Origin of the sequence: Bradyrhizobium sp. NC92, from assembly GCF_025200865.1 — a bacterium.
Lineage (GTDB): Bacteria > Pseudomonadota > Alphaproteobacteria > Rhizobiales > Xanthobacteraceae > Bradyrhizobium.
In genome coordinates, this window is sequence record NZ_CP104171.1 from 7,893,996 (window position 1) to 7,951,037 (window position 57,042).

General features: G+C 63.0%; 52 protein-coding genes and 1 tRNA gene (1 of these 53 cut by a window edge). 22 read left to right on the top strand and 31 right to left on the bottom strand.

Annotated features, from left to right (window positions below; all coding sequences use genetic code 11):
* Positions 1-614 carry the 3' portion of an HAD family phosphatase gene (locus tag N2602_RS36695; protein WP_311738837.1) on the top strand. 34 nt of this gene lie to the left of the window's left edge, so 614 of the gene's 648 nt are visible here — the last part of the coding sequence; the start codon falls outside the window, past its left edge; the stop codon is at positions 612-614.
* 60 nt (positions 615-674) lie between these two features.
* Here N2602_RS36695 and N2602_RS36700 read toward each other — a convergent pair whose 3' ends face one another.
* From N2602_RS36700 to N2602_RS36725, 6 genes are all read right to left on the bottom strand, one after another.
* Complete coding sequence (locus N2602_RS36700; protein ID WP_172785984.1) at positions 675-1,643, bottom strand: ABC transporter ATP-binding protein; 969 nt, start codon at positions 1,641-1,643, stop codon at positions 675-677.
* Positions 1,640-2,635: an ABC transporter ATP-binding protein gene (locus N2602_RS36705; protein WP_172785985.1), complete on the bottom strand. Its 996-nt coding sequence runs from the start codon at positions 2,633-2,635 to the stop codon at positions 1,640-1,642. Before N2602_RS36705 ends, N2602_RS36700 begins: the two co-directional genes overlap by 4 nt.
* Entirely contained in the window at positions 2,635-3,552 is a 918-nt protein-coding gene (locus N2602_RS36710) for an ABC transporter permease (RefSeq protein WP_260381143.1), read from the bottom strand. The genes N2602_RS36705 and N2602_RS36710 overlap by 1 nt, the downstream gene beginning before the upstream one ends.
* Positions 3,518-4,477 carry an ABC transporter permease gene (locus N2602_RS36715; protein ID WP_172785987.1) on the bottom strand — a complete coding sequence of 320 codons (960 nt, stop codon included), beginning with the start codon at positions 4,475-4,477 and terminating at the stop codon, positions 3,518-3,520. Before N2602_RS36715 ends, N2602_RS36710 begins: the two co-directional genes overlap by 35 nt.
* A 26-nt stretch (positions 4,478-4,503) precedes the next feature.
* Complete coding sequence (locus N2602_RS36720; protein WP_172785988.1) at positions 4,504-6,294, bottom strand: peptide ABC transporter substrate-binding protein; 1,791 nt, start codon at positions 6,292-6,294, stop codon at positions 4,504-4,506.
* 258 nt (positions 6,295-6,552) lie between these two features.
* Positions 6,553-7,971 (bottom strand): M20 family metallopeptidase, encoded by a 1,419-nt coding sequence (locus tag N2602_RS36725; protein ID WP_260381144.1) that lies wholly within the window; start codon positions 7,969-7,971, stop codon positions 6,553-6,555.
* A 282-nt stretch (positions 7,972-8,253) separates the two neighbouring features.
* Here N2602_RS36725 and N2602_RS36730 point away from each other — a divergent pair, with 282 nt between their 5' ends.
* From N2602_RS36730 to N2602_RS36740, 3 genes are all read left to right on the top strand, one after another.
* Entirely contained in the window at positions 8,254-9,225 is a 972-nt protein-coding gene (locus N2602_RS36730) for a S1C family serine protease (RefSeq protein WP_172785990.1), read from the top strand.
* 26 nt (positions 9,226-9,251) lie between these two features.
* Positions 9,252-10,322, top strand: coding sequence for a phospholipase (locus N2602_RS36735; RefSeq protein ID WP_260381145.1), 1,071 nt, complete (start codon positions 9,252-9,254; stop codon positions 10,320-10,322).
* 81 nt (positions 10,323-10,403) lie between these two features.
* The gene (locus tag N2602_RS36740; protein WP_172785992.1) at positions 10,404-10,610 is read left to right on the top strand and encodes a hypothetical protein; all 207 of its coding nucleotides are present in this window, start codon (positions 10,404-10,406) and stop codon (positions 10,608-10,610) included.
* A gap of 81 nt (positions 10,611-10,691) precedes the next feature.
* Here the strand turns inward: N2602_RS36740 and N2602_RS36745 are convergent, their stop codons facing one another.
* The 3 genes from N2602_RS36745 to N2602_RS36755 all read right to left on the bottom strand — a co-directional run bounded on the left by N2602_RS36745 (position 10,692) and on the right by N2602_RS36755 (position 12,345).
* Positions 10,692-11,351 (bottom strand): DsbA family protein, encoded by a 660-nt coding sequence (locus N2602_RS36745; RefSeq protein ID WP_260381146.1) that lies wholly within the window; start codon positions 11,349-11,351, stop codon positions 10,692-10,694.
* Between the two features lie 112 nt (positions 11,352-11,463).
* Complete coding sequence (locus N2602_RS36750) at positions 11,464-11,913, bottom strand: PaaI family thioesterase (RefSeq protein ID WP_260381147.1); 450 nt, start codon at positions 11,911-11,913, stop codon at positions 11,464-11,466.
* Between the two features lie 3 nt (positions 11,914-11,916).
* On the bottom strand, positions 11,917-12,345 hold the full coding sequence (locus N2602_RS36755; protein WP_172785995.1) for a thioesterase family protein: 429 nt from the start codon (positions 12,343-12,345) through the stop codon (positions 11,917-11,919).
* 107 nt (positions 12,346-12,452) lie between these two features.
* Between N2602_RS36755 and N2602_RS36760 the strand changes: the two genes are divergently transcribed.
* Entirely contained in the window at positions 12,453-13,001 is a 549-nt protein-coding gene (locus tag N2602_RS36760) for a TetR/AcrR family transcriptional regulator (RefSeq protein ID WP_172785996.1), read from the top strand.
* Between the two features lie 123 nt (positions 13,002-13,124).
* Here N2602_RS36760 and N2602_RS36765 read toward each other — a convergent pair whose 3' ends face one another.
* Positions 13,125-13,607 carry a hypothetical protein gene (locus N2602_RS36765; protein ID WP_260381148.1) on the bottom strand — a complete coding sequence of 161 codons (483 nt, stop codon included), beginning with the start codon at positions 13,605-13,607 and terminating at the stop codon, positions 13,125-13,127.
* Between the two features lie 200 nt (positions 13,608-13,807).
* Between N2602_RS36765 and N2602_RS36770 the strand changes: the two genes are divergently transcribed.
* Both N2602_RS36770 and N2602_RS36775 read left to right on the top strand, forming a co-directional pair.
* Positions 13,808-14,098, top strand: coding sequence for a PsiF family protein (locus tag N2602_RS36770; protein WP_172785998.1), 291 nt, complete (start codon positions 13,808-13,810; stop codon positions 14,096-14,098).
* A gap of 100 nt (positions 14,099-14,198) precedes the next feature.
* Positions 14,199-15,284, top strand: coding sequence for an AbrB family transcriptional regulator (locus tag N2602_RS36775; protein WP_260381149.1), 1,086 nt, complete (start codon positions 14,199-14,201; stop codon positions 15,282-15,284).
* Between the two features lie 3 nt (positions 15,285-15,287).
* Here the strand turns inward: N2602_RS36775 and N2602_RS36780 are convergent, their stop codons facing one another.
* Positions 15,288-15,827, bottom strand: coding sequence for a disulfide bond formation protein B (locus N2602_RS36780; RefSeq protein WP_212256256.1), 540 nt, complete (start codon positions 15,825-15,827; stop codon positions 15,288-15,290).
* 154 nt (positions 15,828-15,981) lie between these two features.
* On the opposite strand from N2602_RS36780, the gene N2602_RS36785 reads away from it, so the two are divergent.
* A tRNA-Leu gene (locus N2602_RS36785) sits at positions 15,982-16,066 on the top strand.
* 27 nt (positions 16,067-16,093) lie between these two features.
* Here N2602_RS36785 and N2602_RS36790 read toward each other — a convergent pair.
* Complete coding sequence (locus N2602_RS36790) at positions 16,094-16,348, bottom strand: hypothetical protein (protein ID WP_260381150.1); 255 nt, start codon at positions 16,346-16,348, stop codon at positions 16,094-16,096.
* 56 nt (positions 16,349-16,404) lie between these two features.
* Here N2602_RS36790 and N2602_RS36795 point away from each other — a divergent pair, with 56 nt between their 5' ends.
* Entirely contained in the window at positions 16,405-17,301 is an 897-nt protein-coding gene (locus tag N2602_RS36795) for a LysR family transcriptional regulator (RefSeq protein ID WP_172786001.1), read from the top strand.
* A gap of 11 nt (positions 17,302-17,312) precedes the next feature.
* On the opposite strand, the gene N2602_RS36800 is transcribed toward N2602_RS36795, so the two are convergent.
* From N2602_RS36800 to N2602_RS36810, 3 genes are all read right to left on the bottom strand, one after another.
* Positions 17,313-18,392, bottom strand: a complete 1,080-nt coding sequence (locus tag N2602_RS36800) for an isocitrate/isopropylmalate dehydrogenase family protein (protein ID WP_172786002.1) — start codon at positions 18,390-18,392, stop codon at positions 17,313-17,315.
* Positions 18,393-18,539: 147 nt separating this feature from the next.
* Positions 18,540-20,021 (bottom strand): aldehyde dehydrogenase, encoded by a 1,482-nt coding sequence (locus tag N2602_RS36805; protein ID WP_172786003.1) that lies wholly within the window; start codon positions 20,019-20,021, stop codon positions 18,540-18,542.
* 37 nt (positions 20,022-20,058) lie between these two features.
* Positions 20,059-20,952, bottom strand: a complete 894-nt coding sequence (locus tag N2602_RS36810) for an NAD(P)-dependent oxidoreductase (RefSeq protein WP_260381151.1) — start codon at positions 20,950-20,952, stop codon at positions 20,059-20,061.
* 636 nt (positions 20,953-21,588) lie between these two features.
* On the opposite strand from N2602_RS36810, the gene N2602_RS36815 reads away from it, so the two are divergent.
* On the top strand, positions 21,589-22,920 hold the full coding sequence (locus N2602_RS36815) for an MFS transporter (protein WP_260381152.1): 1,332 nt from the start codon (positions 21,589-21,591) through the stop codon (positions 22,918-22,920).
* A 106-nt stretch (positions 22,921-23,026) separates the two neighbouring features.
* Here the strand turns inward: N2602_RS36815 and N2602_RS36820 are convergent, their stop codons facing one another.
* Positions 23,027-23,539, bottom strand: coding sequence for an Lrp/AsnC family transcriptional regulator (locus N2602_RS36820; protein WP_172786005.1), 513 nt, complete (start codon positions 23,537-23,539; stop codon positions 23,027-23,029).
* A gap of 32 nt (positions 23,540-23,571) precedes the next feature.
* Here N2602_RS36820 and N2602_RS36825 point away from each other — a divergent pair, with 32 nt between their 5' ends.
* From N2602_RS36825 to N2602_RS36850, 6 genes are all read left to right on the top strand, one after another.
* Positions 23,572-23,937 carry a hypothetical protein gene (locus tag N2602_RS36825; protein WP_172786006.1) on the top strand — a complete coding sequence of 122 codons (366 nt, stop codon included), beginning with the start codon at positions 23,572-23,574 and terminating at the stop codon, positions 23,935-23,937.
* A complete protein-coding gene (locus tag N2602_RS36830) occupies positions 23,934-25,193 on the top strand; it encodes a 3-methyl-2-oxobutanoate dehydrogenase (2-methylpropanoyl-transferring) subunit alpha (protein ID WP_260383804.1) in 1,260 nt (419 codons plus the stop codon). Before N2602_RS36825 ends, N2602_RS36830 begins: the two co-directional genes overlap by 4 nt.
* Positions 25,194-25,196: 3 nt before the next feature.
* On the top strand, positions 25,197-26,210 hold the full coding sequence (locus N2602_RS36835) for an alpha-ketoacid dehydrogenase subunit beta (RefSeq protein ID WP_260381153.1): 1,014 nt from the start codon (positions 25,197-25,199) through the stop codon (positions 26,208-26,210).
* Position 26,211: 1 nt separating this feature from the next.
* Positions 26,212-27,486, top strand: coding sequence for a dihydrolipoamide acetyltransferase family protein (locus tag N2602_RS36840; RefSeq protein WP_260381154.1), 1,275 nt, complete (start codon positions 26,212-26,214; stop codon positions 27,484-27,486).
* A 4-nt stretch (positions 27,487-27,490) separates the two neighbouring features.
* Positions 27,491-28,888: a dihydrolipoyl dehydrogenase gene (gene lpdA, locus N2602_RS36845; RefSeq protein WP_260381155.1), complete on the top strand. Its 1,398-nt coding sequence runs from the start codon at positions 27,491-27,493 to the stop codon at positions 28,886-28,888.
* A 216-nt stretch (positions 28,889-29,104) separates the two neighbouring features.
* A complete protein-coding gene (locus N2602_RS36850; protein WP_260381156.1) occupies positions 29,105-30,544 on the top strand; it encodes an FAD-binding oxidoreductase in 1,440 nt (479 codons plus the stop codon).
* A 169-nt stretch (positions 30,545-30,713) separates the two neighbouring features.
* On the opposite strand, the gene N2602_RS36855 is transcribed toward N2602_RS36850, so the two are convergent.
* The 11 genes from N2602_RS36855 to N2602_RS36905 all read right to left on the bottom strand — a co-directional run bounded on the left by N2602_RS36855 (position 30,714) and on the right by N2602_RS36905 (position 45,339).
* Positions 30,714-32,036 carry an FAD-binding oxidoreductase gene (locus N2602_RS36855; RefSeq protein ID WP_212256239.1) on the bottom strand — a complete coding sequence of 441 codons (1,323 nt, stop codon included), beginning with the start codon at positions 32,034-32,036 and terminating at the stop codon, positions 30,714-30,716.
* A gap of 266 nt (positions 32,037-32,302) precedes the next feature.
* A complete protein-coding gene (locus N2602_RS36860; RefSeq protein ID WP_260383805.1) occupies positions 32,303-33,766 on the bottom strand; it encodes an aldehyde dehydrogenase family protein in 1,464 nt (487 codons plus the stop codon).
* 22 nt (positions 33,767-33,788) lie between these two features.
* On the bottom strand, positions 33,789-34,982 hold the full coding sequence (locus N2602_RS36865) for an alanine racemase (RefSeq protein ID WP_260381157.1): 1,194 nt from the start codon (positions 34,980-34,982) through the stop codon (positions 33,789-33,791).
* An 11-nt stretch (positions 34,983-34,993) separates the two neighbouring features.
* Positions 34,994-35,866: a GNAT family N-acetyltransferase gene (locus N2602_RS36870; RefSeq protein ID WP_260381158.1), complete on the bottom strand. Its 873-nt coding sequence runs from the start codon at positions 35,864-35,866 to the stop codon at positions 34,994-34,996.
* A 359-nt stretch (positions 35,867-36,225) separates the two neighbouring features.
* Complete coding sequence (locus tag N2602_RS36875; protein WP_260381159.1) at positions 36,226-37,170, bottom strand: homoserine kinase; 945 nt, start codon at positions 37,168-37,170, stop codon at positions 36,226-36,228.
* Between the two features lie 32 nt (positions 37,171-37,202).
* On the bottom strand, positions 37,203-38,621 hold the full coding sequence (thrC, locus tag N2602_RS36880) for a threonine synthase (RefSeq protein ID WP_260381160.1): 1,419 nt from the start codon (positions 38,619-38,621) through the stop codon (positions 37,203-37,205).
* A 66-nt stretch (positions 38,622-38,687) separates the two neighbouring features.
* Positions 38,688-39,998, bottom strand: a complete 1,311-nt coding sequence (locus N2602_RS36885) for an FAD-binding oxidoreductase (RefSeq protein ID WP_260381161.1) — start codon at positions 39,996-39,998, stop codon at positions 38,688-38,690.
* A gap of 55 nt (positions 39,999-40,053) precedes the next feature.
* Positions 40,054-40,932, bottom strand: a complete 879-nt coding sequence (locus N2602_RS36890; protein ID WP_172786016.1) for an ABC transporter permease — start codon at positions 40,930-40,932, stop codon at positions 40,054-40,056.
* 38 nt (positions 40,933-40,970) lie between these two features.
* Positions 40,971-41,921: an ABC transporter permease gene (locus tag N2602_RS36895; RefSeq protein ID WP_172786017.1), complete on the bottom strand. Its 951-nt coding sequence runs from the start codon at positions 41,919-41,921 to the stop codon at positions 40,971-40,973.
* A gap of 59 nt (positions 41,922-41,980) precedes the next feature.
* Entirely contained in the window at positions 41,981-43,651 is a 1,671-nt protein-coding gene (locus N2602_RS36900; RefSeq protein WP_260381162.1) for a peptide ABC transporter substrate-binding protein, read from the bottom strand.
* Positions 43,648-45,339, bottom strand: coding sequence for an ABC transporter ATP-binding protein (locus N2602_RS36905; RefSeq protein WP_260381163.1), 1,692 nt, complete (start codon positions 45,337-45,339; stop codon positions 43,648-43,650). The genes N2602_RS36900 and N2602_RS36905 overlap by 4 nt, the downstream gene beginning before the upstream one ends.
* Before the next feature lie 644 nt (positions 45,340-45,983).
* Here N2602_RS36905 and N2602_RS36910 point away from each other — a divergent pair.
* Both N2602_RS36910 and N2602_RS36915 read left to right on the top strand, forming a co-directional pair.
* Entirely contained in the window at positions 45,984-47,309 is a 1,326-nt protein-coding gene (locus tag N2602_RS36910; protein WP_260381164.1) for an FAD-binding oxidoreductase, read from the top strand.
* Positions 47,310-47,422: 113 nt separating this feature from the next.
* On the top strand, positions 47,423-47,899 hold the full coding sequence (locus N2602_RS36915; RefSeq protein ID WP_027544593.1) for an Lrp/AsnC family transcriptional regulator: 477 nt from the start codon (positions 47,423-47,425) through the stop codon (positions 47,897-47,899).
* 16 nt (positions 47,900-47,915) lie between these two features.
* On the opposite strand, the gene N2602_RS36920 is transcribed toward N2602_RS36915, so the two are convergent.
* Entirely contained in the window at positions 47,916-49,292 is a 1,377-nt protein-coding gene (locus tag N2602_RS36920) for an aspartate aminotransferase family protein (protein ID WP_260381165.1), read from the bottom strand.
* A 330-nt stretch (positions 49,293-49,622) separates the two neighbouring features.
* Here N2602_RS36920 and N2602_RS36925 point away from each other — a divergent pair, with 330 nt between their 5' ends.
* Positions 49,623-50,312 (top strand): haloacid dehalogenase type II, encoded by a 690-nt coding sequence (locus N2602_RS36925; RefSeq protein ID WP_212256373.1) that lies wholly within the window; start codon positions 49,623-49,625, stop codon positions 50,310-50,312.
* Between the two features lie 102 nt (positions 50,313-50,414).
* Here the strand turns inward: N2602_RS36925 and N2602_RS36930 are convergent, their stop codons facing one another.
* The 3 genes from N2602_RS36930 to N2602_RS36940 all read right to left on the bottom strand — a co-directional run bounded on the left by N2602_RS36930 (position 50,415) and on the right by N2602_RS36940 (position 53,362).
* Complete coding sequence (locus tag N2602_RS36930; protein WP_260381166.1) at positions 50,415-51,872, bottom strand: NAD-dependent succinate-semialdehyde dehydrogenase; 1,458 nt, start codon at positions 51,870-51,872, stop codon at positions 50,415-50,417.
* A gap of 196 nt (positions 51,873-52,068) precedes the next feature.
* Entirely contained in the window at positions 52,069-52,425 is a 357-nt protein-coding gene (locus N2602_RS36935) for a cupin domain-containing protein (RefSeq protein ID WP_260381167.1), read from the bottom strand.
* Positions 52,426-52,438: 13 nt separating this feature from the next.
* On the bottom strand, positions 52,439-53,362 hold the full coding sequence (locus N2602_RS36940) for a glyoxylate/hydroxypyruvate reductase A (protein WP_260381168.1): 924 nt from the start codon (positions 53,360-53,362) through the stop codon (positions 52,439-52,441).
* A gap of 328 nt (positions 53,363-53,690) precedes the next feature.
* Between N2602_RS36940 and N2602_RS36945 the strand changes: the two genes are divergently transcribed.
* The 3 genes from N2602_RS36945 (at position 53,691) to N2602_RS36955 (ending at position 56,989) form a co-directional block, all read left to right on the top strand.
* Entirely contained in the window at positions 53,691-54,569 is an 879-nt protein-coding gene (locus N2602_RS36945) for a GNAT family N-acetyltransferase (protein WP_260381169.1), read from the top strand.
* A gap of 915 nt (positions 54,570-55,484) precedes the next feature.
* Positions 55,485-55,718 (top strand): hypothetical protein, encoded by a 234-nt coding sequence (locus N2602_RS36950; protein ID WP_172786026.1) that lies wholly within the window; start codon positions 55,485-55,487, stop codon positions 55,716-55,718.
* Positions 55,719-56,134: 416 nt separating this feature from the next.
* Complete coding sequence (locus tag N2602_RS36955; protein ID WP_260381170.1) at positions 56,135-56,989, top strand: ABC transporter substrate-binding protein; 855 nt, start codon at positions 56,135-56,137, stop codon at positions 56,987-56,989.
* Positions 56,990-57,042: the final 53 nt, after the last annotated feature.

Below are 57,042 nucleotides of genomic sequence, written 5' to 3' on the forward strand. Positions count from 1 at the left end.
ACGTCATCAAGCTCGTCCTGTTCGACATGGACAACGTCCTATGCGATTACGACAGGGGTAAGCGCGTCGCATGTCTCGCCGAGCTTGCGGGGACGACCAGCGAAGCCGTCCACGCGGCAATCTGGGACAGTGGATTTGAAGCGCTCGGCGATTCCGGCGCGCTCGAGGCCGCGGACTATCTGCGGGGCTTCGGTGAGCGCATTGGCTATCCGTTGTCGCTCGACGAGTGGGTCGAGGCGCGGCGCCGCTCAATGGAGGCGGATCGCGCGATGCTGGAGATTGCTGGGAGCTTGCGGCAAACCGTCGATATTGCGGTCCTGACCAACAATACCACGCTGGTCGCCGACCACATCGACACGCTGCTGCCGGACCTGCGTCCACTGTTCGGCTCGCGGATCTATGCCTCGGCCCAATTCAAGACGGCCAAGCCGGACCCGCGCTGCTATCGCCTCTGCCTTTCGGAGCTCGACGTGGGGCCGGAAGCCGTCCTGTTCGTCGATGACCTCGCTGCCAACGTCGCCGGCGCGCGAAAGGCGGGCCTTTTCGCGCATCATCACACGTCCGTGCAGGCTTTCAGGCAGGCTCTTTCGGAACATGGACTGCTTCATGGATGAACAAGCGTAGGTTGCGGAAGCGCGCGCAAGCGCTAATGGCCGCCCTACGGATTCATGGCACTACGCCAGATGGCACGCCACGAAGTGCCCGCCCGCGCCCTCCTTCAACACCGGCGCGCTTTCCGCGCAGCGCGGCTGGGCGATCGGGCAGCGGGTGTGGAAGTGACAGCCGGAGGGCGGCTTCATCGGGCTCGGCACGTCGCCCTTGAGGCGGATGCGCTCGCGCTTCAGCTTGGGATCGGGCACCGGCACCGCCGACAGCAGCGCTCTGGTGTAGGGATGCTGCGGGTTGCGGTAGAGATCGCTGGCCTTGGCGAGCTCGACGATGCGGCCGAGATACATCACCGCGACGCGGTCGGAGATGTGCTCGACCACCGAGAGGTCGTGCGCGACGAAGAGATAGGTCAGGTTCAGTTCGGCCTGGAGGTCCTCCAGGAGGTTGATCACCTGCGCCTGGATCGACACGTCGAGCGCGGAGACCGGCTCGTCGCAGACGATCAGCTTCGGTTCCACCGCAAGCGCACGGGCGATCACGATGCGCTGGCGCTGGCCGCCGGAGAATTCGTGCGGATAGCGGCGCATGTGCTCGGCCTTGAGCCCGACCTTGACCAGAAGGCCCGCAACGCGCTCCTCGCGCTCTTTTGGGGAGGAGGCAAGATTGTGGATGGTGAAGGCCTCGCCGAGAATGGCGCCGACCGTCATGCGCGGATTGAGCGAGGCGAACGGATCCTGGAACACCAGCTGCATGTTCCGCCGCATGGCGCGCAGATCGTTGCCGCCGAGCTTGCGCACGTCCTGGCCATCGAAGACGACCTCGCCGTCGGTCGGCTCGATCAGGCGCAGCACGCAGCGCCCGGTCGTCGACTTGCCGCAACCGGATTCGCCGACGAGACCGAGCGTCTCGCCGCGGTTGACCGAGAACGACACGCCGTCGACCGCATAGACAGTGCCGACCTGGCGCGACAGCAGGCCGCCTAGCACAGGAAAATGTTTCTTCAGGCCGCTGACGCGGAGCAAGGGCTCGCTCATGACGCGGCTCCCAGGTTCGGATCGCCGAGGTGACAGGCCATGCGGTGACCGGGCGCGATCTCGCGCAGCAGCGGCTCCTTCTCGGTGCAGACATTCATGGCGAACTTGCAGCGCGGCGCGAAGCGGCAGCCGACCGGCGGATTGATCAGGATCGGCACCGAGCCGCCGATCGCCTCGAGCCGCGTCTTGTGCTCGCTGTCGAGATCGATGCGCGGGATCGAGCGGATCAGGCCTTGCGTATAGGGGTGACGCGGATCGCCGAAGAGATCGTCGACGGGCGCCTCCTCCACCACCTTGCCGGCATACATTACGACGACCCGCTGCGCGGTCTCGGCGACGACGCCCATGGCATGGGTGATCAGCATCACCGCCATGCCGAAGCGGTCCTTCATGTCCTGCAACAGGTCGAGGATCTGCGCCTGGATGGTGACGTCGAGCGCGGTGGTGGGCTCGTCGGCGATGATCAGCTTCGGCTTGCAGGCGAGCGCCATCGCGATCATCACGCGCTGGCGCATGCCGCCGGAGAACTGATGCGGATAATTGTGCACGCGGCCTTCGGCATTGGGGATCTGCACCAGCTTCAGCATCTCGATGGTGCGCTCGAGCGCCTGCTTCTTGGTCACCGCTTCGTGCCGCCGCAGGCTCTCGGCGATCTGCTCGCCGATCGTGAGCACCGGGTTGAGCGAGGTCATCGGCTCCTGGAAGATGAAGCCGATCTCCTTGGCGCGGATCTCGTCGAGCTGATTGCTGGTCAGCGGCACGAGATCGCGCCCCTCGAAGATGATCTGGCCTGCCGCGATCCGCCCTGGCGGCATCGCGATCAGCTTCAGGATCGACATCGCGGTCACGGTCTTGCCGCAGCCGGATTCGCCGACGACGCAGAGCGTCTCGCCCTTGTTGATGGAGATGTCGACCCCGTCGACGGCCTGGAGGATGCCGTCGTCGGTGGAGAAGTGGGTTTTCAGGCCCTTGATCTCGAGCAGCGGCGCCATCAGATCACCCGTCGCGCATCGAGCGCGTCGCGCAGACCATCACCCATGAAGTTGATGGCCACCACCGCGATGAAGATCGCGCCGCCGGGGAACAGCGCCCAGTGCGGGCCGATGTCGAGAAAATCCTTGGCATCAAACAGCAGCCGGCCCCAGGTCGGGGTATCCGGCGGGAAGCCGAGGCCGAGGAAGGACAGCGTCGATTCCGCGATGATCGCGGCGGCGACGTCGATGGTGCCGGCGATGATCACCGGCCCGACTGCATTGGGCAGGATGTGCCGCACCACCTGCCGCACCGGGCTGGCGCCGAGCGCGCGCGCGGCTTCGACGAACTCCTTCTCGCGGAGCGACAGGAACTGGGCACGCACCAGCCGCGCCACCGGCATCCAGCGCAGGCCTCCGATCACCAGCACGATCAGGATGAAGATGCCGCCTTCGGGCCCGAACACCTGCTTCAGCCCGTCGCGGAACAGATAGATCAGCAGCAGGAGCAGCGGCAATTGCGGCAGCGACAGGAACAGATCGGTGAGCCACATCAGCCCGTGCCCGAGCGCGCCGCGCGACATGCCGGCGAGCGCGCCGATCAGCGTGCCAATGATGACGGCGACCAGCATCGCGGCGAGCCCGACCGCGAGCGAGATGCGGCCGCCATAGATCATGCGCGCCAGGATGTCCTGGCCAAGATCGTCGGTGCCGAAGGGATGGGCGAGCGACGGACCCTGCAGGCCCGCGACGATGTCGATCTCGTTGATCTTCACGCGCCACACGAACGGCCCAAGCAAGACGGCGAGCAGCAGGATGAGGAGCAGGACAGCGCTGACCACCGCGAGCCGGTGGCGGCTGTAGCGTCGCCATGCTTCGCGCCAGGGCGAATAGGCGCGCCGCTCAGCGGAGGGAGATGCGAGGGTCAAGCCAGCCATAAAGGACGTCCGCGATGAGATTGAACAGCACGACCAGGCACGCGAAGACGAAGGTCACGGCCATCACCACCGGCGTGTCGTTGGAAAGGATGGAGGAGATCAGCAGCGAGCCGATGCCGGGAATGCGGAAGATCTGCTCGGTGACGATGGCGCCGCCGAACACCGCGGGCATCTGCAACGCGATCAGCGTCACCACGGGGATCATGGCGTTGCGCATCACGTGCTTGACGATCACCGTGGCCTGGCCGAGGCCCTTGGCCCGCGCCGTGGTGACGTAGTCGAGCCGGATGACGTCGAGCATCGCCGAGCGCACGAAGCGCGTCATCGACGCCGCCTGGAACAGGCCGAGCACCGCCACCGGCATGATCGCCTGACGGATCATCTCAAGCACCCAGCGGATGCCGGTCGCCTTGATGTCGGTGGTGTAGACGAAAGGCAGCCAGTCCAGCGTGACCGAGAAGATCAGGATGAACAGGATGCCGGTGAAGAAGGTCGGCAGCGAGAAACCGACGAAGGCGAGCGTATTCGCGATCTGGTCGAACAGCGAATACGGCCTGGTCGCGGCGTAGACGCCGACCGGAATCGCGATCAGCAGCGCCAGGATCTGCGCCGAGCCGATCACGTAGAGTGTGGCCGGCAGGCGCTGCAGAATCAGCGTGTCGACGTTCATCCGGCTGACGAAGGAGAAGCCCCAGTCGCCGTGCAGCATGGCGTTGAGCCAGTGCAGGTACCGGAGGTAGATCGGATCGTCGAGACCAAACTTGGCCCGAAGCGCCGCCTGCACTTCGGGCGGCACGTTCGGATTGGTGGCCAGTTCGGAGAACGGATCGCCGGGGGCGAGCGCGAGCACGACGAACAGCACCAGCGAAATCGCCAGCAGGCTCGGAACGGCAATCAGGAGGCGACGCAGGACATACTGACTCATAGGGAAAAATCCCGTTTAGCCTGCGCTCATGCCTCCCGGTACCAGTCCTGGATGTTGTCGGTCCGATTGGCCCAGCCCGAGAGCGCCGGCCGCAACGTGTTGGAGCAGGCATCCACCAGCAGACGATGCATTACCGGAATGAACACGGTGTCCTGCCACAACAGGTCGTTGCACTTGATGTAGAGCGCGGCGCGCTTGACCGGATCGGTCTCGGTCTCGGCCGCAGCGATGGCGTCATCATACTCCTTGTTGACATAGCGCGGGAAGTTCTGCCCCTGCCATTTGTTCTCCTTGGTGGCCACATTGGCGGAGATGTAGCGGCGCATGTGCAGGGCCGGATCCGGCTGCGTCATCGGGATCTGGAACTCCTCGATGTCGGCATAGAACTTGGGGTAGGTGTCCGGGTTGGCGACGTCGGACGAGAAAAAGACCGAGGCAACCACCGATTTCAGTTCCACGTCGATGCCGGCCTTCTGGCAGGCCTGCTTGACGATGGCCTGGGTCTTCTGGCGCGGACCGTTGGTCGAGGTCTGGTACAGAAGCTTGAATTTCTTGCCGTCTTTCTCGCGGATGCCGTCGGCGCCGACCTTCCAGCCGGCGTCATCGAGCATCTTCGACGCCTTCTCGACGTTGAACTCCCACGAGGTGTTCTTGGAGACGAACTTCTCGGGACCGTTGAGGTAGTTGGCCGTGGTGCGTCCGGCCCGGCCGTAGATCGCTTTCTTGACGGACTCGCGGTCCACGAGCAGGGCGAGTGCCTTGCGCACGTTCGGATCCGACAGGATCGGGTGCTTGGTCTTGATCGAGGATCGCTCGCCGTCGATCTCGACGTTGGGGTCGGTGAAATTGATGGCGATGAACTCGATGTCGCCGCCGGTGGCATAGACGGTCTTGCCCTTGCCGCCCTTCTCCAGACGCAGCAGCACGTCGTCTTCGACCTGCATGTTCCAGGCGAAATCGAATTCGCCGGTCTGGATCACCGCGCGCGCCGCCGAGACGGCATCGCCGCCGCCCTTCATCTCGATGGTGTCGAAATGCGGACGATTGGGCATGTGATAGTCGGGATTGAGCTCGCCACGGACCACATCGCCCGGCTTGAACTCGACGAATTTATAGGGACCGGTGCCCACCGGGGACAGATTGTTCGGCGCCTCGCGGGACTTCGAGCCCTTGTAGTCGGCAAACAGATGCTTCGGGATGACGCATCCATAAGCGCCGACGAACGCGTTGGCCCAGAACGGCGTCGGGGTCTTGAACAGGATGCGAATCGAAAGATCGCTGACCTTCTCGACCGTGATGTCACCATAGGTGCTGATGCTGACGGCAGCCGTGGCAGGATCGCTGGCGTATTGCCAGGTGAACACGAAGTCGTCGGCAGTCAGCGGTTTGCCATCGTGCCATTTGACTCCCGGCTTGATTTTCCAGACCACCGACTTGGCATCGGCGGCGAGACCGCCGTTTGCAACCGAGGGAATCTCTGCAGCGAGGATGGGGTTGAGATTGCCGTCGGCGTCCCAGCTCGCGAGCGGTTCGTAGAAAACCCGCGATCCGTCCTGGTCCTTGGTGCCGGTGGCGAAATGCGGATTGAGTAGCGTCGGCCCCTGCCACCACAGCACCTTGAGAGGCCCGCCGCCCCCGCGCTTGGTCGGCTTGTAGACCGCGGGGCTCTGCGCCATGGCAACGCCGCCGAGCGCGAGGAGCTGGTTGGCCAGGGGAGCGGTGAGACCGACCGCGGCGAGGCGCTTGACGAAGGCGCGGCGGTCCATCCGTCCGTCCTTCACCTGACCGATCATTGAACGCAGCTCTTTGTCCAGCATGGTTGTCCCCCGTCTGGTTCCGGCATGGATGCAGGCGGCCGCTGGCGACCGCCGGGTTTGGCTGGCGGTAGATGGCACACCGAATGGGGTGCACGTCAACTGGGACCGTGTGTATGCAAACGGTCTTCTGGCTGTCCGTTGGGCAAAATTGCGCTCAGTAGCCCATCCGTTCGGCAATCCAGCAGCAAAATCTGCTGGATTGTGCGCTGCACTGCGGAAAATTTGTTCGCTGGATCAGACGAAGTATCGAGGCCGATTCTACGCCACGGACATGTCGAGCGGCGGCGCGACCTGATCCGGCAACGGACAGACGTAAGGTGTCCTGGCCGTCCGCTTCTGGAGATCGGTCTTGGCGGCCTTGATCAGCTCCGGTTCCGTCAGCGCCTTGATGCCGAGACCGGCCATGGCCTTGGCCGCCTGCACCATGGCCTTGTGCGCGTGCGGGCTCTTGCCCTGCGCCACCACCTGCCAGGTGTGGAAGGGCGTGCCGATTGCAACCGTCGGTGCGTGCACCTGGACCGTCGGCACCACCCAGCTCACATCGCCGACATCGGTCGAGCCGACGAGCGGGTTGCGCTTGGCATCGAGCGGCACCAGGAAGTCGGCCAGCGGCCGATCGGTCGGCTCCATGCCGATCGCGTAATAGACGGACGCGATGTCCTTGTCGCTCAAGGTCGCACGGATCTGGCCAGCAAAGCTCTTGTCCGCATCGTCGAAATGCGGCGGTCCGAGCTCTTCCATCACCTGGTGCAGCGCCTGCTCCAGCGGCCCGTTCGGCAGGATGTTGGAGACCGCGGAGATGATCTTCATCTCGACCTTGGTCTCGGTCATCAACGCCGCGCCTTGCGCGATCTTCGACACGCGCTCGACCAGCTCGTTCATGCCGGGAAGATCGCGCGCGCGGATCGAATAGCGCACACGCGCATGGGCCTGCACCACGTTGGGCGCGATGCCGCCGGTGTCGAGCAGCGCGTAGTGCACGCGCGCGTCGCTCGGCATGTGCTCGCGCATGTAGTTGACGCCGACATTCATCAATTCCACCGCATCGAGCGCCGAACGGCCGAGATGTGGCGAGGCCGCCGCATGCGAGGTGCGGCCGGTGAAGGTGAAATCGGCGCGCGTATTCGCGAGCGACGGCGTCACCGCCACTTCCCAGAAGCTGTGAGGATGCCAGGTGATGGCGATGTCGGCGTCTTCGAACGCGCCGGAGCGCACCATGAAGGCCTTGGCGGCGCCGCCTTCTTCCGCAGGGCAGCCGTAATAGCGCACGCGGCCGGGCACCTTGTTCTCCGCCAGCCAGTCCTTTACCGCCGTCGCGGCGAGCAGCGCGGCGGAACCGAGCAGGTTGTGACCGCAGCCATGGCCATGGCCGCCGGTCTCGATCGGACGATGCTCGGCAACACCCGCCTCCTGGCTGAGGCCCGGCAGCGCATCGTACTCGCCCATGAAGGCGATGACCGGACCGCCCTCGCCCCACTCGCCGATCAGCGCCGTCGGGATGCCGGCGACGTTCTCGGTGATGCGGAATCCCTGATGGCGCAGCTCGGCGAGATGCTCGGCGACGGACCGCGCCTCGGTGTAGCAGACCTCAGGCATGCCCCAGACCCTGTCGCTGAGGTCGATGAAACGTTCCTTGATCGTATCGATGCCACGCCAGATGTCGCTGCGGTTGTCCATGCTTGTCGTCCGTGATCCCTTGGTCCAACGAAGCGGCAATGGTTAGCAGCTTCACTGCACGGCGCCTAGCACCGCGCCGGACAGCAGCCATGCGGCGGGGGCCGGATAACATGACGACCCGTGCAAGAGGTGTTTCCAGGCCTTTCGAAAATTTCACGCAGCGTTCTCCCGAATAGTTGGGAACGAGGCTTTCAAGACCGCCTGCTCCGGCCTAAATTAGGCGTGCTTCGCGCGTCGCTCCGCCAGACTTGCCGGAGCGATGCCCTCAGCCAGGAGAACTCGATGAGCACCCTGACCGAATGGAGAGTGCCGCCGGCGAACCAGCCGCGGGCGAGCGACTACGGTTTCGATCTCGACCGCGCGCTCGGCTCCGTCGTCGGCCTGCACGCCATCATCCCCCCGGACGCGTTCAGTGCCGAGACGCTGGGCACCGAACGCGCCGGCAACGGCGTCGTGATCGACGACGGCCTGGTTCTCACGATAGGCTATCTCATCACCGAGGCAGAGTCAGTCTGGCTGCACCGCGCCGATGGGCGCGTGGTGGAGGGTCATGCGCTCGGCTTCGATTCCGAGACCGGGTTCGGGCTGGTGCAGGCGCTCGGCCAGCTCGACATTGCGCCGCTGCCGCTCGGCTCGTCGGCGGCGACGCGGATCGGCGACCGCGTCGTGGTCGGCGGCGCCGGCGGACGCACGCGCTCGGTCGCGAGCCAGGTCGTGGCGAAACAGGAATTCGCCGGTTACTGGGAATATCTGCTGGATGAGGCCATCTTCACCTCTCCCGCACATCCGAACTGGGGCGGCACGGCGCTGCTCAACGAACGCGGCGAGCTGATCGGCATCGGCTCGCTCCAGCTCGAGCGCGAACGTGACGGCAAGGCCGAGCACGTCAACATGATCGTGCCGATCGACCTCCTGAAGCCGGTCCTGGAGGACTTGCGCAAATTCGGCCGCGTCAACAAGCCGGCACGGCCCTGGCTCGGGCTGTACTCGACCGAGATCGACAACCGCGTGGTGGTGATCGGGATCTCCGCCAACGGCCCGGCCGCTCGCGCCGAGCTGAAGACCGGCGACGTCATCCTCGCCGTCAACGGCGACAAGGTGACGAGCCAGACCGCCTTCTACAAAAAAATGTGGGCGCTCGGCGCCGCCGGCGTCGACGTGCCGCTCACCGTTCATCATGAAGGCGTCACCTTCGACGTCACGGTGACGTCGACCGATCGCTTCAAGCTCTTGAAGGCGCCGAAGCTGCACTGATCCCAAGGGCTTTGAGGAAGCGGGCGATGACCGAGGCCGTGGTGGACGACATCGTGGCCGTGCTGCCGCCGCTGCTCAACGCGCTGGAAGCACTCGGCTTCTTCCAACGGCATCTGCATCCGCCAGCCTTCGCCTCGGTGATGGATGCGATCGGCACGCCGGACGAGGCGCTGCAGACGGCGCACGCCGCAATCGGGGATTGGCCGGAGCAGTTCGCTGGCCTGCGCGAGCGGCTCGATCGCGCCTGCGGCGAGACGCTCGCTGCCTTTGCCGGCATTCGTGAAGTCGAGCGGGGCGATGGCGATCTCGTCGCGGTGTTCCGCGCCCTGCGCCATGTCCCGCGCGCGCAGGAGGCGCTTTATCCGCTGGCGGTTAAGTTTCCGCCCGTGAGCGGCTTCTTCCTCAACGCCGCCAATCGCGACAATGCGGATTTGTTGTCGAAGCTCGAAGCCGGCGCGAGCGAAGATACCGGCATCTTCCACGACCACAACGAGCCCGGCAGTCGCGGCGGCTTCTCGGTTTATGTCCCCGAATATTACACGCCCGAGCGTGCCATGCCGCTGGTGATGGCGCTGCATGGCGGCAGCGGCAACGGCCGCGGCTTTCTGTGGAGCTGGCTCCGCGACGCCCGCAGTCTTGGCGCGATCCTGGTGGCGCCGACTGCGACCGGGCCGAACTGGGCGCTGATGGGCGACGACACCGACACGCTGAACCTCATGCGCATTCTCGAAGCGGTGCGCGGCCGCTGGAGCATCGACCCCTCCCGCATGCTGCTGACCGGCATGAGCGACGGCGGCACCTTCTGCTACGTCACCGGCCTCGACGGCGCCTCGCCCTTCACGCATCTCGCGCCTGTTGCGGCGACCTTCCATCCGCTGATGGCGGAAATGGCCGACGCATCACGCCTGCAAGGCCTGCCGGTCTTCATCACTCACGGCAAGCTCGACTGGATGTTTCCGGTGCAGACCGCACGGCAGACGCAGGCGGCACTCTCCGCCGGCGGTGCCGACGTCACCTATCGCGAGGTCGACGACCTCAGCCACACCTATCCGCGCGAGATCAATGCGGAGCTGATGGAGTGGCTGAATGCAGAATGAACAATCTCTCCTTAGATGCGCCGCATGGTCGCGGAACCATCACTCCGGGCCGACGTTATTGCCCGTCACCGGAGGTTCGCCATGCAGACTTTTTTTGGAATGATCCTGGGCGCGCTGCTGCTTGCGTGCGGCGTCTACATCTATGATTCCATGCAGACGTCGTCGGTCGCCAAGGGTGAGGTCGCGACGACCAACCGTACCATCGTGAACTGGGACGTCGCCAAGGCCGATTGGGATGCGCTGCGCGATCGCGCGCACAAGGACTGGGTCCGCATCTCGTCGAAGTAATTTCGTCCGATCGACATGAACAAGGCGCCGTCGCGAACTCCGCGACGGCGCCTTTCTGTTGCGTCCTGAAATATCGGCCGCTCAGTTCATCTTGGCCTTGCGGGCGTCGGCGATGACCTGCTCGAACTCGGTCATGCTGAGCGCGCCGGGCACGCGATACTTGCCGACGATGAAGGACGGGGTGCCATGGAAGCCGAAAGCTTCAGCCTGCTCGTTGTTGCGCTTGAGGATGGCGTCGATGTCCTTGGCGTGCCCGGTGAGATCGCGCTTCAACCGGTCCATGTCGACCCCGGCGGCCGCCAGCAGCTCGTTGATGCGCGGCTCGGTCAGGCGCGAGCTGACGCCGATCATGGCGTCATGGGCCTGGTGATACTTGCCCTGGAATTTGGCCGCCAGCGCGATCCGCGCCGCGGTGACCGAAACCGGCCCGAGGATCGGCCAGTCCTTCATCACCAGCCGCACCTTGCCGTCGTCCTGGACCACCTGGCGCAGCTCGGGCTCGAGCTTGCGGCAATAGGGACAATTGTAGTCGGACCATTCGACGATGGTGATGTTGCCGTCGGGATTGCCTGCGACGGGCGTGTCGGGATCGCGCAGCACCTTGGCTTCGGTCAGCACCTCGTCATCGCCGGCCGCCGCGCGCGCCGGGACGATGCCACCCACCGCGAGAGCACCCGCTCCGATCAGCGTCAAGGCTGCGCGCCGCGTCGGCGCAAGGCCACTCTTCCCAAATCCGGTCATATCTCGTCCCGTTCCGGCCCCATCTTGCGGATATACGCCCGCGGACCGGCCATGTTACGGGTCATATAGAATGGCGCGGGCGGGATTGCCACGCGAATCGCACCCGGTCCAGCTAAGCCGCCGCGCGAGGCAGCATCGCCATCAACGTCCCGCTCATCGTGGCGATCAGCGTGGTCTTGCCGTCATGCTCGGCGTAGGCCTTTGCCTCGCAGAAGGTCAGCGTGCGGCCGGGCTTGACCACTTCGGCCTTGAAGACGAAGCGCTCGCCGCGGGCGGGCGCGAGCAGCGTGGTCTTGAATTCGACGGTGAGGATACCGGCCTCCGGCGGCATCAGGCTGAAGGCCGCAACGCCGCAGGCATTGTCGAGCCCGGCCGTGATGATGCCGGCATGGATGAAACCGTTCTGCTGTGTGAGGGCCGGTGCATGCAGCATCGCCAGCTCGACCTGGCCCGGTGCGAGGCGGACGATCACGATGCCGAGCGTGCGCATGGCCGGCTGGCCATCGAACATGGCGATGGCCGCCGCGCGGTAGCCCGGGTTTTTCGGCTCGAAGGCTGTCATGGCTCACACCTCGGCAGGTTCCGCAAGATGCCTCGAGGCCGCTTCGCGAATGGCATCGGCGAACGGCGCGGACTTCCGCAATTGGCGGTCCATGTGCACGCCGGTGATCTCGCACGTCGCGGCGAGCTCGCCAGTCTCGGCATTCGTCATGTCGTGCCGGAAGCGGATCGACTTGTCCCTGATCTCGAGCAGATGGCTGCGGATCTCGACGATGTCGCCGGCGAGCAGCTCGCGCTTGTAGGCGATGTTCTGCTGCACCGCGGCCATGCCGCGGCCGGAGGAGCGCAAATAGCTCGGCGTCAGGCCAATGCGAGCGAACAGATTCCAGTTGGCCTCGTCGAACTTGCCGACATACCACATGATGTTCATGTGCCCGACATGGTCGCATTGCCATGGATAGACCGTGCCGCGATAGGTTGCCTCCTGCTCCATCGCAATTCCTCCCGCAATTTCGTTCTTGATCGTTGATACGGTAGCGTATCAAACCCGTGTCGCGTTAGCAATACGGCACCGTATCAAGTCCGGGTGAGGCTTCCTTCATGAGCGACGGCAAGGGCGATGTCTGGGTCGAGGCTGGATTTGCCGAGCTCGCCCGTGCGGGGGTGGAGGGCGTGCGGGTCGAGGTGCTCGCCAAGAACCTCGGCGTCACCAAGGGCGGGTTCTACCGGCGCTTCGCCGATCGCGCCGCGCTGCTCGAGGCCATGCTGGAAGCCTGGCGCAAGGGCCGCATCGCCGCGATCGCGCAGCAGACAAGCCTTGACGGGCAAGCGCCGCGCGAACGGCTGAAGGCGGTGATCCAGCTCTATTCCGAGCGGCTCAATCCGGAAGGCATGGCGATCGAGCTTGCGATCCGGCAATGGGCCCGCTCGGACGAGAACGCCGCGGCAGCGGTGGCGAGCGTCGATGCGGCGCGGCTCAAGCACGTCGGCGACCTCTATCGCGCCACCGGCCTTGCGACCGAGGAGGCCGACGCGCAGGCCTTCCTGTTCTACTGCTTCATCTTCGGCCAGAGCCTGTTGTTCGTCGAGAGCGGTCCGCGCAAGCGGTCGCAGCTCGTGGCGAAATCGGCCGAGAAACTGCTCGACTGAGCCAGATCCGGACCCGAAGGGCCGCGGAAGCGTCAAGGGTGCAGCGGTTTTCCGAAAAGATCGTGCGCCAAAATACAGGCGAAAAGGCCGGAGCGTTGCTCCGGCCTTCGTAGCATTCGAAGCTCAGGCGGCGCCCTTCAGCTTCTTGGTACATTCGCTGTAATAGCCGCCGCCCTTCTGGATCCACTTCAAGCCGCCGTTGCCGTTGGTGGTCTTGTTGGCATTGTACTGGTCGACGCAGGTGTGCAGGCGCGCCTTGCCGGCGGGCTCCTTGGCATATTTCGGATCGACCGCGTTCGGGTAAATCGCAGGTCCCGCCGGCAGGGCCGGCGCCGCGGCGGGCGCCGCCTCCTTCTTGGCCTGCTTCGGCTCCGCGGGAGCCGTGGGCGCTGCCGCGGTCGGCGCCGCGGCGGGCGTCGCATCTGCACCGCATTGGGCCTTGCGGAAGTCATTCCACTTCATGGTGCCGAGCGAGCCGTCCTTCTTGGCGGCCTGGTACTTCGCGCTACACTCCTGCGCGGTCAATGCCTGCGCCGGCGCGCTCGCCAGCAATCCCGCGACACCCGACGCTGCGATCGCACACAACAATTTCGTCTGAATGGTCATCCTTGGGTCTCCTGCTTGGTCTTCCCTGACGGAAGTGAATTGAGGATTGCTATCCTAGCGTGCCGGACGCTTGCGACAAGGATGCGATGAGTTGCGCCGGCAAAATATAGTGATCCCGCCGCTTCACTCATTCATGTCGCGTTCAGCAACACGAGCCGACGTTTCAGCCCTTCGCAATTCTCGCAAGCAGAGTGCACCACATGACCTTCACGTCCCGCCTCGCCGCCGTCGCGCTCGCCTCCCTGCTCCTCACCGGCACCGCCTTCGCGCAGACCACCGCACCGGCCGCCAAGACCGACACTGCCGCCACTGTCCCCGACAAGAAGGCAACGAAGGAGCGGTCGGCGGAATCGCTGGAATGCTCGAAGCAAGCGGACGCCAAGGGATTGAAGGGGAAGGAGCGCAAGAAATTCCGTCGCGAATGCAAAAAGGAGGCGAAGGCCGGTAGCGCAGCCGCCGCTCCCGCAGCTCCCGCCGCCGACAAGAAATAAGCCCGTCACGCTTCCTTCCGAGCATCCGCGGAAGACGTCGCGCATTGCGGCATGACGAGCCTGCAATTGTGCGGCTCGGGCGGATTTGCGATAAGGTGGCGTGAAGCAAATCACCGCCTCCCTGTCGTTCGAATGGCCGAGCCGTGCCAAGATCCTGAGCACGGTGGAGACGCTCGTCATCGGCACCGCCGGTGGCCTGGTGTTTCTGCTCGCCGGCCTGCCCGGCGGGCTGATCTCGGGCTCGATGATCGCGGTCGGGATCGCCGCGATCGCCGGCCGCCAGCTGAGCCTGCCGCCGATCCTGACCCAAACCGTGCTGGTGCTGCTCGGCATCTCGCTGGGCTCGGTGGTGTCGCGCCATTTGCTTCAGCAGGTCAGCGCCTATCCTCTCACCATCGGCCTGCTTGCGCTCGCCACGTTCTGCTCGACGTTCGGCTCGAGCTATTACCTCCAGCGCATCCATGGCTGGGACCGCACCTCGGCTTTCCTGGCCGGCAGCCCCGGCGCACTGTCGCAGATCACGATCCTGGCGGTCGAGCGCGGCGCCGACCTGCCGGGCATTGCGGTGGTGCAGACCATGCGCGTCATCATCCTGACCGCCGCGCTGCCGATGGTGCTGGCGATTGCAGGCGTCGCACCCTCCGCCGCGCCGTCGCTGGCAACGACCATCGCCTCGCCGCTCGATCTCCTCGAGCTTGCCGCGGCGTCGCTGGCGGCGGCGTTCGTGTTGCGGCTGATCAGGTTTCCCGCAAGCTGGATGTTCGGCGCGATGATCGGCTCCAGCGTGCTGCATGGTGCCGGATGGGTCGAGGGCGGCCTGCCGGACTGGGTGCGCGGCGTGGCGCTGATCGGGATCGGCGCACTGATCGGCAGCCGTTTCGCGCGGATGCGAATCAAGACGCTCGCCGGCCACCTCGGCGCGGCCCTGGGCTCGTTTGCCGTGGCCATCGCCGTCTCCGCCATCTTCGTCGGCATCGTGGCGCTCACCACCCAGGTGAAATTCTCCGACGTCATCGTCGCCTTCGCGCCCGGCGCCATGGATGCGATGCTGGCGCTGGCCTTGACGCTGCACATCGACCCGATCTTCGTCGGCGCCCATCACCTGTCGCGTTTCGTTTTCGTGACGATCGCAACGCCGGGCATCGTGCACCTGTTCGGGCGCACGCAGGACGACGTGGACGATTGAGCTTTAGCGCTTCGCCGTCCGCACCAATCCCCACGCGGCGATCGCGGCCATCAAGAGCGAGATCAGCACGTTGTAGCCGGCGAGCGAGAGGCCGAGGAAGCGCCACTGCACCTCGTCGCAGCGCACCACCTTCACGGTGTCGAGCTTCGACAAGAGATCGGCGGCGCTACCGAGATTGACGACGGGCCCGGAGCAGTCGGTCGGCCCCTTCCAGAACCCCCATTCGACCCCGGAATGGTAGGCGCCGAGACCGGCATTGACGAGCGTCGCCAGGGCGAGGATCGCGAGCCCCGCCAGCAGCAGCGGCCGCGGCGCGCCGCTCCGCGCCGCCAGCGCCGTGAGCGCACCGAGCGGTATTGCGAGGTAGTAGGCGTAGCGCTGCTCCAGGCACAATGGACAGGGCAGGATCTCCAGGACGAGCTGGAAGAACCAGGCGCCCGCAATCGTGGCTGCGCCGATCAGCGTGACCAAGACCGCGGCGGTCAGCGCGGGGCTCGTGGCGGCCGGCTTGAACGCAGGTATGGCGGCACTCTCGGTGGTCACGGCAGCCTCTTTGGCATCTCTCGCGCCCCAGCCTCTAGCCCCGGCCCATGCGGCTGTCGAGAACGGCTGACATCACTTTGGCGCGGGTTGACCCCGCCCCGTCCATGGCTATAGTCCGCCGGCTTCGCGACGCCGCCTATGGGGCCGACCGAGGGCCCCTGTGGCGGAACTGGTAGACGCGCTCGACTCAAAATCGAGTTCCGCAAGGAGTGCTGGTTCGATTCCGGCCAGGGGCACCACGATAAAACACTAATAATAACTATGCCTTAAGCCGTCGGTTCGATCCCGGATTTCTCCGGAAAATCTTCGCGATGCATTGAAACCACAAGTAAAAGTTCGCTCCAGCCGTCCGTTTTGTTGGCATTTTGTCGGTATCGGGCGAACAAACGTTCATGGCGAATTTCGCTATTCCCGACGAGGGAATTGAGCAGATGGCCCCCAGGAACGACGGCTGAACTTTCCACTCGATATACGTACCAATCGCCGCTGGATATTGTGAACAGATCGGTCTTCCGGCGCACGGGGGCTTTGTCCCTCCCCGTCACATGCGCGGAAACGCAGAAGCAGGGCATAGGACTTGTCGAACATCAATCTCAAGCTTCTCCATACCTTCCTGCTTGCAGCTGAGCACGAAAGCTTCCGGAAGGCCGCCGAGGAATCGAACCGGTCTCCTTCTGCGGTCAGCATGCAGATCCGCGACTTGGAGGAGCAGATCGGCGTCCTCCTTTTTCGCAGAACGCCGCAGAAAGTATTGCTGACATCTGAGGGGCGAATTCTGTTCGAGCAGGCAAAGCGCGCCCTCCAGGAAGTTCAGTCCGGGCTGGATTTGCTGAGCGAGTCAGCACAGTCCCGCAGCCGTCACATTCGCATGGCCTGCGTTCCGACGCTCGCGTCCGGGTGGCTGCCCAACATCCTGGCGACATTCAAGGTCCGCTATCCGCGGAGCCAGGTCCAGCTCATGGAGCTCTCCACGACGCCTATGCTTGAACTCCTCAAGCGGCAGGATGTCGAGTTCGGTATTGGTCCGCAAGTCCCCGACATGGGGGACTATGAGTTCGAGCCGATGCTTGAGGACCCCCTTTTTGCCTGCGTACCGCCGGTGTTCGACGAGGGGCAAGCAAGCACAGGATTCGCCGATCTGGTGGACAAGCCGGTCATCCTGCTGTCGAAAACGACAGCCGTGCGAGGGTTGATCGACGAGACGCTGGAGACGCTCCACGTCCGGCTCGATGTTCAATTTGAAGTTCAGGCCGCCACGACAGCGGTGGCACTGGCCGCGTCCGGCCTCGGCATCGCGATCGTGCCACGAGTCGCGCTGGTGCAGGCCGGCGTGCAGCGGTTTCGTGTGGTCCCGCTCTCCGATCAAATCAAGCTTCGCCAGATTGGCTTGATTACCACGCGCAACTCGGTCAGGCGCCCGAACACCGAGCAGCTGATCTCTTTGATCCGCTCAAGTCTTTCCCAGCTGCGCTGACGCCCTCCCGCTCAGAGCAGCTTCAGGAGCGCATCCACGACCTGACTGGTCGTCGCATTGCCGCCGATGTCCCGTGTCCTCAGCGCTGCATCCTCCAACCCGGCGCACACGGCAGCTTCCATCCTGTCGGCACCAAGGCGCAGCCGATCATCGCGATAGCGCCGGTCCAGGCGTCTCAGCATCAGTATCGCAGCCAGGATCGTTCCATAGGGATTGGCGAGCCCCTTTCCTGCTATGTCGGGCGCCGAGCCATGCGAAGCTTGAAAGAAGCCGATTCCATCACCGACTTCTTCCGACGGGGACATGCCCATGCCGCCGACCGTCGCGGCACCGAGATCGGAAATGATGTCGCCGAACATGTTCTCGGTGACGATGACGTCGAAGTGCGATGGCTTGTTGACGAGATGAACGGTCATCGCATCAACAAGGACGTGCTCGGCTTCAATGTCGGGATAGTCCTTGGCCACCTCGTCGAAGACGGAACGGAAGAACGCATATGTGCGCAGGACATTGGCCTTGTCGCAACAGGTGACCCGGCGCCGGCCGTCCTTTGGCGAGCCGTTACGCGATCTGGCGAGGTCGAACGCGAACCGGACGATACGCTCGATACCTTTCCTAGTCTGAACTAGCGTGTCGACTGCGACTTCCTCCCTCAGCAGCGCACCCGCGCCGCGCGCGGCGTAGAGCCCCTCGCTATTCTCCCTGACGATGACGTAATCGATCGACCCCGGATGCCCGAGCGGAGACGGCACGCCCTTGTAGAGCCTAATGGGCCGCACGTTGGCATACAGATCCAACTTGAAGCGAAGTGAGAGCGTGAAATCAAGTCCGGCTTCGGTTCCGTCAGGGTGAACCACACCGGGAATGCCAGCCGCACCATGGAGAATGGCGTCGGCCCCGCGACAGCCCTCGAACGAGGTCGCCGGAAAAGAGTCTCCCGTTTCGAGAAAGTGAGTGGCACCCGCCGGGTATTCCACGAACTGGAGCGTGCCGGTCTGGACACCAGCCTGCAGCACCGCAACCGCCGCACGAGCGACTTCCGGTCCGATGCCATCTCCGTGCACGACCGCAATTTTGTAACTGTCCTTCATGATACTCGCTCGGTTGATTGTAGTGGTCTCGTCTCTTCCCTCGCAGCCACGAATGCGCAAGGTCACGCATCGGCGCGCCACCTTGGGTGAAGCGTCGATCAGATGTGTATCGTCACGACTGACCGCGAAGCCGACAGAATGATCGGGTCAGTCCAGCTTGATCCAGACTCCCTTCGTGTTGAGGTACTCATCGAGCTGTTCGGTGCCGCCTTCACGGCCATATCCACTCATCTTGTAGCCGCCGAAAGGCAATGCAGGATCGATCGCGTGATAGGTGTTCACCCAGACCGATCCCGCCCGGAGACTGCGCGAAATGATGTGGGCCTTGCTTACGTCACGCGTGAAGACACCCGCCGCAAGCCCGTATGGTGTCGCATTGGCGCGCTCCACGGCTTCATCGAGCGTGTCGAACGGCAGTGCGGAAATGACCGGACCAAAGATTTCGTCACGGGCGATCTGCATGTCGTCGGAGACGCCGGCGAACACGGTCGGCTCGACGAAGTTGCCCTTCGCGAAACTCCCCTCTCTCAGTCTTCGGCCTCCGGTCACGACCTTCGCGCCCTGGTCGCGTCCGCTGTTCAGGAAGCCTTCGACCTTGTCGAGCTGTCGCTCGGAAACGAGGGGTCCGATCTCCGTCATGGGATCAGCTCCGTCGCCGATCTTGAGGGCCGAAGCGAACTTTCCGAGCCGTTCGACCAACTCGTCGTGGATCGCTCGCTCGACGAACAGGCGGGAGCCGGCGATGCAGATCTGGCCCGAATTGGCGAACGCTGCCATCGCGGCAATCGGGACAGCCTTGTCGAGGTCCGCGTCGGCGCAGACGATGACCGGCGACTTTCCGCCAAGCTCGAGGGATACCCGTTTGAGATTGCCGGCCGACGCTCGGATGATCGCCTGGCCAGTGGCAGTGGATCCCGTGAAGACGATCTTGTCGACACCGGGATGTTCGGCCAAAGGCGCGCCGGCCTCCGGGCCGGTCCCGGTCACGACGTTGACGACGCCGGGCGGCACACCTGCCTCGTTCATCAAATCCGCGATCAGGAGGGGCGTTAGCGGCGCCTCTTCGGAAGGCTTGAGCACGATGGTGCATCCGGTCGCGAGCGCAGGTCCGATCTTCCAAACCGACGCAGCGGTGGGCGCGTTCCACGGGATGATCGCGCCGACCACGCCGACCGGCTCCTTCCGCGTGAACGAAACTATGTCGCCGGGAAGCGAATTGTCGATCGTCTGCCCATGAATCGCCGTCGCCATGCCGGCGTAGTATCTGAGCATGCCGAGCACGCGAAGCTTGTTCGCCCGCGTCCTGACGATCGGCATACCCATGTCGGCGGTGTCGGACCGGCTGATCTCCTCCCAATGCTTCTCGAACAGATCGGCAATGCGCAGGAGCAGAGCCTGTCGCTCGAACGGTTTGAAGCGGCTCCACGGTCCCACGAAGGCGCGCCGGGCGGCGCTAACGGCAATGTCGATGTCGCCAGCATCGCCACGCGGGACACGGCCGATCACCTCGCCAGTCGCGGGATTGCGCGTCTCGAGGACTTTTCCCGAGCGGGCCTCAACCCACGCGCCATCGACGAACATCTTGCGAGTTCGGCCATCTACGGGAAATCGGATATCGGTCATTGTCATTGGATCGGTCGTCCCTGTCTCAACACTCGTTCTCGGTCTAGGCTGCCGGCTTCGTTTTTCGAAGGAGCCGCGCCAGGTCGGAAATATAGGCTTGGCCATGGCCGCTCTCGACCACAGCCGCGATCGCAGTGCTGACACCGTCTGCGATCGCTTTGGATGCGCCGGAGTTGCTCGCCATCATCCGGTAGTAGGAGATATCCTTTAGCGCATTATCGATAAAGAACGGGATCGTGCCGGTATCGCCCGTCACGATTGCGGGCGCCATGCGCTGGAGCGCAACGCCAGCCCCGCCTCCTTTGGCAAGGACGTCGACGAAGACCGCCGGATCGACGCCTGCATCGGCGGCCTGCGCCGCGGCCTCGCCAAGCAGCGCCATGAAGCCGATCGATACATAATTATGGAGCAGCTTGAGCCGGTGGCCGAACCCCACCGGGCCGACATGTTCCACACCCTCGGTGAAAGAGGCAAGAACCGCGCGGACGCTGCGAAGGTCGGCTTCGTCGCCGCCAACCAGAAGGTTCAGCGTTCCTTCTTCCGCGTGCCTGGCGGTGCGCGTCATGGGCGCATCGAGAAAGCGTCCACCCGCCGCCTCGACCGCGGCGGCCATCCGCAATGTCGAGTCCGGCAGCGCCGTCGAGCAATCGACAATGATGGTGCCCTTACGGAGGCCAGACAGAACGCCCGCTTCGCCCGACAGGATCGCTTCGACCTGAGGCGAACCCGTTACGCAGAGGATGATAACATCCGACGCGCTCGCGACCTCACCGGGCGTCTTGCAGGCCGTGGCCCTGAGGCTGAGGAGATCGTCAACGGGTTGATTGCCCGGATGGTCGAGAAAGGCCAGAGGAAAGCTGCCCCGCGCCAGGACATTCTTTGCGATTCCATGGCCCATCAGACCTACACCGACAATTCCGACTCTCAGCTTAGTCATCTCATTCATCGTTCATGCAAGCCTCTCGTGAATGACGGCGTAGATGATCTGTTGCTCTGTCGCCTGATCGCGTCGACGATCTTCTCGCGCTTGGCGACCACGATCCGATGGACAGCGCCAGCAATTTGGCAGGTAAGAGCGGATCACGACGCTAGCCGAGCCCGCATCCGCAGATGCTCCGCGCGGCTCATTTGGTCGGCGCAACGTTGCGGCACCGACGCGTGGCGGCGCGACCGGATTTGAAGGCCGAGCCATGCTCTTGCGCTGGATAGGCCGCTTGCAATCATCGTTTCCTCGCCTGCGACAGGCTTCTTTCTTGATGGCGCAAGATGAGCGGCGTCGTCCGGTTCCACGCAAGGCGCTTTTTCTGACCTCCCGTTTGGTTTTTCTGATCTGCCAGCCTTTCCTCGGGGGGTCGGAAAAACCCACGGGGTTACTTCGGTCATGCCGAGGCACGTCGACGGTCCAACGAGGGCCGCAGTGTCACCCGGACATCGGCCCGTGAGAAAAACTGACACCCCGTTCAGAATTACTGCGCTACGCCAGCATTGCTTCAGCACTCTGCCGAGAATTAGATCCGCAAACATCAATCATAACGAAGCCAAGTCGACTTGGCGGACAGACGGGGGAATCGCGATGAGTCAGACCACCACCTTTGCCGGTGCCGCCGGCGCTGCCAAGTCGGCGATCGAGACTTCGACCATTCGCGCCATCTCCTGGCGACTGATCCCGTTCCTGGTGCTGGCCTACTTCTTCTCCTACCTCGATCGCGTCAATCTCGGCTTTGCCGCGCTGACCATGAATGCGGACCTGAAATTTTCCCCGTTGGTGTTCGCCTGGGGCGCCGGCATCTTCTTCATCGGCTATTTCATCTTCGAGGTGCCGAGCAATCTGGCGCTGGAGAAATTCGGCGCCAGCCGCTGGATCGCCCGGATCATGGTGACCTGGGGCATCATCTCGGCGCTGATGGCGATGGTCAGCGGCGAGACCAGCTTCTACATTCTGCGCTTTCTGCTCGGTGTCGCCGAGGCCGGTTTCTTCCCCGGCATCATCCTCTATCTCACCTATTGGTACCCGGCCGAGTACCGCGGCCGCTTCATCGCGGCCTTTGCGATCGCGGTCCCCGTATCCACCGTGATCGGCGCACCGATCTCGGGCTTGCTGCTCGGCCTCGACGGCCTCATGGGGTTGAAGGGCTGGCAATGGCTGTTCATCATCGAGGGCATTCCGTCGGTGCTGCTCGGCATCGCCACCTGGTTCTATCTCACCGACAAGCCGGAGAAGGCAGATTGGCTCTCGCCCGAGCAGAAGACCTGGCTCAAGGCCAAGCTTGATGCGGAGGCTGCGGCCAAGAAGGCGGTCAAACATCTGTCTCTTGGCAAAGCGCTGACCTCGCCGAAGGTGATCACGCTGAGCCTGATCTATTTCGGCTTCGTCGGCGCGCTCTACGGCATGCAGTTCTGGCTGCCGCAGATCGTCAAGGCGTTCGGCCTGACGAACACACAGACCGGCTTCGTCACCGCGATTCCCTATCTGTTCGGGACCATCGCCATGATCTTGTGGGCGCGGCATTCCGATGCCACGCGTGAGCGCGTGTTCCATGTCGGCGCACCGCTGCTGCTGACTGCTATTGCGCTCGCGGTGTCCTCCTATCTCACCGATCCCACGCTGACGATGGTGGCGCTGACGGTGGCGGCGATCGGCGTGTTCTGCTGCTTCGGCGTGTTCTGGACGCTGCCGACCGCCTGGCTCTCCGGCACGGCGGCCGCCGGCGCCATCGCGCTGATCAACTCGATCGGCAACCTCGCAGGCTTTGGCGGTCCTTATCTGATCGGCTGGGTCAAGGAAGCAACGGGGCAGACCTCGACCGGTCTCTTGGTGCTTGCGGTCCTGCCGCTGATCGCCGGGGTCCTGGTGTTCATCGGCGGCCACGACAGCAAGCACGAGTTCGGCGAGCCGGGACGGTAGCCTTTGCAGCATCGCCCGGTAGATCCTAGCCCCATTCCCAACTTGGGGGATGGGACGACTGCCGTCAGGAGCGATGAGGGCTCGACTGGAGTGCCCCGATCCTTTGCTAGACCTGGACCGAGGTTAGCTTTTTCAGGCAGCGCAACGCAAATGACGACCGGCTGTGCCGGATGCCAGGGATGCGATAGAGCTTTTCGCGCAGGAAGCGTTCATAGCCGGCGGTGCTTTCGACCGCGACCTTCACAATGTAATCGTAATCGCCGGTGGTGAGATAGGCCTCGATCACCTCCGGCAAATTCGTCAGCAATTGACCAAAGCGTTCGAGCATCTCCTCGTCGTGACGATCGAGCGTCAGCTCTATGATGACCGTTTCGGGCAGGCCAAGCTTGTCCTGATTGAGCAGCGCGACGTAGCCATCGATATAGCCCTGCGTCTCGAGACGCTTCAGCCTGTTCCAGCATGGCGTGGTGGAGAGCCCAATCCTGTCGGCGAGTTGCGCCGTCGTCAGGCGTGCATCCTGCTGCAAGGCGCGCAGGATCTTGCGATCGATCTCGTCTAGCCGAAGCGCATCCTTGCGCGGGGCCTTGACCGGCCTCGAGGCACGTCCGATCGGCACCATACCAAGAACTCCATTCTGGCCTTACGGCTTATATGTGGAATATCCTTATCGCATATCCAGGCTATACCCAGATCAAAAGAACAACAATCCTGGTCTTTGCCAGTACGATGTACTTACAAAACGAGACGTATGCGGTGTTTTTTCTCGAACTCCAGACCAGCGATATGCACGCCGCACTCGGCCGCCTGCTCGACCAGACCCGTGTCGCGGGGCTGCGGCTTGCCGCCGTCAGCGCGCGCGTGGATTCGAACGCCTGCCGCATCTCGGCTTCCATAGATATCGATGACCGCGACGTCGTCGACCGGCTCGTTCGCCGCGTTGGTGCGTTATTCTGCATCGATGCAATCGAGGTGAGAGGTGAAAGCCAATGCCCGACCCCGACCTCATCCATGACATGATCCCGCCAGGCGAGGCGGCTCAATCCGCCGAGCATCCGCCACTGAGGCTGCACGTGCCGGAACCAGCGGTGCGCCCGGGCGGCACGCCAGATTTCTCGAACATCCGCATTCCGCGCGCAGGCCAGGTCAATCGTCCCGCAGTCGACGTGGACGCCGAGACGATTCGTGATCTCGCCTTCTCCGTCATTCGCGTGCTCAATCGCGATGGCGAGGCCGTGGGTCCCTGGGCAGGCACCCTCTCGGACAGCGAACTGCTCGAGGGCTTGCGTCACATGATGACGTTGCGTGCATTTGACGCGCGGATGCAGACAGCACAGCGTCAGGGCAAGACGTCGTTCTATATGCAGCATATGGGCGAAGAGGCCGTGAGTTGCGCCTTCCGCAAGGCGCTTCTTCCGGGCGACATGAATTTTCCGACCTATCGCCAGGCGGGGCTTTTGATCGCCGGCGGCTACTCGCTGGTCGAGATGGCCTGTCAGATCTACTCCAACACGCACGATCCCCTGAAGGGGCGCCAGCTACCGGTGATGTATTCCTCCAGGGAGCACGGCTTCTTCTCGATCTCCGGCAATCTCGCCACCCAATACATCCAGGCGGTCGGCTGGGCGATGGCGTCCGCGATCAAGAACGACACCAAGATCGCAGTTGCGTGGATCGGCGATGGGGCAACTGCCGAATCCGACTTCCATGCCGCACTGGTGTTCGCCTCGACCTATCGCGCGCCGGTCGTGCTCAACATCGTCAACAATCAATGGGCCATCTCGACCTTCCAGGGCATCGCACGCGGCGGCTCCGGCACGTTTGCGGCGCGCGGTCTCGGCTTCGGCATTCCGGCACTACGTGTCGACGGCAACGACTACCTTGCAGTCCATGCGGTCGCGAAATGGGCCTGCGAACGCGCACGCCGCAACCTCGGCCCGACCCTGATCGAGCACGTAACCTATCGCGTCGGTGCGCATTCTACTTCGGACGACCCAGCGGGCTATCGGCCGAAGACAGAATCCGAAGCGTGGCCGCTCGGAGATCCCGTGATCAGGCTGAAGAACCATTTGATCGTCCGCGGCGCCTGGTCGGAGGAGCGGCACAAGCAGGCTGAGGCGGAGATCCTGGACACAGTCGTTTCGGCCCAAAAGGAAGCCGAGAGCTACGGCACGCTCCATTCCGAGCAACGTCCTTCGGCGCGTGACATGTTCGAGGGCGTATTTGCAGATATGCCGCCACATCTGCGCCGTCAGCGCCAGGAAGCCGGAGTCTGAACCATGACACGGCGGACCATGATCGAGGCGATTCGCGACGCGATGGATGTGATGATGTCGCGCGACAACGATGTCGTCGTGTTCGGCGAGGATGTCGGCTATTTCGGCGGTGTGTTTCGCGCCAGCCAGGGTCTACAGGCGAAATACGGAACGAGCCGTTGCTTCGATACCCCGATCAGCGAGCTCGGCATCGTCGGCATCGCGGTGGGCATGGCAGCTTATGGCCTGAAACCCTGCGTCGAAATCCAGTTCGCCGATTACATGTATCCGGCTTACGACCAGATCGTCTCCGAGGCCGCGCGGCTACGCTATCGGTCGAATGGCCAGTTCACCTGCCCGCTCGTCGTGCGCATGCCGACCGGCGGCGGCATCTTTGGCGGGCAGACGCACAGCCAGAGCCCGGAAGCTCTGTTCACCCATGTCTGCGGCATCAAGACCGTCGTGCCATCGAACCCGCGCGACGCCAAGGGTCTGCTGATCTCCGCCATCGAGGACCCCGATCCCGTGATCTTTCTCGAACCGAAGCGGCTCTATAACGGTCCATTCGACGGTCATCATGATCGGCCGGTGACGCCGTGGTCGAAGCATGATCTCGGCGAAGTCGACGACGGACATTTTGCAATTCCGCTCGGTAGCGCCGCGATCCGCCGGCACGGCGAGGCCGTCACCATCCTCGCCTACGGCACGATGGTTCATGTCGCCGAGACCGCCGCGACCGAAGCCGGTATTGATGCCGAGATTATCGATCTTCGCTCGCTGCTGCCGCTCGATCTCGACACCATCGAAGCCTCGGTCAAGAAGACCGGACGCTGCGTGATCGTGCATGAGGCAACGCTGACCTCCGGATTCGGTGCTGAGCTCTGCGCACTGGTCCAGACGCGATGCTTCTATCATCTGGAAGCCCCCATCGCGCGGGTCGCCGGCTGGGACACGCCCTACCCACACGCACAGGAATGGGACTACTTTCCGGGCCCGGCGCGAGTCAGTCGTGCGCTGATCGAAACGCTGGAGGCTTGAAATGGCCGAGCGCGTGGTCAAGCTGCCCGACGTCGGCGAAGGCATTGCGGAAGCCGAGCTCGTGGAATGGCACGTGAAGGTCGGCGATGTCGTGCGCGAGGACGCCGTGCTCGGCGCAGTCATGACCGACAAGGCGACGGTGGAAATTCCCTCGCCCGCCGAGGGACGGGTCATCTGGCTCGCCGGCAGTGTGGGCGACGTTCTCGCCATCGGCTCGGACTTCGTTCGGCTGGAGGTCGACGGCAAGAGCGCGCCCGCGACGGAAGCGGTGAAGCTCGCATCGTCCGCGGCAAGCGCTTCGGCCAAAAAGTCTGATCATGCCGCAAGCGCCCCGCGCGTGCCGGCGAGCGATCCGCCCAATGCGCGGAGGACGCAGCCATCAGCGGCGCTACTCCGCCACGCAAGCGATCGGCCTTTGGCCGCCCCGGCGGTTCGGCTCCGCGCGCGGGAAGCAGGCGTCGACTTGCGTCAGATTCGCGGAACGGGCCCGGCCGGGCGGGTCACCCACGATGATCTTGACGCCCATTTCGCGCGCGGCGGTATCGGAACGACAGCGACGCCGTATCCCGCGCAAACCGCGGTGACCGACATCAAGATCGTCGGCTTACGCCGCAAGATCGCCGAGAAGATGTCGATTGCGAACTCGCGCATTCCGCACATCACCTATATCGAAGAGGTCGATGTCACCGCGCTCGAGGATTTGCGCGCGAAGCTCAACAGCCAGAAGCAGCCGGGCAGGCCCAAACTGACATTGTTGCCGTTCCTGATGCGCGCCATGGTGCGCGCGATCACCGGGCTGCCGCATCTCAATGCCCATTTCGACGACGAGGCCGGGATCGTTCACCAGCACGCGGGCGTTCATATCGGGATTGCCACGCAAACGCCGACCGGCTTGGTGGTCCCCGTCGTCCGGCATGCGGAAGCGCGCGACCTCTGGAATTGCGCCGCCGAGGTCGCGCGGATCGCGGAAGCGGCGCGGAACGGCAGCGCCACCCGCGACGAACTCACCGGCTCGACCATCACGATCACGTCGCTCGGCGCACTGGGCGGGCTCGCGACGACGCCCATCATCAATCATCCGGAGGTCGCAATCGTCGGTGTCAACCGCATCGCCATCCGTCCGCATTGGGATGGCGCCGTCTTCGTTCCGCGTCAGATGATGAATCTGTCGTCCAGCTTTGATCACCGGGTGATCGATGGGTTCGATGCAGCCCAGTTCGTGCAGCGGATCAAGACACAGCTGGAGACACCGGCCATGATCTTCATTGACGCATAAGACAATGACCGAAATCACCTGCAAGCTCCTTGTCATCGGCGCGGGCCCCGGCGGCTACACCTGCGCGATCCGTGCCGGCCAGCTCGGCATCGATACGATCATCGTCGAGGCCGAAAAGCCGGGTGGAACCTGTCTCAATGTCGGCTGCATTCCTTCCAAGGCCTTGATCCATGCGGCCGGTGAGTATGAAACCATCGCGCGGGCCGCCGATGGCAAGAATGTCTTCGGCATTTCCGCTGCGCCGCCATCACTCAACTTCGCGAGGACCATCGCCTGGAAGGATGATATCGTCAGGCGCCTGAACGGCGGCGTGGCTGGTCTACTGAAAAGAGCCGGCGCCAGATACGTGGCTGGTCGCGCCTCCTTTCGCGACGGCAAGACCGTCGAGGTCGAAACGCCATCCGGCCGACAGGTGATCCGTGCCGAAACGGTGGTGATCGCGACGGGCTCCGAGCCGGTTGCGCTGCCGTTCCTTCCCTTCGGAGGCCGCGTGATCTCCTCGACCGAGGCTTTGGCGCTCACCGAAATCCCGAAGAAGCTTGTCGTGGTCGGCGGCGGTTACATTGGCCTCGAGCTCGGCACTGCGCTCGCGAAAATGGGCGCAGCCGTCACGGTCGTCGAGGCTGCGCCGCGCATTCTCCCGCAATATGATGTCGACCTGAGTGAGCCCATCGCAAGGCGCCTGACCGCGCTCGGAGTCACGGTTCTGACGGGCGCAAAGGTGCAAGCACTCGGCACGGAAAGCGCGGCGCTGGCGATCGAGACCGCCAGCGGGGAGCAGACGTCACTCGAAGCCGACAAGATCCTTGTTACGGTCGGCCGCAGACCCGCGACAAGCGGCTTCGGGCTCGAGATTCTCGATCTCGACATGGATGGACCTTTTATCAGAATCGACGACCGATGCCGCACCTCGATGCACGGCGTCTCCGCGATCGGAGACGTCACGGGAGAGCCGATGCTGGCGCATCGCGCCATGGCGCAAGGCGAAATGGTGGCTGAGATCGTTGCCGGTCGCCGTCGCGCCTGGGACCGCATTTCGATCCCGGCGATCTGCTTCACTGACCCCGAGATTGTCACGGTCGGCCTGTCACCCAACGAGGCGAGCAGCAGGGGTTTCGAGGTCAAGACGGACCTCTTCCCGTTCAAGGCCAACGGCCGCGCACTGACGCTGGATCGGGAAGACGGCTTCATCCGAACCGTCGCGCGAGCCGACAATCATCTCCTGTTGGGAATCCAGGGTGTTGGCGCCGGCATCGCCGAGCTCTCGGCAGCCTTCGGTCTTGCGCTGGAGATGGGCGCGCGCCTCGAGGATGTCGCCATGACCATCCATGCGCATCCGACCCAAGGCGAAGCCTTTCACGAGGCCGCGCTGAAGTCGCTGGGACATGCGATTCATATTTAGTCGTATAGGAACTCCCATGCCCCGCGCCGCGGCGGCGCCTCCCGTCGGGGGAATTGTGGAGTCCGGAACGGCATAGGCGATGAAGGCGTTCGACACCCGCTGCAAGCTGCCGGCATCGGTGGTAATTCGGCATTGTTTTCTTCGGGATGCCCTCTCAACGGCAGCCAATGCGGCACAAACCCGCAAAGATCACCCGATGCCAATCGGGAGCAGAGCATGTCCCAGTCAGTACACGTTCGGGCCTTTCGCGACCTTGTAGGCGACCGAGGCGTCGTTGACGACCCAGAGGGGATCGCCACCTACACAACGGATCAACGCCAGCTCTTCACGGGGTCGACGTTTGCCGTGCTGAAGCCGGCCACGACACAGCAAGTCGCTGACGTGGTACGGCTGGCGGCGCACCACGGGATCGGAATCGTTCCGCAAGGCGGCAACACCAGCTATTGCGGCGGCGCTACGCCGGACGCATCCGGACGCCAGATTATCGTGAGCCTCGAGCGGATGGACAGGATCCGCGAAATCGATCCCGTGTCCATGAGCATCTCTGTCGATGGCGGCGCCATCCTGAAGAACGTACAGGACGCCGCGGCGGCTGCCGGCCTTCTGTTGCCGCTCAGCCTCGGCGCGGAAGGCAGTTGCCGGATCGGGGGCAACATCGGCACGAACGCCGGCGGGCTGTCAGTCGTCAGGTACGGGATGACGCGCGATCTGCTGCTCGGGATCGAGGCGGTCCTGGCGGACGGCACGGTCGTCTCCGACATGCGCAAGCTGCGGAAGAACAACACCGGCTACGACGTCAAGCAGTGCTTCGTCGGAAGCGAGGGGACTCTCGGCATCGTCACCGGCGCAGTGTTGCGTCTCGCGCCCTTGCCGACCCGCCGCGCGACTGCCTGGCTGAAGCTCGCGAACGGGGCACCGCTCGCCGAGCTTCTCGCATTGGTCCGCCGCGAATCCGCAGACCTGCTGACCACGTTCGAATTCATGGCGGCCAGATCCATCGCGCTCGCGACCGAAGCAATGACCGACCCGCCCTCCCTTCCAACAAGCCCAGCAGGCGCCATCCTCGTCGAGATCGCCTCTTCCTCAAGGCATATCGATCTGGACGAACTGATGGAAGCCGTTCTGGTCGAGGCGATCGAGTCCGGCTGGATCGATGACGCATTGCTGGCGCAGAGCGGATCACAGCGGACCGCGATGTGGCGGCTCCGCGAGACCATCCCCGAGGGCGAGAAGCGCCGGAACGGATCGGTCAAGCACGACATCTCGGTGCCGCTTTCCTGCATTCAGCGCTTTCTGGACCTTGCCGGCTCGCAGGTGCGATCGTATGACGCCGACCTTGAACTGTCCGTCTACGGTCATGTGGGCGACGGCAATCTGCATTACAACGTGCTCGTTCCTCGCGATGTCGACCGGCTGGAATTCACCAAGCGGATCGAAGGCAGCCTCTCGCTGCAACTCTACGACACGGCCGCGGCGCTCGGCGGCACGTTCAGCGCGGAGCACGGCGTCGGTCGTTTCAAGAAGCACCTTCTGGAGCGGTACGGCGATGTCGGGCGTATCGCGGCGATGCGCCGGATCAAGACTGCCTTTGATCCGGCGGACATCATGAACGCCGGCGCGGTCGTTCGTCCGTTGGGAGAGAAGTCTGACCGTTGAACTATGGGCCGGCGAGCTGTCGGTGCTTTCCAAACGGTGGGCTTCGGCCGATGCACCTCGATCAGCCAAATCGTCTTGTCCATAAAGAAAGAGCCACTCCGAAGGAGTGGCTCAAGTTGGGGAGGAAACGCTCCTTAGGGACTGCAGGGCCTGACTTCCGGCTCGATCTTCAGATTGCGGAGATATCCAGCTTCGAGCCGTCGGTCAGACGCGACAGCCGAAACGGTGCGGGATCGACGCAAGGCGTGTCGTTGACGACGAGCTGTGCGGCCAGATAGCCGAGCCCTGGGCCGAGACCGAAGCCGTGACCCGAGCAGCCCGCTGCGAGGACGAGGCCCTTCACCCCGTCTACCTGCGACACCACGGGCACTGCGTCCGGCGTGCAATCGACGAAGCCGCCCCAGGCGCTATCGATCTTGATTTCCCCGAGTTGGGGGAAGGTTTTCCGGACACTCTCCACCACTTGGCTCACCAGCCATTTCAAGGGCGGTGGATCCAGCACGCGATTCTGCTCGAAGATCCGATCGTCGTCGGTCAGCAGCGCCGACATCGAATCCGGTCCCGAAACGAACGATCGGCCAACGCCGAGCCTGACGTTCTTCAGCCGACGCAAGAACTGCGGCATGAATTCCCGGCTGTATCGGATCGCCTGGGGCGTGATTTCGAGGTTCGCCTTGCCGCTGATCGCAAGCGTATAGCTGCCGTCCAGTCGGCGCGTGATCGTGCAGTAGGGAGTGGAGACCGCCTCGCCGATGTTGATTGTCGGGGTAGAACGCAGCGCGGTCTGACGGATGCTCGCCTGGGGGAAGCTGATCCCGAGCGGCCGAAGCAAGCGCGACGACCAGGCGCCGGCGGCGCACAGCACCGCGCTGGTTCTGATATAGCCCTTCTCCGTCTGCACGCCCGCGATCTTGCCGTTGGCCAGGTCGAGCCCCCGCGCGGCGCATTCCTGGTGGATTGTGGCGCCCAGAGTTCTGGCCCCCTCGGCGATAGCCGGCGCGGCGAGCGCAGGTTCGGCCTTGCCGTCCCGCTCCGAATAGGTCCCGCCGACCCATTTGTCGCGCGCTTCGGGGACGCGCTCGGCCACCTCCGCCCGGCTCAGCACGCGGGTGTCGACGTCGTACTCCCTGGCGACCTCGCGCCACCTTTCCCAGCCGGCGAGCACAGCCTCGTCGTGAGTCGCATAGACGAGACCGCAGCGCCGAAATCCGAGGTCCCGATTGATATCGCGCGTGAGCTCGTCCCATAGCCGCATGGAGATCACCGAGAGCGGCAGTTCGCGCCGGTCGCGGTTCTGCTGGCGGCACCAACCCCAGTTTCGGCTCGATTGTTCACAGGCCACGTGGCCCTTCTCGAGCAGCGCCACAGAGAGGCCGCGCTTCGCCAGGTAATAGGCGGCCGTAGAGCCGAGGATGCCGCCGCCGACGATGACGACATCGGCTTCGGCTGGGAGACGCTCATCGCTGTGAATGCGCTCGACGTGGGGCGACATGTTTCAACGAACCTCGGCTGCCGGGAACACGAAAGCGAAGTCCCGATCAGCCCATCATCGCATCGTGCGCGCAATAGAATGTGCTGAAATCATCTCGGGCTTCGCAAGATGTTCGGGTTTTTGGCCGCTTGAATGATACGAGTTGCTCAGGCCCAGCCAATCCCAGTTCGGCGGAAGGCGGCGGGACCTGCCCGTCCGCTGGAGCGCGCTTGTGGCCCTCGGAAATTCCCCGATCTGCATCGATTGCTCCAGTAGATCGCTGGCCTTCATCGGTAAAATCCGAGGACGGCCTTGGTCTCCAAATACTCCTCCATGCCCTCACGGCCGTATTCGCGTCCGTTGCCGGAGCGCTTGTAGCCGCCAAAAGGTGCGTTGGGGTCCCAGTCGGGATGGTTGAGATGCACTTGACCCGACTGAATCCGCCTGGCGACGGCCCGCACCGTCTCCATATCGGTGCCCTGCACATGGGCGCCGAGTCCGTAGACGGTATCATTGGCGATCGCGATCGCCTCGTCCACGGTATCGTAGGGAATGATCGACAGCACCGGGCCGAAGATCTCCTCCTGCGCGATCCTCATGTCGCAACGGACGTTCGAGAAGATGGTCGGCCGCGCATAGAAGCCAATTTGAAGGTTGCGGGGCCTCCCGGGCCCACCGATGACGAGCTTGGCGCCTTCATCCAGGCCGACACCGATCATGGTCTGCACGCGCTCGTACTGCGGCCGGTTGGCGATCGGGCCATGGGTCGTGCTTTCCCCAAGCGGATCGCCGACCACCAGCTCTGAAGCGGCCACTGCCGCCAAGGTCTCGACCTCTTTCATGTGTGAGCGAGGCACGAGCATGCGCGTCGGAGCGCTGCAGGATTGGCCGAGATTACGGAAGGCGGCGCCGACGCCGAGCGGAATAGCACGGCTGAGATCGGCGTCCGGCAGAATAATGTTCGGCGACTTGCCGCCGAGCTCCTGGGCGACGCGCTTGACGGTGGGCGCCGCGGCCTGCGCGACGAGAACGCCGGCCCGGTTCGAGCCGGTGATCGAGATCATGTCCACATGCGGATGCGCCGCCAGACGAGCGCCCACGATCGGGCCTGTTCCATTGACGAGGTTGAAGACGCCGGGCGGACAACCTGCATCGTCCATGACCTCAGCGAATAGCAAGGCGCTCAGCGGCGCTAATTCGCTCGGCTTCAACACCACGGTGCAACCAGCCGCGAGCGCGGGGCCGACCTTGGCTGTGATCTGGTAGAGAGGCCAGTTCCAGGGGGTGATGAGACCGCAGACACCGATCGCCTCGCGCAAGATCGCGGTGCTGCCGCGTGGGGTGACGAAGGGATAGTTCGCAAGGTTGTCGCGGGCGACACGGATATGCTCGGCCGCCAGCGGCACCTGGGCTCGACGCGCATAGGTGATGGCAGCTCCCATCTCGCACGTGAGCGCCTGCGCGAACAACTCCAGCCGCTGGAGCAGCAAACCGTGAATCCGGTCGAGCAGCACCGCTCGGTCAGCAGGCGGTGTCATGGACCAGCCTGCGAAGGCTCGTCTGGCAGCTCCTATGGCGCAGTCCACATCATCGTCATCGCCGAGCGCGACGTCAGCGATCGGCTGCTCCGTCGCCGGATTGACGACGGTTGCTGCTGCCACGACTGATCCGACCGGCTTCCGCCATCCTCCGTCGAGGTAGAATTTTCCGAGGAAGCCGGCTTCCGTCAGGTGTCGAAGAGGAGAGGTCATTGGAAGCGATCCTTTCGACAACCTACCAGCCGCGCATCCGCGGCCATCGCGCTGCGATCGCGTCGCTGCCGGCGGAGATGACGTTGTACAGTTCGTGTTGCGACGCCGTCGCACAGGCATGATTGGGCAGGATGCGGACCTTCGCGCCGATCGGAAGATTGGGCAAAGCCTGCGCCGACCCGGGCCTGATGGCGAGGATCCCGTGCTCCTGGCTCGCTTGCGAAACGATCAGGTCAGGAAAGACTTTGCCGGCCACGTCGCAGACCAGACCGTAGCCCTGGTCGACTCGCTGCGCCGCGGTGCCGCGATCGCGCGACAGCGCCATCCACCCGGCATCGACCAGGATCCAGCCCTTCTCGGGCTTCTTGCCGATCACGGTAGCAAGCACCGAGATGGCGATGTCGTCGGTCGTGCAGACACCGACGCCGTGCATGACCAAATCAAAGAACATGTAGACGCCGGCTCGCATTTCCGTGACGCCGGTCAGGTCTTCGGCAAAATGGGCTGTCGGCGTCGAGCCGACGCTGACGACAGGGCACTCATGTCCCGCCGCGCGCAACCTCTCCGCCGCAGCGACGGCAACGGCCCTCTCGTTTTCCGCAGCCGCGACAAGGGCCGCGGGCGTGCTGAGGCCGTAGGATTCGCCGGCATGGGTGAGAATGCCTACGAGGTCGACGCCGGCCTTGGCCACGGCGGCCGCGACGGCGATGAGCTTGGGATCCTCAGCGGTCAGCCCGCCACGGTGACCGTCGCAGTCGATTTCGATGAAAGCAGACGGCGCTACGCCGGCGGCCCGAGCGGCCGCGCCGAGGATGATCGCCTGCTCCGGCGAATCGAGCAGCACCTTGAGGTCGATGCCTGCTTTTCGCAGACGCATCGCTCTTTCAGCTGTGTGGGGCGCCAGACCCACGGCATAGGTGATGTCCCGGAATCCATGCTGCGCGAAGTACTCCGCCTCCGCCAAAGTTGAGACAGTGATTGGTCCCGCCTCCGATGGATAGACGCGGTGGGCGACGTCAATGGATTTCGCCGTCTTCATATGGGGACGCAGCACGACGCCTTGCCGGGCCATACGAGAGGACAGGCGCGCCAGATTGCGATCCAGCCGGTCCTTGTCGAGCAGGAGCGCCGGTGTTGCCAGCGCACCAATCGTTGCGGCCGTCTCGCCCGGCCCGGCGTTCGGGACATCCGTCCTGTCTATCTCCACGTGTAGCATCCCGATATCCCTTAGCCGAATGACTGGTTGGCGAGCCCGAACATGCGGGCCGGTCCAGTCCATGCAGCCGGCGTCCCCAGCACCATGGTGGTGGCATCACTAACCTGCTGCAGGCCGATGCTTTCGAGCCATTCCCCGAGCTGCGAGGAGGCCGGAGTATCGATCCGGACGAAGACAGGCCCGAGCCGCGCGATCGCGAACTCGATCAGCGCGCGTGCATCGGTCGGGCTCTCGGCCACCACGGGACCGATGACATACCCTCGGCCGAAGAGCCGAGAGATGGCGTAGCCGCAAAGTATGCCGTCACGCAGCAGGACATAACCGTCACCACTATCGAACAGCCGATTCAGCAACTGCCGCCGCTCCAACCCGGTAGCAGTGCGGTCGAGCCGCGCGATCGCCTCGAACTCCGATGCCTCCATCGGTCTGAGGAGGCCCGATCGCGGCGTCTCGTGGCTTTGGCGTGGAATTCCCTGATGCTGATGGATGATCCCGGTCGGCAGAAAACCGCGGCGGCGATAAAGCGTGATGCCTTCGGCCGTCGAATTCAACGCGATGGTCCGTGGGCGCGCGGACGCCAGCAACGCATCCATCAGCCGCGCCCCATAGCCGCGGCCTTGAGCGGCCTTCGCGACGATGATCATGCCGGCGGACGCGTGAGTCTCGCCGTATGGCCACCACGCCGCGGTTCCGATCACCGTCCCCTCGCGCTGCAGAACAAACCCATGACCCAGCTGCAGCGCAACGTCCCAATCCTCAATGCGGTAGGGCCAGGACATCTCCTGCGAGAGCTTCAGGGCGCCTTCCAAATGCGCTCTGGAGAAAGGAAGCAGGGCCAGGTCTTCGTTGTCGCGCTGCCCGGCTGGATAAAATGCGGCTGTCATGATCGGTCGACGTCTCTTGCTCGGGTTGCAGGCCTAATCGCCAGCGCCAGACAGCGCGAGGCCATCTCATGATCCCCGCGCAGTTCGCAGCGTAACTTGGGTCCGACAGCATTACGCAGCAGACTGCCGCAAAGTTCGGCATAGAATTTCATTGATGATGCGGCAGCAGGATCAATCTGCTGTCCCGTTCGGAAGACTGCGAAACGACACGGATCCGGCCCGCTTGCGCGCCAGTGATCATCCGCTCATGCTTATAGAGGCCCTCCGCCTGGACCCGCGAAAGAAGCTCGCGAGTTCGGCCTTCTAGGGTCGGCGCCATCGTACCCCCACCCTTGCTGCCGCAAATTGGACGATCATGATCACGCGAACTCTCCCCGGAGCATGAGCAAGATGCGTTCGAAGTCGCCGGGATCATGTGGTTTAAGGAGCGCAGCCTGCCGAGGCAGGTGCACATCCCAGAGACGCGACAGCCAAAACCGGAATGCCGCTGCGCGCTGCATCGCAGGAAGCAGCTTGTGTTCGGAGGAAGTCAGCGGCCGAACGCTCTCATAAGCATCCAGGAAAGCGGCGGCTCGCTCGACATTGGCGCGGCGGGTGAGGCCATCGACGCACCAGTCGTTGAGACACACTGCTATATCGAACAGAAACGTGTCGCACCCGGCGAAATAGAAATCGATGACGCCGGACAGGCGCCCCCTCTCGAACAACACGTTGTCGCGAAACAGATCGGCGTGGATCGGCCCCGTGGGGAGTTGCCTGTAGCTGGAGGATAAAGCGAGCTCGTTCTGAAAGACCAATTCAGTCGAGAGCAGCGAGCGCGGTCCGGCAGGGAGGCGGCCGCCGAGCACCGGCGCAACCTCATTCCACCATTGAAGGCCCCGCGGATTGGCCTGCTGTCGTTGGTACTCGCTCCCGGCCACGTGCAAACGCGCCAGGAACTCGCCGACCGAACGGCAATGGGCCGCCGTGGGTTCCGTCTCACTTGCACCAGGAAGCCTGTTGACGACCACCGCGGGCCGCTCTTTCAGCATGTGAAGGATCACGCCCCGTGCGTCAGCAACCGGATCCGGGACGGGCATGCCTCGTACCGCAAGATGCTTCATAAAGTACAGGTGGAACGGCAGATGCTCGGATGTAAGGCGCTCGAACAAGGTGAGCACATAGGCCTCGTCATCCGTGTCGACGAAGTAGTTCGTGTTCTCAATTCCGCCGGTGATCCCACGAAGGGAACGAGGCGCGGCGAGTCCCAGCGCTCGGAAGAACGACGTCACCTCGTGGAATGACAATTCCGTAAACACGGCCATGGTTGAAGCAGTCCTCGATCCCAAGCGGCCGCTCAGCTGGTCGCAATTTCGGCGATGTAGTTCTTGACTGCCTGTGCGTCCGGCGGAAGGACTTTGACGCGCCTCGGCAGTTCTTCCAGGCCCTTGAACCGGTCCGGAAGATCCGGCTCGCGGCCCAACGCTTCCTTGATCGTCGCAGCGAATTTGATTGGCAGTGCAGTTTCGAGCACGATCATTGCCTCCCGGGGTGAGGTGTGCGCGCGCGCGACTGTGACACCATCCGCCGTGTGTGGGTCGATCACGGTGTGGTAGCGCTCCCAGGTGTCTCGGATCGTCGCCAACCGGTCGGCATGGCTGCTCCTGCCGCTTCGAAAGCCGAAACTGGCGGCCGCCTCCGCGAAACGGGGATCTCCACTCAGGTCGAACCCGCCCCGCTCCCCGAGCTGACCATCAAACAGCGCCTTCGTCCGAGCGGCGTCGCGACCGACCAAGTCAAAGACGAAACGCTCGAGATTCGATGCCTTGGAAATGTCCATCGAGGGGCTCGACGTTTCGAGCGTATCAGCCCGGCTCCGAACGCGATACACGCCGGTGCGGAGAAATTCATCGAGCACGTCGTTCTCGTTGGTCGCAACGACGAGGCGGCAGATCGGAAGCCCCATCATGCGCGCAACATGGCCGGCGCAGATGTTTCCGAAATTGCCTGAAGGCACGGTAAAGCTTACGCCTGCCGGTTCCCGTTCGGACGCCTGCAGGTAGCCGGAAAAGTAGTAGACGACCTGAGCAAGCAGTCTCGCCCAGTTGATCGAATTCACCGCACCGATCTTGTATCGCCGTTTGAACTCGAGATCGCCGGACACGCGCTTGACGATGTCCTGGCAATCGTCGAAGACGCCATCGATCGCGATGTTATGGATGTTGTGGTCCTGGAGGCTGAACATCTGAGCTTGCTGAAAGGCGCTCATCCGCCCGCGGGGCGACAGCATGAACACCCGCACCCCTTTCTTGCCGCGCATCGCGTATTCTGCGGCGCTGCCGGTGTCGCCACTGGTCGCGCCCAGAATGTTCAATTCCTGATGCCGTCGCGCCAATTCGTACTCGAGCAGATTGCCGAGCAGCTGCATGGCCATGTCCTTGAACGCCAGCGTGGGACCGTTCGACAATTCCTGGAGGTAAAGCCCCCTCTCCAGCTTCCGCAGCGGCGCGATATCAGGCTTTCCGAAGATCGCCGGCGTGTAGGTCTTTTCGCAAATTGCCTTCAGGTCGGCCGGGGGAATATCGCTGACATAGAGTGATAGAACTTCCCACGCCAGACTTAGGTACGGCAAGCTACGCCACGCATCGAGCGTCGCGCGATTTACGCGCGGGTAGCTCTCAGGTACGTACAGCCCGCCATCCTGAGCGAGACCCTCAAGCAGTACCTCGCAGAACTGCTTGCGGCCTGAATGGCCACGCGTCGAAATGTAGTGCATCGATCTTCTTTCGAGAGGCGCGATCGCCCGGAATTGAGAGGTCGGGTGGTTAGCTGCGGACGTTCATCAGCGGCTGGCGCGCCACAACGCGATCCGGTCCCGCATGCGATAGCTCTGGATGAAGGCCGGCATGAACCACGGATCCCCACGATACAACGGGATGAAGGCCGGAGGGCGGAAGTCGAAAGCCGTGCGTGCCCGCTCCTCATGCCTCATGAGCTTGTGGGCTGCATGCACACCGATCCATGGGGCCCAAACCACGCCCGAGCCGCAGAAGCCGGTGGCATAGACGATGCCGTCCTTCTCGAAGATGCGAGGGATCATGTCGCGGTTCATCGCCACGTTGCCGAACCAGCTGTGCGAGAGGCGAACGCTCTCCAGTTCCGGAAACAGATTGACCAGGCCCTTGCGCAGAAGCAGCTTCGGAGCGATTGGATCGCCGACGCGGGAGCTGTCGCGGCCACCGAGCAGAATGCGTTTGCCGTCCGGCGAAGGCCGGTAATAGAAGCCGACCTCCCGATTTTCGATGATCATCATCCGTTGCGGCATCAGCCGCGCCATGACGTCGGGCGCGAGCTCCTCGGTTGCAATGATCCGGCTGCGGACCGGGACCAATCTGCGGCGCAGGAAGGGCACGGCACCATCGGTGTAGCCGTTGGTACAAACCAGCACCTGACGCGCCGTCACCGTGCCCGCCGCGGTGACGACGCGGAATTCGGCACCATCTCTTTCGATCGAAATCACCGGCGTCCGCGCGTGGACCGCCAATCCCGAAGCCAGCGCGACACGCAGCAGCTCGGCGTGGAATTTGGCCGGGTGCAGTCCGCCGATGTCCATCCGAACCGTGCCGCCGCGATAGACATCCGTGTCGATGTACTTGCGCTGCTCGGCATAGGGAACCGCATAAGCCTCGATCTTCAGCTTGTTCGCCAGCCTCTCAGCAGTGCGCGCCATGGCTTCGTATTGCTCATAGCCGAAGGCGCCCTTGAATTGCCCCACCGGCTGGAAGTCGCAGGCGAGGCCTTCCGTCTTGATGAAATCGTACAGGAACTCGCGTGCGGCCTTGCCTTCCGCCTCGATCGCCAGCGCCTTCTCTTCACCGAACCGTCGCGTGAGCGCCGCGTAATCCGGACGAATGGATCCGCTGGTGATTCCGCCGTTGCGCGTCGAGGCTCCTTCGCCCGGATCCATTGCATCAAAGGCTGCAACCGAGCGCCCCTCGCGCGCGAGCACCAAACCAGCCGACAGCCCGGCGTAGCCCGCGCCCACAATCAGCACGTCGAGCTTCGTGGGCAAGGGTTGCGGAGGCAGCGGCTTCAGCGGGGCGGCTTCCCACCAGTATGGCGTCGCCTTCTCGTCTACTCTAGGCGCATGCATGGCGTTTGCTTTTCTAAAGTCTTGTCGTGTTCAGCCGAGCCTTGGCTCGCGCTGATCAGATATGGTCGTTTCGAACGTCGAGGGCATCTCGCAAGCCATCGCCGATGAAGTTGAAGCTCGTCACCGCGATCGTAATCGCGGCGCCGGGAATGATGGCGAGCCATGGAGCGCTCGCCAGATATTGCTGGGCGCCGTTGAGCATGTTGCCCCAACTCGGCAGCGGCGGCTGGATGCCGTAGCCGAGGAAGCTGATATAGGCTTCCAGAAGAATCGCACGGGCGACCGCCAGGCTTGCGGCGACGATGATCGGGCCTATGGCATTGGGCAGGACCTCGCGGAACATGATGTGCCTTCGGCTCAGTCCCACCATGCGTGCAGCCTGGACAAACTCGCGCTCGCGCAGCGAGCGGACCTCGGCTTCGACGATTCTGGCGGTCTCCATCCAGCTCGTGGCCGCTATGATGACGGTGATCATCACCGGGCTCGGCCGCAGCATTGCGGCCAGCGCCAGCACGAGGAAGATCGAGGGATAAGAAAGAAAGCCGTCCACCGTGCGCATCAGCGCAGCCCCGACCCAGCCGCCGCGATAGCCTGCGGTCACGCCGACCAGGGTGCCGATCAGCGTCGATAGCAGCATCGCGGAGAATCCCACCAGCAGCGAGACGCGCCCGGCCATCAACAGCCGTGCGGCCAAGTCACGACCCAAAGGGTCGGTGCCGAAATAGTGGTGACCAGTGAGAGGTGGCGCAAAGCGGGCGCGCAAATCGATCTGGAGCGTGTCGTAAGGTAAGGCATAAGGGCCAATGGCGCACGCCAGCACAAGCAGGGTGATCATTGCGATCCCGACGAGTGCCAGATGATGGCGCATGAAGCGCGCCACCGCACGGCTGTGCCACCAGCGAGTAGGAGCTGCGTGCACGACGATGGCGGTCATATCTGCTGCCTCCTGGTAACGGGGGTGAGCCGGCGGGCTCAGCCCAGGCGAATGCGCGGGTCGACGGTGGCGATGACGATGTCTGCGATCAGGTTGCCCAACACGACCAGGATGGCCGAGAATATCAGCAGCCCCATCACGACGGGATAGTCGCTGTAACCGAGACTATCGAGAAACAGCCGACCCATTCCCGGCCAGGTGAAGACAGTCTCGGTCACCAATGCGCCGGTCAGAATGCTGGGCAATTGCATCCCCGCCAGCGTGATCATCGGCAGCAGCGCATTGCCGACGACGTGCTTCAGCAGGATGCGTCGTTCGCTCACGCCCTTGGCGCGGGCGGTCTTGACGAAATCCTGACTCAGCGCTTCGAGCGTTGCCGTGCGCATGTAGCGGCTCCAGATCGCGACATGAACCAGCGACAGCACCAGGCTGGGCAGGATCAGATGGTGCAGATAATCCAGCACCGAGCCGTCGCCGATCGTGTACATGTTGCCCGCAGGAACCCAACCGAGCTTCAGGGTGAAGATGTAGATGCCGATGAGGCCGAACCAGAACGTCGGGACCGAAAGTGCCACCATGGCACCCACCGTCGCGCAATAGTCGAACAGGGAGTAGCGGTGGGTAGCACCGCGGATGCCGATCCAGGTGCCGGCCGCGATCGCCAATACAGTGGACGTGCCCATCAGCAGCAGCGTCGCCGACAGATGTCGGCCGATCACCGCCAGCACCGCAGAGCCATCGCGGAAGGAGTGTCCCCAGTCGCCCCGGATCAGTCGCCAGGCCCAGTCGAGATACTGAAGCCACAGGGGCCGGTTCAGCCCTAGCTGCGCTGCGAGGCGCTCGACGTCCTTCTGGGTCATGCCGGGATCGAGCCCGAATTGCGCGAGAGGACCGCCAGGCATGAGGTTGAGAACCGTGAAGCCGATGATCGAGACGATCACCAGCAGCACGACGCTCTGCGAGAGACGATTGAGCAGAAAGGCGGACATTCGAGCCCTCCGTTAGCGTGACAGCGCTGCCGCCGGCTTGCAGGTTCGGCGGCAAGACATCAGCTCGCCCAGTACCAGGCCAGCGCATTCCAGGATTCCGTGCGCGTATTGCCGTTCGGCACGAAGCCGTTGATGCCTTTCTTGAGACCTTCGACCGCATTGCTCTGGTACAACGGAAGGAACGGCAGGTCGCGACGAACGAGTTCCTGGACGCGAGAGTAGATCGCGCGCCGGGCCTCAGGATCGAAGGTGCGCGCGCCCTTGTCGAGCAGGGCGTCGACTTCCGGATTTGCGAACTGCGCATTGTTCGAGCCGCGGCCGCCCTTGGCTCCGATCGAGCGCGAGTGCAGGCGATTGGTGACATCGGGATCGGCGCCGATCAGATACGAGCTACCGACGATCACGGAATCGAACTGCGATTGCATCCAGAACTCGCCCCACATCACGGCGGCGGGCAGGTTCGATATCTTCATCTCGACGCCCAGCTGCGCAAAGGTCTGCTGCAGGAACTGCTGCACCTGCTCGCGCAGCGGATCGCCGGAGGTGGTCGAATTGGTGAAGGACAGACGAACACCGTTCTTGGTCCGGATGCCGTCCCGTCCCGGGGCCCAGCCGGCCTGATCGAGGGTCTTGCGCGCGCGATTCAGGTCGAACTGGTGCAGCGGCAGATTGGCGTTGAAGTAGAGGGACTGTCGCGGCATGAAGGTCTCCGTCGGAGTGGGCACGCCGTAGTAGAGCCCCTGGATGATCGCCTCCTTGTCGATTGCCGCATAAAGCGCCTCGCGGACCGCAAGTTCCTTGAACTGCGGGCGCTCGAGGTTCAGGTAGAAGGACTCGAACGAGGCCCTTGGGACCAGCGTCACCACGCGGTTCGGCAGCGTCTTGGCTTCACCATAGTGATCGGGAGTGATGTAGGGCTGACCGACGAGATCGATGTCGCCGCTCTTGAACTGGGTGTAGAGGACGGTGAGATCGGGAATGTATTTGAAGACCAGCCGCTCGATATGGGGGCCTTCACCGAAGTATTCGGTATTGGCCACGAGCTCGAGATGATCACCAGCAACCCGCTTCCCCCATTTGAACGCGCCGGTGCCGACCGGCGCCTGGTTGAAGGCCGCGTTGTTCGGATTGGCCTCTTTCTCCAGGATGTGCTTGGGCACGATGAAGGTTTCGGTGAGGAACGACAGATACGGCGCAAAGGCTTCTTCCATTCGCCACGAGATCTCCGTGGGCGAGACCACCGTAATGTCGCGCACGAGAGTGTGACCGGACGTGCGCCAAGCCCGGAAGTTGGGGTTCGTGATCAGTTCGAGCGTGAACTTCACGTCCTCGGCGCTGAAAGGCTTGCCGTCGTGCCAGCGGACATCGTCACGCAAACGAATGCGCCATTTGAGACCGTCTTCCGAAATGTCGCCGTTCTTCTGGTTCGGCACTTCCAGGGCGAGGTTGGGCTGAATGACACCTTGGGGATCGATGCGGAAAAGCGCGTCGAAAACCGAGAAATGCACGCCATCGTCGACTTCAATGTGGGCCATCAGCGGATTGAAAACGGTCGGCTCCTGTCCAAGTCCGACGATGACGCGGCCGGTTGGCTTTGCCGAAGAAGTACGCGCGAAGGCCGACTTGCCCAAGAGATTGGGCGCGAAGAGGCCGGCAGCTCCACCAATCGCCACCATGCGCAGGGCATCGCGCCGCGAGTAGTTCGATGTCGTCGCAGAACGCTTGGTCATAACGTCTCTCCTTGCCTGTGGTGTCCGACGCGGCTTTCATCCTGGGGCATGCTTCCGGGCTGCTCGCCGGGGATCGCGGCCACCAGTTCTCGGGTGTAGCTGGATTTCGGGTCGAGGAAGATCTGGGACGGCGGTCCGCGCTCAATGATCTGTCCTCGATGCATGACGGCAATTTCATCGCAGATCTGGCTTGCGACGCGCAGATCATGGGTGATGAAGATCATCGAGACGCCCGTCTCGCGCTGAATCTGATCCAGCAGCTTCAAGATCTGGGCCTGGATCGATACGTCGAGCGCGGAGACGGCTTCGTCGGCAATCAGCAGCTTCGGCTTGAACATCAGCGCCCGCGCGATACCGATGCGCTGGCGCTGCCCGCCGGAGAACTCGTGCGGATAGCGGTCGAAGGCTCCTGAATCGAGGCCGACATGGGACAGAAGCTCCCGCGCCCGCTCGGCAGCCTCGCTGTATGGCACCCCATGCGCGACGGGCCCGACCGTGAGAATATGTCCGACCGTCGACCGCGGATTCAGCGAGGCAAAGGGATCCTGGAAGATCATCTGGATCCTGGGCCGCAGCGATCGAAACTCGGCCTCGGAAAGCCCAGCGATGTCGCGCCCTTCGAACAGAATCGAGCCGCTGTCGCACGCCATGAGCTTGATCAGCAGCCGACCGAGCGACGACTTGCCCGAACCGCTCTCCCCCACGACGCCGAGCGTGCGGCCCGACGTGAGGTCGAAGCTGACCCCATTGACCGCAGGCACGATGCGCTGCGTGCGGAAAAGCGCGCTGCCGCTGCGATAGGTCTTTGCGAGGCACTCGACCTTGAGAATGGCCACTGGCTCAGCAGCTTCCAAGGGCACACGGTTTTTGCCGGTCAGGTGCGGGACGGCTGCGATCAGGCGGCGCGTATAGAGGTGGCTGGGCGACTTCAGCACCTGCTCGGCACTGCCCTGCTCCACGCAATGGCCTTTCTCCATCACCACAACGTAATCGGCGATCTCAGCCACGACACCGAAGTCATGAGTGATGAACATGACGCTCATCCCCTTGCGGCGTTGAATGTCGCGGATCAATTTGAGGATCTGCGCCTGGGTCGTCACGTCCAGGGCGGTGGTCGGCTCGTCTGCAATCAGGATCGCGGGCTCGAGAGCCAGAGCCATGGCGATCATCACGCGCTGCCGCTGTCCGCCAGAAAGCCGGAATGGATACTGGTGATACATAAGCTGCGGATCCGGCAGACCCACTTCAATCAACAGGTCAATCGCCCTGCTGCGACGGGAGGCCGGCGTTCCAACGTCGTGCGCAGCCATCACCTCCTCGATTTGCGCGCCCACGGTCATCAGCGGGTTGAGCGCCGAGAGAGGGTCTTGAAAGATCATTGAAACGATGCGGCCGCGCAGGCTGCGGAGCTTGTTGGGCGAGAGACCTACGATGTTCATCCCGTCCAGGTGGATCGCACCCGAGGAGACCCGGATCGCTTTCGGTAGAAGCCCCATGATCGCATTCGCAGTGACCGACTTGCCCGATCCGGATTCCCCGATGATACAGAGAATCTGTCCGCGTTTCAGATCGAATGAGATGTTCTCGACGGCGTATGCCCGCTCCATTCCTTCCGGCAGACTCACGGTCAGTTCGCGCACCGACAGCGCGACATCGACGGGGCTTGCCACCTGGATGCCAGAGGCCATGAGAGCATCCTCCTTTTTCAAGCCAGTGCCGTCATCTTGCTGCGGCCGGCGCCTTCGGCTCCTTGCGTCTCCGCGCTCCTTGGACAGGTCAATAATTCGCCGCTCAACTTGCCATTCCTTCATTGGAGGCTGCGACATGGTTCAGGCCTCTTCGCGCAAGAAGCAAGAGCCGTTGCTCAGAGCGCCGCGCCGACCCGTTCGGCTACCTCGATCGAAGCGAAGCTCGTTCATGGCTTGATCCCTTCCGCGAAGGCCTGCTCCTGGACAAGGCTCATGCAAGTTGCCTCTTTGAACTTCGACCATCGATCGGTTGGTTCTGCCGATCTTGACGATGTCGATCACCCCGGAGTCGCCGAAAGCCGGCATCGAAGCAGCAGGAACTTCTGAAAACGAAGTCCGATTTGGCATTTCAGTCTGCGCCGCCAAGTCGCCGTGGCCCCTGCCGGGAAGGCGCGCAATGGATTGCGGGAGCGCGAGCCCTCGGTCTCGCCGCCTGCAAGTGCGGTGCAAGCAAAGTTATTTTCGCAACAATTGCCTGTGTCAAAGACGGTAAACCGCAGGATATTCGGTCTCACGACGAAAGTCCGCGGGGGCTGCGGCAATTCCTCGGTTACGCTACGGCAACCACCGGAGATCCCTGTCCGATGAGCGCGCCGCTCCTGCATATCGAATCCAGTCCATCCCTACCTCGTGAAGCAGACGTCGTGGTCATCGGCGGGGGCGTCGTGGGCGTGTTCACGAGCTACTATCTCGCTCGTCGCGGCCTCAAGGTTGCTTTGCTTGAAAAGGGCCGCGTCGCCGCCGAGCAGTCCAGTCGCAACTGGGGATGGTGCCGCCAACAGAACCGCGATGCGCGCGAGTTACCGCTTGCCACCAAAAGCCTGGATCTCTGGGAAAGGGTTGCCGGAGAGACCGGTGATGATACGGGTTTTCGCCGCTGTGGGCTTTTGTATCTGTCGAACGACGAGAATGAGCTGGCCGGCTGGGCAAAGTGGCGCGACTTCGCCAGGACCGTCGGGGTCACGACGCACATGCTGAGTGCGGAAGAAGCGAGCGAGCGAGGCAGGGCGACAGGTCGCAAGTGGAAGGGCGGCGTCTTCTCGCCGACAGACGGGACGGCAGACACGTCCAGGGCCGTGCCCATTGCCGCGCGCGCGATCATGGCGTCGGGCGGCACGGTGCACCAGCAATGCGCGGCGCGCGGCTTGGAGCTCACTGCCGGCCGGGTCAGCGCAGTGGTGACCGAGGCGGGCACGATCCGGACGAAGACGGCTGTCATGGCAGGCGGTGCATGGGCTTCGTCGTTTTGCAACCAGCTCGGCATTCGCTTCCCACAGGCATCCGTACGCTCTTCCATTCTGTCCCTGGCCCCGGGCCCAGCCGGCCTGCCTGACGCCTTGTACGCCGGGCTCGTATCGGCGACGCGACGCGGCAACGGCGGATACACGTTGGCAATCAGCGGGCGCGCGCGAGTCGATCCGACGCCGCAGCAGTTCAGGTTCAGCCGCGAATTCCTGCCCATGTTCGCCCGCCGGTGGCGAAGTCTCAGCCCTGGGGCCTTTGAAGGCTTGAGGCAGCGTCATGAATCTCTGGCGAAGTGGCGGCTCGACGCGGTGACCCCGATGGAGCTGAACCGGACGCTCGATCCTCGCCCTGACATGAGGCAGATTCGGCTGACCCATCGACGAGCCTGTGAGCTCGTGCCGGAACTCCAGCGCGTCGAAATCTCAAACGTCTGGGCCGGCTACATCGACAGCACGCCGGACGGCATTCCCGCAATCGGTGAAGTTGAGTCCATTCCAGGGTTCATCCTTGCGGCGGGATTCAGCGGCCACGGTTTTGGAATTGGCCCAGGCGCGGGGCATATGATCGCCGACATCATCACGGGCAGTCCGCCGATCGTCGACCCGCGCCCCTACAGGCCGGAGCGGCTGAAAATGAGCGCCTGGGGCAAGGTCAGCGAGTTCTGAATTGCAGCTTCTGCCTCGGTGGGAAAAGGTGTTGGTTGATGCTATGACAATGCATATGACGCTGAAATCTCAAAGCCCTCACGCCGTTATCGGCCCCATCTGATGGCATTGCTATGAAGCTCGATAAGATCGACATCAGGATTTTATGCGAACTGCAGAAGAACGGGCGGATTTCCAACGTCGAGCTCGCCGAGCTGATCAATCTTTCCCCAAGCCCGTGCCTGATGCGGGTCAAGAGACTCCAGACGGAGGGCTTCATCACCGGCTATTCGGCCCAGATCGATGTTGCCAAGCTCGGACAAACTCTGACTGTGTTCGCGGAAATCACCCTGAAGAATCACCGGCAGATCGATTTCGCGCGCTTTCTCACGACCATTGAAAAGATCGATTCCGTCGTCGAATGCCATCTCGTTTCCGGCGGGTACGACTATCTCGTCAAGTTCATCACGGCGGGGATCAGCGAATACCAGGCGGTGATGGAGCGCCTGGTCGAGATGGATATCGGCATCGACAAATATTTCAGTTTTGTCGTGCTGAAGTCCCCGATCGTGAAATCCCATCTGCCTCTCGAAAGCATATTCAACGGCTAAAGGACAGGCTCGGTCCTTATCCTTTCATGGCCGCGCGGACGTCCTTGTCTTCGAGCGTCTGGTCCAGCGTGGTCCTCGTCCGCTCGATGATGCCGTCGATGTCCGCCTCCGTGCAGCAGAGCGGCGGCGCGTAGCCCAGCACGCCCTGGGCAAAGGCGCGGATGACGAGGCCGTTGTCCCATGCGCGGTCGAAAATACGGCGCGCTGCATCGGCTTCCGCCGGCAGCGGCGTCTTGCGCTCCTTGTCGGTCACGAGCTCGATTGCCGCCAGCATGCCACGCCCCCTGATATCGCCGACAAGCGGATGATCGGCAAGCGAGCGAAGCCCTTCCATCAGGCGGTGCCCGGCCTTCCGGCCGTTTTCCAACAGGCCGTTTTCGTAGAGGTCCAGGCACGCAAGCCCGACGGCTGCACTGACGGGATGTGCGGAATAGGTGTAGCCGTGGCCGACAGCCGCCTTACCGGCGCCATCGGCAATGGTGTTGTAGACGCGGTCGGACATCAGAACGGCGCCCATCGGCACATAACCCGAAGTCAGGCCTTTTGCCGTGGTCATGAGATCCGGCACGACGTCATCCTCTTCGCAGGCGAACAGCGGGCCGACACGGCCAAAGCCGGTGATGACCTCATCGGCAACGAACAGAATGTCGTACTCCTCGCAAACAGCGTGCATCGCCTTCATCCAGGACGGCGGCGGAACGAGGACGCCTCCGGACCCCTGTACCGGCTCGACATAGAAGGCCGCGACGCGTTCGGCGCCGAGCTCGGCGATCTTGGCCCGCAGAGCCGCGACCGACGCCGCAATGATCGCCTGGGGATGCGAACCGGCGGGATTGCGATAGGCGTAGTGCGATGGGATCTTGTGCTGCCAGTCGTATGGCACCCCGAAGCCCGCATGAAAGGCCGGCAGCGCGGTCAAGCCGGCCCCTGCCGTCGACGATCCGTGGTACCCAGACTCGACGGAAATGAACTGATCCTTCTGCGGCCTCCCCTCGGCATGATAATAGTACCGGATGAAGCGGATCGTGCTGTCGACGGCATCGGAGCCGCCCAAGGTGAAATAGACATGGTTCAGATCGCCAGGCGCCAGTTCAGCCAGCCTTGCGGCCAACCGGATGGCCGGGTCGGAGCCCAACCCGAAATAACCCGTCGCATAAGGCAGTTCGCGCAGCTGCCTCAAAGCCGCTTCGACGATGCTGTCCTGTCCGTAACCGGCATTGACACACCACAGGCCGGCGAAGCCGTCCAGCAATTGACGGCCCGAGACATCGGTCAGTGTCGCGCCCTTCCCTGACTTCAGCACGCGGACGCCCGTCGCCTCGTGGCTGCGAAACGATGAGACCGGGTGAATCAGATGCGCGCGATCGAGTTCAATCAGCGAGTTGCTCAACATGTCGCCCTCCAGCTCAACCGCACTGCTTGTGCGGCCACCACGATGGAGCTCAACGTAAGACGCCCAGGACAGCAGTTGCTCCCGGGCTGACCATGGACGAAGGGCATTTTGACTATCATTGACGACCGGCGCCGCATCTTATGCGGGCATCGGGCCGCGCAAGGCACAAGTCGGAGGCGCCTTTTCACACAACTCTCTGCCACAGCGCCGATCCGATACGACACAATCTGCTCCCGGTCGCCGCGACAGCGGTGCTTTATCCGGCCGCCTGCCCGCTATGATCCCTGTCGTACCGGAACACGGTGCGTGAGGACCGAAAAGGATCGAGCCATGGCAACGTTTAGACCCAAGTACATCACCTTCGACTGCTACGGCACGCTGACCAATTTCGACATGGCCGGCGCGGCAAGGAGAGTCTATGGCTCTCAACTTTCTGCCACGACGATGGCAAGTTTCATCAAGGATTTCGCTGCCTATCGCCTGGACGAGGTTCTTGGCGCATGGAAGCCGTACTTCGAGGTCGTGCATAATTCGGTAGAGCGCGCTTGCAAGCGCAACGGTATCGTATTTCGGCCGGAGGATGCCCAGCGCATCAATGAAGAGATCCACTCATGGGGTCCACATCCCGACGTCCCGGCGGGTCTGGCCAAAGTTGCCAGGGAGATTCCGCTGGTCATCCTGTCGAACTCCATGAAGAACCTCATCATGTCGAACGTGGAGAAGCTCGGCGCTCCGTTCCACATGGTCATCACCGCGGAGGAGACCGGCGCCTACAAGCCGCATATGAAGGGCTTCGAGTATATGCTGGACAAGCTGGGCTGCGGCCCGGAGGACATCACCCACGTCTCCTCCTCCTTCCGCTACGACCTGATGACGGCCTATGACTTGGGCATCAAGAGCAAGGTCTGGGTGAACCGCGGTCACGAGCCCGCGAACCCCTTCTATGAATACACCGAGGTCGCTGACATCGGAGGGCTTGCCGCGGCCGTCGGCTTGGAGCCTCTTCGCAAGAGCGCGTGAGCGCAGTTCTTTTCGGCCTTTCACGACTTGCGTTGTGACGGAAAAAAGGGGGCGGTTCGACCGCCCCCTTTTCTTGTTTCGGATATCGATCTGAAGGGCCGCTCAGTCTAGTCCGCCGACATGAAGCGCCTTGGTCTCGAGATATTCTTCGATCCCGAGCTGGGATCCCTCGCGTCCGAGGCCCGACTGTTTGACACCGCCGAAAGGCGCCACCTCGGTCGAGATCAGGCCGGTGTTCAGGCCGACCATGCCGAACTCGAGCGCCTCGGCAACACGCCAAGAGCGCTTGAGGTTTTCAGTGTAGAAATAGGCGGCAAGGCCGAACGGCGTGCCGTTGGCGATCGCAATGGCCTCGTCCTCGGTCTCGAACCGGAACAGCGGCGCGACCGGCCCGAAGGTCTCCTCTGAAGCGAGGAGCATCTCCGTGGTCGCGCCACCGAGCACGACAGGGCGGGCATATTGCCGCCCTTCCGGCACCGACTCACTCTCCGCGATGAGCTTTGCGCCCTTGTTCAGGGCGTCCGTGACGTGCCGCTTGATCTTCTCGATTGCCGCGCCATTGATCATCGGCCCGATTGCGACCCCCTCTTCCGTACCGGCACCGACCTTCATTCTTGCGACCTGGCTGGCAAGCTTCCGGGCGAAGGCGTCGTAAATGCCGGATTGAACGAGAATGCGATTGCAGCAGACGCAGGTCTGGCCGCCATTGCGGAATTTCGACGCAATCGCGCCCTCGACGGCCCTGTCGAGATCGGCATCGTCAAAGACGATGAACGGCGCGTTGCCACCCAGCTCGAGGCTGAGCCGCTTGATGTTGTCGGCGGCGCCTTTCATCAGCAAAGCGCCGACACGCGTCGATCCGGTGAACGAGATCTTGCGGACGGTTTCGTTGGCCATCAGCTCCGCGCCGATTTCCGTCGGCATGCCCGTCACGATGTTGATCACGCCCGCTGGAATTCCGGCCCGTTCAGCCAGAACAGCGATGGCGAGAGCTGAAAAAGGCGTAAACTCGGATGGCTTGATGACGACCGTGCAGCCCGCGGCAAGCGCTGGTGCCACCTTGCGCGTGATCATCGCGTTGGGGAAATTCCAGGGCGTGATGATCCCGCAGACGCCGACCGGTTCTTTCAGCACCAGAATGCGGCGATCAACGGTGGGCGCCGGGATTGTCGATCCGTTGATGCGGCGGGCCTCTTCCGCAAACCATTTGACGAAGGATGCCCCGTAACGGATCTCGCCGAGCGATTCAGCAAGCGGCTTGCCCTGTTCCAACGTGAGCAGAAGAGCCAAATCCTGCTCATGGCGTCGCATGAGCTCGTACCAACGCTCCAGCAGCGCAGCACGCTCCGCATGAGCCTTGGTCTTCCACTGCTTGAACGCAGCGGCCGCCGCCTCGATTGCTGCCCTGGTCTCGTCTCGGCCCATGTCGGGGATGGTGCCAAGCACCTTCTGGCTCGCAGGATCGATGACATCAACAACGGCTTTCGTGCTCGCATCCCGCCAGTTGCCGCCGATCAGCGCTTGCTGGCGAAACAGATCCTTGTCCTTTAATGCAATCATGGGCTTGCTCCTTGGCTTCGGGCCCGGCCTCATCATCACTGCCTGATCTGCGAGTGGCGAGACGAAGCCGTCTCATGCGAGCAGTACATGCCCGCACGCCGCATTTTTCATTGATCATGAAGCGCCTGGCCGCGCTGAATCTCGTCAGATGCTGGCTTGAAAGTCGAATATTCCAACGGCGGCCCTCAGCATCGCCTCAGTCATAATGGCAGACGTAGATCTTTCGCACGGTCTCGATCGTGCGCCAGATCCCGACAAAGCCAGGCTTCATCACAAAGCTGTCGCCGGCACGGTATCTTCTGATCTCACCACCCTTTTCCTCGATCTCGATGAGACCCGAGAGAATGTGACAGAACTCGAAGGTGGTGCCCTTGATGGAATGGGTCTCGCCAGGCGTCGCTTCCCAGACGCCGGTCAGCACCTTCTCGCCTTTCGAGGCGTCCTGTGCCCAGGTCTTGAACGATGGATTGCCGGAAATGAGCCGTTCAGGAGCGGGCAAGGCGTTCTTCGGTGCGAACTCCGGATTGGCGTCGATGGTGACCAGAAGTGACATGGCATTTTTCCTGTTAATAGCCGAGTGTTCGATCGACGAGGCCGATCGGATTTCGTCCAGCGCGGTGGCGCCGGATGTTCTCTATGACCGATTGGGCCGCCGTATGCGGTTGGGTCACGGACGCGATATGCGGCGTGATGATCACCTTCGGATGGGACCAAAGTGGATGATTTTCCGGCAGCGGCTCGGGATCGGTGACGTCGAGCATCGCTGCTGCCAAATGCCCGCTGTCCAGTGCCTCGATGAGCGCGCCCTGGTCAAGCTGCGGGCCGCGGCCGACATGCAGCAGCCTCGCTCCGACTGGCAAAAGCGAGAAAAGCCTTGCGTTCAGGATGCCGCTCGTTTGCTCCGTCAGGGGAAGAAGACAGACGAGGATATCCGTTCTTCGCAGGAAGTCGCCAAGCTGGTCGTCGCCATGGAAGCAGGCGACTCCCTCGACGGTTTTTTCGCTGCGGCTCCACGCGGCGATGGGAAACTGGAACGGCTTCAGGCGGTCGATTGCAGCCTGCGCCAGCATGCCAAGCCCCAGGAAGCCAATACGCCGATCGGTCGCCTGGGACGTTGCCAGCGCTTGCCAAAGGCCCCTTCTCTGCTGCCCTTGATAAGCCAGCATCTCGCGATGGAGCGTCAGCACACCAAGGACGACGTATTCCTGCATCATGCGTATGATGCCATCCTCGACCATGCGCACGAGCTTCACCTGCTCGGGTATGGTTTCCGGCTTGAACTGGTCAACGCCAGCCCCGATGGAAAAAAGCACCTCCAGATTACAAAAACGCGAGACATCGTCTGGCACGTTCCAGGTCAGCAGGTACCGTATCTTTTCCGGGTCGATGGATTCGCTGCAATGGTAAAATTCCAGGTCAGGCAGCTCGCACGCAAAAGCTTTGCGGAAGACTGCCCCTCTGACAGCATCAGAATTGAATAGAAATGCCATCGATGCACGCCTCCGCCTCGCTCAGCATGTCGACGACGCCAGGAAGAGCGATTAGCCTTGCAAGACTTTCTTGGGGATTCCCCGCAATCCGCTCTGCCGGCACAGTTTCTTGCCGAACACCGAGAGGGTAGCTGCACGCCGGAGCTTTCCCTGCCGAATTACGTTGCAATACAAGCCGAAGATTTCGAAAAGAAAGCCCAAACAGGGGAAACCTGCTGGCTTTTCGTGCAATAGTGCGGCGAAATACGCCCGCTACCCCATTGTGGCGGAAGAGAAAAGGCGCGATGTGCGAGCGATTGGCACCCCGCGAAGGAATGGACGAGTCGAGATGGGACGAACGGTACGCGTGAAGTCCTTTGAGCTGGCCGCGAAGGACATCAACGACGTTGATGTGACGCTGCTCCACGCACTCTCGACCGGCGTTGGCTGGCCGCATCGACCCAAGGATTGGGATTTCTTGCGCCGCGCAGGTCACGGCATCGTAGCCGTCGATGGTATTGGACGCGTCTTCGGCAGCGCGATGTGGTTCCCATGTGACCGCGAATTCGCGACCATTGGCCTGGTGATCACATCGCCTCGGACCCAGGCTCAGGGGACTGGCCGCTGGCTCATGGAGCAGGTTTTCGAGCGGTGTGGTGACCGGAATTTGACCCTCAACTCAACCCACGCCGCCTATCACCTCTATCTGTCGCTCGGGTTCACGAAGGAAGCCACCGTGTATCAGTGGCAAGGTGAGGTCGCCTCACCAACTCCGCCGGTGCCGACCCTGGAGGGCGAATTGAGCTCGCTGTCGACGGCGAACATCGGAGAGATCGCGGCACTGGACGAACGCGCGTTTGGAGCCAGCCGTCAGAAGTTGCTTGCATTGCTTTCTGAAGGTGCGTCAATCTGCGTCCTGCGCCGTGGCGGTGCGACCGTCGGTTATTCCATGAAGCGCGAATTCGGGCGCGGCCATGTGATTGGCCCGATCGTTGCCAGCAATGATTCTGACGCGATCCATCTTACGGCCGTGCATCTCAAGGATCTCGCCGGAAGGTTCGCCCGCGTGGATACGCGGGAGCAGACCGGTCTGTTTGCGGACTTTCTTCAACAGAGCCGCCTCGGGATGAACGACACAGTCACCACCATGTCCAAGGGACGGCGATTCCTGAACCGAAAGGAAAACGAGCCGTGGGTCTACGGATTGGCCGGTCACGCCTTGAGCTGAAGCTGTGAGCATGGGACGAGAAGGGCTGAGGCGACGGACCTATTCCCACGTCCGACGGGGATTCTGTGCTTGCCAGCCGTTGACGCATTTTCAGCAAACTCGAACTACTCAAGACACACCTCTCCAGTCTCGCGGCGCATCACACCCGAGTTTTGCGCTGCTCTCGACGCCCCTTCATCGGAAAGGGCGCAGGGAAGACCGGGCGCCGGCTGGCACCCACGGTCCGCTGTGCGCAGATTGCGCGAAGACAGATGCACAGCGGCATACAGGGCAGCCTGGACATCCCGGCCTTCCCTGCGCAGTGGTTTGACGGCTTATGGCGCGCTCTCCCCGGGGAGCGATGCACTATTGCCCCCGTCGCCTTGCGGATGGCTGGTGCGCGTGCCCGGTCGGGCCGCCTCACCACCGCAAGCCTTGACGCACAGACCCCGGGCGTCAGGACCACACGCTTTTGCCGTACGCGAACCGCACCGGTCGTGTGCGCGCTGCTCAACCGCTCACGGGCAAACCCGCCCTGCAATTGCTGGCGTGCCGATGCACTCCACGTCCACCGCCACCCGGCCCGCGTATCGTGACGGTCGCGAAACGCCCCTTATCCTTGGGCCAGGATGAGAGGGATATACGATATTTCCGAATTTCGGTCAAGCAGAATATCTTAGGACAATGCGACAGGCGGTCAGAAGGTGCTCCTGGCGGGAATTATCTGCCGGGCCCAGGAGCGTCTTCTTGACCCGCCTGTCTCCACATCGTCATTGCGAGCGCAGCGAAGCAATCCAGGAATGCCTCCGCGGCGACGCTCTGGATTGCTTCGCTGCGCTCGCAATGACGAGGAGGATTACGCGACCGGGGCCATTCGACTTCCCCGCGCCAATCCCTATATCCTGCGGAAACGATTTGACGCAGCGGACAGCTTCGATGGCCAGAACACGCACGAGGGGCACCGACGCCGACGACCTCCCCCGCTACTTCGTCTGGGTCCGGGGGCTCGAAGGGCCCGAGCCGCAGAAATGGACGGCGATGGATTTCGGCGTCGGCGATTGGAAGCGGCCACTCGTGCTGGCCTATCTGGAGCTGCCGGAAGACGAACGGCCGCTGTCGCTGTCGGTCCTGGCGCGGCGATATCCGCCGCCGCGAGTCGATCTTTCGTAGGCCGGGCTAGGGTGTGTACTCATGACCGTCAGCTCCGCAAGAGAAAGCGGAAGTCCCCGGCTTGAGCGTGATCGGCGGCTTTGCCTGCAGATTTGCCGGTCGAATTTCACAGCAAGGATCAGATCGCGATAAATCTGAAGGCTGCAAACGCGCTCGGCGTTGCAATTCCGCCGACGCTGCTTGCCCTTACCGACGAAGTCATCGAATAGCCCGCCAGCCTCAAGCCCACTGTCTGATCGGCAAGAGGACGTGTTAGGATTTGCTTGTTGTCGACGGGGGAGAGCATGCGGCGACGAGAATTCATGGCACTCCTGGGCCGTGCAACGGCCACTACGGCATGGCCTGTCGCGGTGGGCGCGCAGGAGCCGGCAAGGGTTCGGCGGGTCGGGTACATTGCCGGCGCCGATGAGGCTACGATGGGACATATCTTCGCGGCATTCAGGCAGCGGCTTACCGAACTAGGGTACGTCGAGGGTCGATCTATCGCGCTGGAGGTGCGCTGGGCCGAGGGACGTGCCGAGCGGCTCCCCGGCCTGGTGACCGAGCTTATCGGTCTCAAATTGGATGTGCTGGTGGCGGGCAACAGCGTCGCTGCAATAGCGGCCAAGAACGCTACTCAAACAATCCCCATTGTTATGGTGGCGGCCGATCCGGTTGGACTTGGGCTCGTGGAAAATTTGGCGCGACCCGGAGGAAACGTGACGGGGTTGAGCTATTTCAATGAGGCAATGATCGCAAGGCGTCTGCAACTCCTGAAGGAGATGACGCCAGGCCTTGCGCGGATCGCTGTGATGAAGAACTCGACAGTCTCTATCCACGCCACCTTCTGGCGGACCGCTGAGGTGGCGGCACGCACTCTGGGCGTATCGCTACAACCTCTCGAAGTGGGACGGCCGGAGGATTTTGATGCGGCGTTCGCCGCTGCCACAGGAGGCAACGCCCAAGCTCTCATCGTCTTCGATGACGTTCTGACTATTGTGCATAGACCCCGCATCATTGCTCTCGCTGCCGCTCACCGACTTCCGGCCGTGTACGGACTTCGCGAGTTTCCGAAGGATGGAGGCTTAATGTCGTTCGGTGCGAGCTTCGTCGTCTTGTTCCGACGCGCCGCCACCTACGTGGACAAAATCTTGAAGGGCGCCAAGCCTGCCGATCTTCCCGTCGAGCAACCAACCACGTTCGAGCTTGTCATCAATAGCAAGACTGCGAACGCCCTTGGCCTTACAGTGCCGCCCACCTTGCTCGCCCAAGCTGACGAGCTGATCGAATGATGTCGCCGGTTGTCCCGGCTCGGACATCTGGTGAGATGCCGCAATGGGGCGGT

Bases quoted from the DNA above. Each gene is read 5' to 3' on its own strand.
- N2602_RS36700 (WP_172785984.1), bottom strand. From the start codon at position 1,643: ATGAGCGAGCCCTTGCTCCGCGTCAGCGGCCTGAAGAAACATTTTCCT.
- N2602_RS36705 (WP_172785985.1), bottom strand. From the start codon at position 2,635: ATGGCGCCGCTGCTCGAGATCAAGGGCCTGAAAACCCACTTCTCCACC.
- N2602_RS36710 (WP_260381143.1), bottom strand. From the start codon at position 3,552: ATGGCTGGCTTGACCCTCGCATCTCCCTCCGCTGAGCGGCGCGCCTAT.
- N2602_RS36715 (WP_172785987.1), bottom strand. From the start codon at position 4,477: ATGAGTCAGTATGTCCTGCGTCGCCTCCTGATTGCCGTTCCGAGCCTG.
- N2602_RS36720 (WP_172785988.1), bottom strand. From the start codon at position 6,294: ATGCTGGACAAAGAGCTGCGTTCAATGATCGGTCAGGTGAAGGACGGA.
- N2602_RS36725 (WP_260381144.1), bottom strand. From the start codon at position 7,971: ATGGACAACCGCAGCGACATCTGGCGTGGCATCGATACGATCAAGGAA.
- N2602_RS36730 (WP_172785990.1), top strand. From the start codon at position 8,254: ATGAGCACCCTGACCGAATGGAGAGTGCCGCCGGCGAACCAGCCGCGG.
- N2602_RS36735 (WP_260381145.1), top strand. From the start codon at position 9,252: ATGACCGAGGCCGTGGTGGACGACATCGTGGCCGTGCTGCCGCCGCTG.
- N2602_RS36740 (WP_172785992.1), top strand. From the start codon at position 10,404: ATGCAGACTTTTTTTGGAATGATCCTGGGCGCGCTGCTGCTTGCGTGC.
- N2602_RS36745 (WP_260381146.1), bottom strand. From the start codon at position 11,351: ATGACCGGATTTGGGAAGAGTGGCCTTGCGCCGACGCGGCGCGCAGCC.
- N2602_RS36750 (WP_260381147.1), bottom strand. From the start codon at position 11,913: ATGACAGCCTTCGAGCCGAAAAACCCGGGCTACCGCGCGGCGGCCATC.
- N2602_RS36755 (WP_172785995.1), bottom strand. From the start codon at position 12,345: ATGGAGCAGGAGGCAACCTATCGCGGCACGGTCTATCCATGGCAATGC.
- N2602_RS36760 (WP_172785996.1), top strand. From the start codon at position 12,453: ATGAGCGACGGCAAGGGCGATGTCTGGGTCGAGGCTGGATTTGCCGAG.
- N2602_RS36765 (WP_260381148.1), bottom strand. From the start codon at position 13,607: ATGACCATTCAGACGAAATTGTTGTGTGCGATCGCAGCGTCGGGTGTC.
- N2602_RS36770 (WP_172785998.1), top strand. From the start codon at position 13,808: ATGACCTTCACGTCCCGCCTCGCCGCCGTCGCGCTCGCCTCCCTGCTC.
- N2602_RS36800 (WP_172786002.1), bottom strand. From the start codon at position 18,392: ATGAAGGACAGTTACAAAATTGCGGTCGTGCACGGAGATGGCATCGGA.
- N2602_RS36805 (WP_172786003.1), bottom strand. From the start codon at position 20,021: ATGACAATGACCGATATCCGATTTCCCGTAGATGGCCGAACTCGCAAG.
- N2602_RS36810 (WP_260381151.1), bottom strand. From the start codon at position 20,952: ATGACTAAGCTGAGAGTCGGAATTGTCGGTGTAGGTCTGATGGGCCAT.
- N2602_RS36815 (WP_260381152.1), top strand. From the start codon at position 21,589: ATGAGTCAGACCACCACCTTTGCCGGTGCCGCCGGCGCTGCCAAGTCG.
- N2602_RS36820 (WP_172786005.1), bottom strand. From the start codon at position 23,539: ATGGTGCCGATCGGACGTGCCTCGAGGCCGGTCAAGGCCCCGCGCAAG.
- N2602_RS36825 (WP_172786006.1), top strand. From the start codon at position 23,572: ATGTGGAATATCCTTATCGCATATCCAGGCTATACCCAGATCAAAAGA.
- N2602_RS36830 (WP_260383804.1), top strand. From the start codon at position 23,934: ATGATCCCGCCAGGCGAGGCGGCTCAATCCGCCGAGCATCCGCCACTG.
- N2602_RS36835 (WP_260381153.1), top strand. From the start codon at position 25,197: ATGACACGGCGGACCATGATCGAGGCGATTCGCGACGCGATGGATGTG.
- N2602_RS36840 (WP_260381154.1), top strand. From the start codon at position 26,212: ATGGCCGAGCGCGTGGTCAAGCTGCCCGACGTCGGCGAAGGCATTGCG.
- lpdA (WP_260381155.1), top strand. From the start codon at position 27,491: ATGACCGAAATCACCTGCAAGCTCCTTGTCATCGGCGCGGGCCCCGGC.
- N2602_RS36850 (WP_260381156.1), top strand. From the start codon at position 29,105: ATGTCCCAGTCAGTACACGTTCGGGCCTTTCGCGACCTTGTAGGCGAC.
- N2602_RS36855 (WP_212256239.1), bottom strand. From the start codon at position 32,036: ATGTCGCCCCACGTCGAGCGCATTCACAGCGATGAGCGTCTCCCAGCC.
- N2602_RS36860 (WP_260383805.1), bottom strand. From the start codon at position 33,766: ATGACCTCTCCTCTTCGACACCTGACGGAAGCCGGCTTCCTCGGAAAA.
- N2602_RS36865 (WP_260381157.1), bottom strand. From the start codon at position 34,982: ATGCTACACGTGGAGATAGACAGGACGGATGTCCCGAACGCCGGGCCG.
- N2602_RS36870 (WP_260381158.1), bottom strand. From the start codon at position 35,866: ATGACAGCCGCATTTTATCCAGCCGGGCAGCGCGACAACGAAGACCTG.
- N2602_RS36875 (WP_260381159.1), bottom strand. From the start codon at position 37,170: ATGGCCGTGTTTACGGAATTGTCATTCCACGAGGTGACGTCGTTCTTC.
- thrC (WP_260381160.1), bottom strand. From the start codon at position 38,621: ATGCACTACATTTCGACGCGTGGCCATTCAGGCCGCAAGCAGTTCTGC.
- N2602_RS36885 (WP_260381161.1), bottom strand. From the start codon at position 39,998: ATGCATGCGCCTAGAGTAGACGAGAAGGCGACGCCATACTGGTGGGAA.
- N2602_RS36890 (WP_172786016.1), bottom strand. From the start codon at position 40,932: ATGACCGCCATCGTCGTGCACGCAGCTCCTACTCGCTGGTGGCACAGC.
- N2602_RS36895 (WP_172786017.1), bottom strand. From the start codon at position 41,921: ATGTCCGCCTTTCTGCTCAATCGTCTCTCGCAGAGCGTCGTGCTGCTG.
- N2602_RS36900 (WP_260381162.1), bottom strand. From the start codon at position 43,651: ATGACCAAGCGTTCTGCGACGACATCGAACTACTCGCGGCGCGATGCC.
- N2602_RS36905 (WP_260381163.1), bottom strand. From the start codon at position 45,339: ATGGCCTCTGGCATCCAGGTGGCAAGCCCCGTCGATGTCGCGCTGTCG.
- N2602_RS36910 (WP_260381164.1), top strand. From the start codon at position 45,984: ATGAGCGCGCCGCTCCTGCATATCGAATCCAGTCCATCCCTACCTCGT.
- N2602_RS36915 (WP_027544593.1), top strand. From the start codon at position 47,423: ATGAAGCTCGATAAGATCGACATCAGGATTTTATGCGAACTGCAGAAG.
- N2602_RS36920 (WP_260381165.1), bottom strand. From the start codon at position 49,292: ATGTTGAGCAACTCGCTGATTGAACTCGATCGCGCGCATCTGATTCAC.
- N2602_RS36925 (WP_212256373.1), top strand. From the start codon at position 49,623: ATGGCAACGTTTAGACCCAAGTACATCACCTTCGACTGCTACGGCACG.
- N2602_RS36930 (WP_260381166.1), bottom strand. From the start codon at position 51,872: ATGATTGCATTAAAGGACAAGGATCTGTTTCGCCAGCAAGCGCTGATC.
- N2602_RS36935 (WP_260381167.1), bottom strand. From the start codon at position 52,425: ATGTCACTTCTGGTCACCATCGACGCCAATCCGGAGTTCGCACCGAAG.
- N2602_RS36940 (WP_260381168.1), bottom strand. From the start codon at position 53,362: ATGGCATTTCTATTCAATTCTGATGCTGTCAGAGGGGCAGTCTTCCGC.
- N2602_RS36945 (WP_260381169.1), top strand. From the start codon at position 53,691: ATGGGACGAACGGTACGCGTGAAGTCCTTTGAGCTGGCCGCGAAGGAC.
- N2602_RS36950 (WP_172786026.1), top strand. From the start codon at position 55,485: ATGGCCAGAACACGCACGAGGGGCACCGACGCCGACGACCTCCCCCGC.
- N2602_RS36955 (WP_260381170.1), top strand. From the start codon at position 56,135: ATGGGACATATCTTCGCGGCATTCAGGCAGCGGCTTACCGAACTAGGG.